This is a genomic window from Streptomyces tibetensis, from assembly GCF_007655005.1.
GTDB lineage: Bacteria > Actinomycetota > Actinomycetes > Streptomycetales > Streptomycetaceae > Streptomyces > Streptomyces tibetensis.
This window is the reverse complement of the sequence record NZ_SZVW01000026.1, coordinates 1-57671: the sequence shown is the minus strand read 5'-3', so window position 1 is coordinate 57671 and position 57671 is coordinate 1. Positions and strand designations below refer to the sequence as shown.

Sequence of the window (57671 nt, the reverse complement as noted above, 5' to 3'; positions counted from 1 at the left end):
TACATGCGGACGAAGAGCGGGTTCTCAAACATCCCGGTCGGCAACCAGGCGCCGGCAGCATTGATCAGATAGTGGTCGAAGTAGGTGCGGACGATCTCGTTGACTTCTGCCTGGTACCACTCAAGCTCCGTGGCCACGGCAATATCCGGGACAGCGTAAGCGGCGAGCGCCTCGCGGAGGGTGACGATCACCAGCACATTCGGGTAGTCACCGAGCGCTGGTGCCAACTCATCGAGCAGGACGCGCCACTCCGAGGGCCTCTCCGCTTCGTTCAGGCCGTCGATCACCAGAGGGATTCGGGCGCCAGCCCGGGCACCGGCTGAGTTGAGAGCCTCAAGCAAGTCCTCGAAACGATCGATCTTCAGCCCGGGGATGCGGCGGGCCAGGTCGTCGAGGCTTCCGCCGGCTCGCAGTCGTCCGCCCTGGATGAATACCCCGGCTGTTGGTCGGTCGGCCAGCGCTGTCAGTTGGGCGGCAAGGTGCGTCTTGCCCTGGCCTGCAGCTGCTACGACCGCGATCAAGGAGGCTTCGGCATCTGCTTGCACATCCTTCAGCCACCGTACGACGTCACGGATTTCCGACCCTAGGCCGGTCGCGGCCAGAGCAACTGGCAGGCGCTGCTTTCTCAGCTTGAGCACAAAGGCGCGGAGCTTGCGCGGGGACGTGGCCGGCGGTTGAAGATCAGCGGTCCGCTCACGAGCCTCGATCGGCCGAAGGCCACGTCCGGCATCGGCGATCGCCCGCAACTCCCCGACAAACCGTTCAAGATCAGCGATGATCTCTTCGGTTGCCGTACGTGTGGCCTCGTCGTCGATGTCCGCAAGGGCGTCCTGGAGCGCACCACTGCGGTCGGCGATGAGGTCTGTGTGCTCAGCGAGCCAGTCGAACGACGCGGAGCGCAGAAGGGCACGGTCGATTCGGCGTTCCACATGGTTCGACGTGTGCAACGGAGGCACCCATCGGGCCTTGACCGGTGCCACAGAGCGCTCATGAGCTCGCGCGAGCGTGTCCGGGGACAGCACCAACTCTCCAAAGAAGGTGGAGCGGAGTTCGTCGTATCCGGAAAGCTCGGCATCGAAGTTTTCGGTGGCCCACAGCTTGGTCGAGATGCCGTTGGCCGGGCCGAGGCCGTGGATCCACTCCTCATCCTTCTTGGCAGGACGTTGCGGCAGGCAGAGTACGAAGTCGGTCAGCCCGGCGACGTACTTGATCGCCTTTGCGACGGAGTCCTCGATCTGGCTGCGCTGTGCGCTGGTGAGCTCGTTGTCCTTGCCCAGGATGAACCATTTGCACGACCATCCCCACACCCGGCCGGGCTCCCCGAGCACACCAGGGTGTTCGACGTGTAGATAGAACTCGACCCCAGGCTGATTCCGCCGCTCACGAAGGGTGCCCAGCCTGCCGTAGCGGCGGGCCACGATCGCTCGCGTGAGCGCCTCGAAGTTCTTGTCGGCGGCGCCAGGCAGGCGTGCCAGATCAGTCAGCTCCACCGCTACCTCAACTGTCCGTGTCCGACCGCGGCGTCCCGTCCTCGTTCCAGTGGTGCCGAGAGAACACCTCGACCCGCGCACCGAGGTTGACGAGCACCTTCACAAACCCCTGAACCTCGGACTCCTCGGTCCAGACCCGTACCGTTGATCCGGTGCGCTGGACCGAATGATCGAGGGCATAGATGTCGACATCGGACCGCCCCATGTCGTAGAGCCTCAACTTACCCAGCTCATCGGCGAGCGCTCGGGGCATGCGCTCATCAGCGCGTAGCCAGTCGTCGTCGGACCACTCCGCCTCGGCCAAGGTCTTGAGAGCCTCCATCCGCTCCATCGCCGCCTCGGCTCCGGAGACTGTCTCGAACGTGCCGATCAGGACCAGATCCATCGAGTGCTCCGAGCCGTAGCTGTGCCAGATCCTCATGCTGCCTCCCGCAGAGCTTGCACCGCATCCAGGATGGAGTCCTCGATCGGCGTTCCTGCCGATGCGTATGCGTGGGGCCGTAGAACACCGGCCGCATCGACGTGCATGTGCGCGTCCAGAGGGTGTTCACCAGGAATGACCTCGACCGCCGGTACCAAGGATTCGAGCCCGGAGCGTGAGATCGCAAGCCGCACCTGAGGCCTTGCGGTTCGCATCCAGTGCACCAGGCGCTCCGCATCGGCGTCAGAGATACCGGGCGTAGCGGCGGTCGGCTGCTCCGGCAGAAGCAGCAGTTCAGACGCTCCGACGTCAGCTGCGAACGCTGAGAGGTCATCGAGCTCGCCGATCGTGTCGGCGTTCACGACCGCGTTGATGCCGATCGGCGCAACTGAACGGAGGAGGCCGGCGGCGGAGATCACTGCCGCAAACGGCCGCCTCCGAAGCCGCTCGTATGTAGGTCCGATCCCGTCGACGGACAGGCGTGCGAAGTGCACGGAGCCTCGCAAGGCGTCGGTAACTGCCGGAGTGAGGCGATGTCCGTGCGTCGTGAATGTCACGGCCATCGAGGTGGACTCCGCGACCCGAGCACAGAGTTCGACGAACTGACGATGCGCGGTCGGCTCTCCGCCTCCAAACCCGACTCCGAGGCATCCAGCGGCGTCGAGTTCGACCGCCCAGGCAACCACACGGTCCACGTCGAGCGAGCTGGCGTGCTTAGGCGCGTAGCAGTAGGCACAACGGAGTTCGCAAGCGTTCGTCAAAGCAACAGACAGGTAGCGGGGAGCACGGGAGATCCGCTCCGCTGGCACCTTCACCTCGTCGAGCAGGACGTTGAGCCCGGAAAGCCGATCGAAGAAGTGCACGCCAGCTTCGGACATACGAACCTTGTACCTCACCAGCAGCATGATGCCAGTACCTCAGCGCGTCCCGCAGGCTCTGTAGGAGCGGACGCTATTTGATCTCGTTGTGGGAGATCTTCCTAACCGCCAGGGCCTTTGGGATGGCAGTCTTTGATCCGGTGACCGCCGAGACGACAGATGCGGCCCGGCTGTGACGGAAGAGGCGCAGTGTACGGTCACCGGTGCGGGGGGTAAATCTAATGGCGGATCCGACGATCATGGGAGAGACGCCAAGCGATCGATACTGCCGTGGAGCTGGAGACCGTGAAGCCTGTCGAGAGTGCTCAGCGTGAGCGGCCTGCGCCCGTGTCCGATGAACAGCTGGTCTGGTGGAGCAGGACCGGTCGGAGCGGCTGCAGCTGATCGGACAGGGTGGGCTGCTGCAGCGGCTGACCAAGCGGGTCCTGAATCTGCTCTGGAAGGTGAGATCACCGATCACCTCGGCTACGAGAAGCATGATGCTGGCGGCCGGGGGCAGTGGCATCTCCCGCAACGGGGGGCCGGGCCAAGACCGTGCTGACCGACGCCGGGCCGGTCGAGGTCAAGGTGCCGCGAGACACCTCGGGCACGTTCGAACCGCAGACCGCAGACCGCAGACCGCAGACCGCAGACCGCAGACCGCAGACCGCAGACCGGGCCGCCCGCGCAGCAGGCCGGGCCGGGTGCGCGGTGACAAGGCCTACTCCGATGGATCCCCGGTAGGGGCTACCGCCTCGCCATGTCTATCCGCGAGGAGGCAAAGCGGGCCCGAGCAGCTACTCGGCGACCGCAGGCGGTTCAGAATCGAAGAGTCCTCCCAGAACCCGGAGCGCTTCCACTCTGGGACCGCCAACTTACGGATCCGCGTTCCAAAGCAGCGACCCAGCGACTCGATATCTTGTCGCTGACGATGGTCAACACCGCGTCCAGGCCCTGCTCCAGCCAAGGCACCGGGGCGGCGTAGACCGTGACCGGTGAGCTCGCGCTTGTCAACTCAAAGGCGCCGTCCGGGCACTTGCTGCCACCCTGGCATCGTCAGGATCACACTCTGGGAGCACCGCGATGACCAGCACGCCTCCGGCCACCTCCGCGCAGCAGCGACGCGTGCAGTGGAAGACCATCGACAAGGCACTTGCCCCCTACTCGACCGAGTCGCTGCTGGTCTTGCTGGAAGCCGCGCTGATGGCACCGACCTGCTCCCGATTCCATGACCATCTCTTGCTGCTGTGGACGCGCGTCATTCGCAGCGGGCGCCGTTCTGGTGCGATGGTCATGGCCGAGGTGCTGCCGGTCCTCGTCGAGGCTGCGGTGCAGGGCGCCCCAGGACGGGGCGTCCTCACTGAGGGGAAGCCGAACGACGTACGAGCTGGTGTGCGCTTCGCTGGAATGCTGCTGCACCCGGGGGACCTGGATCACCCCCTTCTGGTGCTCCGCAGCCTGCGGCTGACGGCATGTGCCGTCGACGAGCACCTGCTCGGCGCGGTCGGGTTCGGCCTCGGCGACGTCATCGAGCTCGCCGTGCGCTACACCGACCGACGGATGAGGGAATGCGTGCATGCCTGGCCGACCTCCGAAGAAGGCCCGGACGGCGAGACGATCTCATGCTGGCTCACCCAGGCCAGCGTGGATGCCGTCGCGGTAGCGGAGCGCGACTGCCTCGACGACATCGTCTCTGCCTGCGACCACCCGAAGCGCGCACACCGGGCGCTGGCGTGGCTGACAGCAGACATCGGGAAGCTGAAGCTGAAGTACGACCCGATGCGACAGCTGCTCGGCCCCGTGCTGGCCGTACGGGCCCACGGCCGGAGGATCCCCGTACCGGCCAGCGAAGCCCTCCAAGCCGTCACGGCTGCCGCCGAACAGCTCCTGCGACAGCTCGGATTCAACCAGGACCTGGCCCAGCGCGTTCAGAACCTAGCCGTGATACGGGTTGCCGACGTACTGCATTTGCACAGCGTTCCCCGCCCTGACGAAGTGGCCCGGATCAGCGCGCCCCAGCTTCGCTTGGAGGTCGCGGTCGTCAGCGCGCTCCTCGACGGTGACCTCGGGCCGCGAGTCGAGGCCGCCCGGCGGGTCCTGCTGGAGGAGACCTCACCGGAGCAGGGACGGCTGGTGGTGTATGCGGGGCCGCGTTTCCTCGTGCGCGAGGTGGTCACCGACACCCTCATGGTGCATGTCGAGGAGCTCGCCGAGATGGCAGCCGATGCCGGCGGGAACCCAGCCACGCTGGCCCTGTTCGTGTGGGAGATGACCCAGCATCCGGGAGTGGATGCGATCGCCTACCTCCACCTGCTTGATGCGTGGGGCAGCTGGCGCCGTAACGGCACACTCCTAGCGCCCGGCGAATCCGCGCCGGAGGTTGCCGTCATCCCGCGGCGAGGCAGAGACCTGTCCTGGGACCGGGCCGCCACCTGGGCACCGATCGACAAGGTCCTCGCGGACGCGGGCCTGCCCGCCTCCGTGGAGTGGACAGCCACGAAGATCGTCGACCTCCCCGATGGAGCGGCGGGGCTGCAGGCGGACCTCCACCACTACGCAACTCCAACCGCGGCTGCAGCCGTGAGTACCCACCCGCCGCTCGCCGTGACTGTCCGCCCCGGCCCGCCCGGCGAGGCACCGCTGGACTTCCCGGGCCTGATCGGCCTGGCCGACGCGATCCGCACCACCATCACCGCCCATCCTGTGATCGCCCAGCACTTCAACCTCCCCGACCAGGTCCCGATCACCGTGGAGCTGACCCAGGCCCTGGCGGACCCGGCGCAGCTGCCCAACGACGGAACAGACACCGAGGCCCCTGCCGACGGCATTCGCCTACTTGTCTCCGCCGATCCGCCCAGTACTACCGTCCGACTCGTCCTGGGGCCCGATTTCCTAGGGGCTTTCGCGGGTGACGGACGCGAAGGACACCGCGCCCTGGGCCAAGCCCTCCACCACTGCGCCAGCCAGGTCCGCGAAGGGCGAGACGCAGGAAACGGCCCCGATGCCGGACCCTTCACCAAGGCGTGGAACCAGGCCGACCCAGTCCTGGCCCTCAACGTCTTCGAGAACCCGTGGCCCGCTCAGACCCCCGAGTACGCCGTGCCGGACGGCGAACACGTTCAGATCCGCGCCCTGCGTTCCGCGGCAGCGGCCGTCCGGGAAGCCGGGGTCCCAGCCGGCCTGTGGCGCGGGCGCGACGCCGTGCGCCCGGCCGAGCAGGTCCTTCACGCGCTGGAGGCGTTGATCGACACGGAGATCCGCTCCTTCGAGCCCGCACTTACCACCGAACTGGCCCGTCACCTCAACGCCGCCTGGTGCGCCCGGACACACCGCCACCACGAGTTGCTGTTCAATCTGGCCGCGCCCTGGGCTGACAACTGGGTAGGGGAGGCTCAGCGGCGTACATCCGACGACTCGGTGGCTACCTCCGCGCTGAACCTGCTCCTGCAGGAGGCACTGGCCACGCCGCCCCAAGGAGATCGCGCCGTCGACCTACTGGCCGTGGCCGACCTGATCGCCCTCGCCGAACTGATTCTGTACAGCGGGATCACAGCCGTCGCAGGAGCCCGCGGACTGCACGGCCTGGAACTCCAGGTACATGCCACCGGCGTCTTTCACATCGACCAGCCAGATGCCGAGGACCCGACCGCCACTACCACCCACCTTGGACTGGACCAGAAAGCGTGGACTCGCGCGCGCCACCACCATTGGTTGGCCCAGAGTCGGCAGAGCACCCTTGCTGATCTGCCGGCCCCGCCTCACGTCGGGCCCCGGACGCACAGGACGCCCGGGGCGTTCACTGCCCTCCGGCCGGCCCCCGGCTCTTCCCTCGCCCGCGCTGACCAGGAACTGTGCCGGGCGTGGGGCTTCGGATTCGACGCCCTCGGCGCAGTGCTCGGCACGGCAGTGGACTGGCCAACTGGTCCCGAGGGATACGGCATCACCACGCCCGATGAGCTGGCCCGCGAGGCGGCCGCCTGGTCAGGCGTGCCCATCTCGGAAACCCGTGCTGCGATCGACCCACTTGTCCTCGACCGCGGCAACGCCGCCGATGACCGCGAGCACCGGTACACGGAGGTCGAGCGGCGCCCACGGCTCACCACCCACCCGCTGATCTCCGCAGATCCCGGGCAACTGCTGCTTCTTCCGTGGGTGATCCACACTGCGCAGGAGGTTTACGCAGCCGCTTTCCAGGATGGACGCCTGCCACATCGAGACCTGCCCGCGCGGGTCCGCGGCGCCCTCGCCAAGCACCGCCAAGCCATAGAACAGCAGTTGGAGAGGGACATCGCCGCCATCGCGAACCGTCTCGGACTGCCCCACGTCGCCAACTTCAGAGAGAAGGACGCCGAGCGTGCCGGCCTGCCCACCACAGGAGGGGAGGTCGATCTGCTCATTGCTGACCCTGCGACCGCCCGCCTCTGGGTTGTAGAGGCCAAGCATCCCCACCCCGGGCACGCGCCGCACGCAGTAATCCAGCACATCAGACGCTTCACCGACCCTAAGGACGGCTACCTGACGAAGGTCCTGCGCAAGGTGGACGCGGTCGCCTCCAACCCTCAGGCCGTGGCGCTCGCCTGCGCTGCTCCCACAGACGGCCCCTGGCGCGTCGTGCCGTTGATCGTCACCCGGGCCATCGACCCCACGGCATTCATCGCCGACCCGAGAGTAGCCTTCACCATCACCGACTACCTCGACCAGGTTCTGACCACTCCAGCAGACCCCGGGCCGGGATGGTGGACGCCACCCGATGAGTACACCGCCAGAAGTTGATCAGGCTGGACCGCTGCCAGACTCGCCGCTCAATGCTCCTCGCCGTGAGGACTGATCAGCGGACCGACGGTTCGGCGGACCGACACGACCTCGGACACAGAGTGCTTGCCTGCAACGTCATCGCCCAACACGGGGTGTCGGCTAGGTTCACAGTGCGCGGAGGCGGCGGCGTGTGCGGGGCGGCTCGGGCAGCAGTCGCATGGCCATGATGGAACCGTCCTCGCGCAGCGAAACAGGTCCGTCCCAGTCGTCCTGGCGGCGGACAGCCCGCCACCTCGAACGCAGAGCGTGTGCGTCGCGCCGGTACTCCTCCACCCGCCCATCGCGCAGGTGATCGAAGAGGCTCGCCTCAAGACCAGAGAACGCCTCCACCCGCGTGCCGTTCAACCGGAAGACGTGATCCGTCCCGACAAAGGACATCCCGCCGATCTCGTGATCGATGTCCTGCACGATTCCCGTACCGGCATGCGTGAAGCCCTTGAAGTGTCGCTTGCCCTGCCGCTCCGTCAGGTACTGCGCCGTTGGCTCACCGCCGCCGGTGAACCCCATCAGTCCAGCTGCCCCTGCCCGCGCGAGGGCCCTGCGGAACCACGGGTACTGGTCCGGCATCATCTGGAAGCCGCTCACGCGTTGCTCGCCCTCGCAGTCAGTGCCCGGGACGCGGACGTCGGGGTAGATGTTCAGGTCCTGCAGTTCGCGATCTGCGTTCAGTGCGTCCGGTGGCATCGGCAGGGAGCCGTCACCGGGGGCATGCAGCACGTGCACGATGATGCCGCCCTGCCCGAGCAGCTCCGTCGACGTCACCAGGGTCGGCGTCTGATCCCAGGGGCCGATGTGTACCGCCTCGACCTGCGCTGAGGCAGCGGCTAGCTGGGTGTTCGCGTAAGAGCCCTTCGCATGGGTCCCCTTGCACGCGAGAGGGACGACCTTCGACGGCTCGCCGGGCTTCCACGCCTCCAGGAGGAAGTCGGGACGCAACTTCACCCAGTCCCGTCGCTTGACGTCCTTGCCCGCCAGCGCCCAGCCCGCCTGCAAGGCGATGTCCGCGTCCACGACCGAGATCAAGTGGTCCGGGTACCGCTTCTTGAGCGCTCGCTCGGCGACGGCGAGCGCGAATCCGATGCCCAACTCGCCAGACTGAACAGTCTTGTAGTGGCGCCTGGGGTTCAACCCTTCTTCCGAAAGCGCCATATACCGACCAGGGCTGCCGTCCAGTGCCTGGCAGTACTTCAGACAACCCCAGTGCTCAGCCAGCCCGCGCCCGGCTCCCTGCCGGGACAGCACAGCGGCACGCCCCAGCGCGTGCAGCACGTCCCACGGAGTGAGCCTGAATGATGGACCGACCTCGGTGGCAGGCAACGCCCTCAACCCCGGCTTCCGCCGAAGCGGTTCGCGCCCGTCCTCCCGCCGTTCCTTGTCGTCCTTCGCAGTGGCATCGGCAACGGCTCCCGCCAACGCGCTGGTCGAGTCGATCTGCACACTCCAGGCCTCCACCAGTTCCTTGAGCACCTGTGCTGCTTCTGCCACGGCTTCTCCCCCTGCGTCGCATCGGTGGCGTAACGACAAGATCGAGACGCTAGGTCGGATACGACGGGCGCACACAAGGGGACATACCCGCGCACAGTCCGAAAACGGACGCCAGAGCATCTGCCGTGCTGCTCGACGCGGCCAGGGCCTTGCCAGGAGCCGAACCCCGGTCGAAGGTTCGAATCGGGGGCAACTGGTACTGCCGCGAATTGGCTGGACCTCTGTGAGGGCTGCAGAGGGAGGGGCGGTCAATCTGCTGAGGCGGTCATCGAAGCAACGAGCGGCTGAGGCCGCCGCCCCTGGACGCGAGTTGGAGGCAGGAGGGCAGGCGCTCAGGGCGCGGACGCCGCGCCGGCCACGAAGGTAGATCCGTTCCGCAACGATGTCGTCGGAGTGTCGATGTGTGAGAACGCGGTTCCGAACACGGTGACCATGACTTCCTCCACGGCGAGGGGTGGGTGGGCGTAGGTGTCCCAGGTTTCGGAGAATTTGGCGTGCCGGGAGAGTGCTTGCACGGTTTTCGGGTCGTGCTTGCCGGACCCGCCGAGCGTGGTGGTGTAGAAGTGCTTGAGGTCGTGGAAACGGGTTCTGTCCGGAAGCCCGGCTTGCTTCACCGTCCTTCGCCATTTCTGATGGAAGTCGCTGATCAGTACGGGTCGGCCATAACGGTTCGTGACGATCAGGTCCTCGTCCGGTGGCTCGACGTAGCCGCGTGCCCGACGGCGGCGCTCGGCGCCTGGTGAGACGGGTTCCGGCTCAGAGAACCGTGACACGTGGTGTAGCAGCCGCTCGATCAAGAAGTGATCCACTGGCAAGGTGGCGTAGCTGGCCTTGGTCTTGAGGCGTACGGCCTTACCGCGCTGCCGTTGTTCTTCGATGTGCAGCAGGTCGTGTTTCCAGGCGACCTGGCTTCGCTTCAGTCCGAAGGCCTCGCCCTGGCGTAGTCCGGCGCAGGCTCCGAGCCAGATCAGGACCTCGTAGCGCGGCGCGACCTTCCGCATTGTCGCCGCTGCCGCGGCGACCTGCCCAGGAGACAGCGCGACCTTGACGCGTGGTGTGACGTCCGGGAGGTCGATCCTCGCCACGATGTTGGCAGGGAGCGAGACGTCCTCGTCCAGCATGTAGTGCACGAGGATGCGCCAGGTCTTGAAGATCTGGACGACGGTGCAGGCAGAGTCGAGGCCTTCCTTGTCGAGGAGGTAGTCGACGAAGGCCATGGAATCGCGGCGGCGCAGGCTGCTTGCGGTTCGGTGGCCGGCGAACGGCAGGATGTGGCTCCGGAGATGGCTTTCGTAGGTGTCGCAGGTATTGATGTTCTTCTTCCGCTTGCGTCTCCTTTCCATCATCTCGGTTGCGAAGTATTCAACCGGAAGGCTGCCCGGATTACTGTCGCGCGCCGTCTGCCTTTCGGTCTCTGTGAGCACGTTGTCTAGGAAGTCGCGGGCTTCCTGCCAGATGGCAAAAGCCGGCCGTTTCTCTTTTCCTGAGCAGTCGGTGTACCGGGCCTGCCAGCGATGGCCTCGGCCGTGGTCCGAAGACGGGTACAGAGGTTGCTGTGGCGTGCCGCACCGGCACGGGGTGTCACCGCGTTCTGGTTTTGGATATCTCTTGTGCCAGCGATCGAACGGCTCGATTGGCTTGCTCATGTGCCTCGCCCACGAAACTGAGCTGCATGCTGGACCTGTCGCCGACCTTTTGCACTGGGTAGGCGGTGGGCGCGACGACGTTGTTGCTGCCCGCCACGGCGATGCTGTCCGTTACGACGAGTAGTTATGCACAGCTGTTCATGGTGCACGCAAAGGTGTGACGGTCGAGTCGCCGTGTGCCAGCACGTGAACCGTCACCGGACCCGCGACTCCTGTCCCTGGGTATGCAAATCCGTCGTCTCAGAGAGGAACGGGGATACAGCCTGGAAGAACTCGCAGAGCTCAGCGGGCTGAGCTTTCGCGGCCTCATCTATATCGAGCACGGGCAGCGCAGCCCCAGCGTGCTGACGCTTCTGGATATCGCAGCAGGACTCGGTGTGGAACCGGGCGAGCTCGTCAACCATGTAGCGCGCGAGGTGCCAGGCAAACGGGACTCACCATAGTTCGCAGGCGGTCAATAGGGGATCGGTGTTTCCTGCCAGCACGCGACGCCCGTTTGGGCTTTGCTGCTCGCGGGCAGGGTTTTCAGGCCGAATGACCGCGGGCGTCAGGGGGGATTAGCCGGCGGGCCTGTGGTCACGAGGGGCCCGCGCGTTCGATGCTCGCGGTTCGCGTACGGGCGGGTTGCCCTCAAGGTCTTGGCGGAGGGGCGGACCGCTGTCCGAACTTCGCTCGCCAGTGCTGGCCGAGGTGGTAACAAGGTGGACTCACCTGCCTTCTGGTGAGTTGCTGCTCACCGAGGGCGGCAGCTGCTCCGTGCCATGGGTTAGCCGCACGTGGCGAGGCTGAAGTGCACCGGAGGACATTCATGTCCGGAAATGATTGTGCATGAGCCCCGTCACATTGCCCAGTGTGCAGCCGCCAGGGATCCTAAAAGGCTTGCCAGAGTGGCAGGCGTTTGGGGGATGTGATGGCCCGCCCGGCAGTACGTGATGGCAGCGATCCCAAAGCCGTCCGTGACACTCGCGTCTTGATCGACTGTCTGCAGGAGCTGGTGCGGGGCGCCGTCTCCAAGACCATCCGTGATTGTGCCAAGTACCCGGAAACGGTGTGGCTCGCGGACGCTCCCGATGGGACCGTGCGCCGTGCTGTGGACGCCGACCCTCGCATCATGGTGGTCAAGCACCGTCCACCCCACGAAGCACCGCGGCTGCCGGCGATCTTGCACGGCAGGGTGTCCGCCGAGGCCGCCGCCACCGCTGGACCGCAACCTCCCGGCCTGATCGACAACACACCGAATGACCGTCAAATAGCCGACGACCAGGCAAGCGTGGAGGAGAACCAACTGGCTCTGGAGAGCGGCAGCTCCGAAGAACGCAAGGCGTACGAGACGTGGGCCGGCAAGTGGATGCGATGGTCACAGGAAGAGCTGGCGGCCGAGCCGCAACGGCGACTGCACCAGCAGCTGTACCGGATGGCCAAGAAGATCGAGCAGGACAGCGACACCTTCGAAGTAGTCCTGGCCGTAGGTCTCTTGCAACTCGGAGCCGCTCGTCCCTCGGCCCGGGTCCGCCGGCACATCGTGACAACACCGGTGACCCTCACCGTTGAACCGGCATCGATCAACGTGACCGTTTCTCTGGTGCAGGAGCACCCCGGACGACTGGAAGACACCGACTTCCTCAGCGAGTCCGACGGCTACACGTCGGAGTTGCTGGGGGTCGTACGCTCCGCTGTCGAGGACGTCCCCTTCCACCCGCTGTCGGACCGGGCGGCACAGGCCGTGCGCTCGTGGGCGCAGCGGGCTTTCGGAGTCGACCGCGTGCTCCCGTTCGACCCCACCGGCCAGCACCCCGACGACCTCACCGCTGAACCCCAGGCGCGGTCACTGCATCTTGCGCCCGCACTCATCCTGCGCGAACACAGCCAGCGCTCCGTCCTTGGCTTCTACGAGAGCATCGCCCGGGCGCTGAAACGTCCCGGAGCACAAGCCCCTCTGGGACTGGCGCAACTGCTGTATGACCTTGAACCGGAGCACCGGACGGCCTGGGGGAGCAGGAATGGCTCCGTGCCGCCGGCACTGGGACCGGATCCGCTGTTCCCGATGGTCACCAACGCTGCCCAGCGCGATGTCCTGGACCGGCTGCAGCGCGACACCAGTGTCGTGGTCCAGGGCCCGCCGGGCACCGGAAAGACACACACCATCAGCAATCTGATCGCCGCACTCCTCGCGGACGGCAAGAGAGTCCTGGTCACCAGCGCGAAGAGCCAGGCTCTGAACGTGCTGCGCGACCAGCTGCCGTCCCAGTTGCGCAGCATGTGCGTGATCCAAGGCGATCAGTGGCAGGGCGGGAACTCCGATCTGAGCCAGTCGCTGGGAGCCCTGGCGCACCTGAACGCGACAACAAACCTCGATCGGCTCCAACAGCGCATAGACGACCAGCAGACGCAGCGGCACCAGCTCATGGCGGAGCAGGCCAAGCTCCAAGACCGCCTGCGTCAGGTCCGTGAAGTCGAGTGGTACGAGCACCCCGAGATCGCGCCGGGCTACCGAGGGCGGCTCGACGACATCGTGCAAGCTGTGGAACACGGCGCATTCGAATATCAGTGGCTGCCGCCCCTTGATGTCCAGGCCCCACAGGTCCCGCCCCTGACCACGGACGAAGCTGAGCGACTGTGGCTGCTCGTCACCCAGCACGGTCCCGGAATCCTCGACGCCCGCATCCAGTACTGCCCGGACCCTGCCACGCTGCCCGACCCGACGGACGTTTCCCGCCGCATCACGGAACTTCAAGGAGCCGAGGAAGCCGTCGGCCGCGAGCCGGTCACACCGCTGGCGCAGGAACTGGCGGACCACGGTGACGCCCGGCTCATTGTGCTGCAAGCGCTCCTCGACCGAGCCCAGCAGGCCCTGCAGAGGGTAGGGCTGTCCGCGGACCCCACCTCCTGGCAGGCGGATACCTGGTCCACGCGCGCGCTGCAGGACGGCATCGCCCAGCGATGGCAGCAACTGTGGGACAGCATCCGAAACGCCTCACAGCGCGCACAGCAGACCCACGACGAGATAGCCGCTGCATCCTTCCCGGAAGTAGAGATCCCCCGCCTCTCCGAAAGCGAGGAGAAGGAGCTCCTGATCGCGGGCCGCAATCTGGAGCAACACGTCCTGCGAACCGGCAGACTGAACACGCGATGGCCCCGGCCGGCCGTCGTCAAGCAAGCCCGATTCCTCCTCGAACAGTGCCGGGTGGAAGGCATGGCGCCAGCCGGCCGAGAGCACATCACCGCGGTCGTACGGCAACTGGAGATGCGCGCCCACGCCCGCACCCTGCGCGGCCGGTGGACCGGCGTCGGATCGGCCGTCGGACAGGACACCACCGAACTGATGACGTCCGAACTCCTGGACAGGGCCGTCACCCTGCAAGCCATCGACACCTGCGTGGAGGTCATCCGCCAGGTCCACGCAACCCTGCTGGCCGACGGAATCCAGACACCGGTCACCACCGCCGAGCAGTGGCGTGACATCCGCCAGGCCACGGCCCAGGCCCGTCAACTCCTGCACATCAGGACCGCAACACAACGCTTCGAAGAGCTCCTCAAGAGCCTTCCGCCGCCCCACCCGCATGGCGTGGAGGAGCTGCAGCGCGCGGCGGATGCCGTAGCGGCCCGTGATGCGCAGGCCTACGCGCAGGCGGTGGACGCACTGACTGCGGCATACCAGCGTGAGGCAGACCGGCGCGAGACCGGGAAACTCTTCGAGTGCCTTGCCGAGGCCCACCCCGAACTCGCCAAGGACCTCGCCGGCGACCCCCTCGCCCCGCACTGGCGCTCCCGGTTCGCCGCGCTGCCCCAGGCCTGGGCATGGCGGCAGGCGCAGGACTTCCTCGACACCCACCTGCTCCCAGGACGCGAAGATCAGCTCGAAGGCGAACTGACCCAGATCCAAACCCGGCTGCACGACCTGGTGGAACAGCTGGTCTGCGACCGCGCAGCACTCCATTGCGTCAGCCGCATGACCACCAAGCACAAACAGGCCCTGGCTGCATACGCCAGCGCCGTGGCCAACGCAGGCCAGGGAACCACCGAGTACGGCAGACGCCACCAGCGTCACGCGCGCTCAGCCATGCAGACAGCGCAAGGAGCGGTACCGGCGTGGATCATGCCGCTGAACCAGGTAGCGGAAACGATCAGCCCAGAGCCGGACTCCTTCGATGTCGTCATCGTCGATGAAGCAAGCCAAGTGGGCCTGGACGGCCTGCTGTTGCTCTGGCTCGCACCCCGCATCATCGTCGTCGGCGACGACCGGCAGTGCGCCCCGTTCTACAGCGGCAGCAAGCATGACCGGATCACCCAGATCTTCGACGAGCGCATGGCCGGCCTCGAACCCTGGCAGCGCGAAGGCTTCGACCCCAAGTCCAACCTGTACGAACTGCTGCAGTCCCGTTTCACCGAAGTGATCCGTCTCACCGAGCACTTCCGGTGCATGCCGGAGATCATCAAATGGTCCTCCATGCAGTTCTATCCCGACAACCAGCTGGTCCTGCTGCGCCAGCACGGCTCCGACCGCCTCCCTCCGCTGAAGGTCGTCCACGTGCCCGAAGGGCACTGCGAAGGACGCCGGGACAAACTCATCAACCGGCCCGAGGCAGAGGCCGTCGTCAACGAACTGCACCGCCTCACCCAGGACCCTGCCTACGCCGACCGCAGCATCGGCGTGATCATCCTGCGCCACGGCGACCAGACCCGCCTGGTCCAGGACCTCGTCGACCAGCGCATCGACGTATCGGCCCGCGAACGCCACAGCATCCAGGTCGGCACACCCGAACAGTTCCAGGGAGACCAGCGCGACGTCATCCTCCTGTCGATGGTCGTCGACGGAGCCAACGTCATCGCCGCGACCGGCCGGAACCACGAACGACGCTTCAACGTGGCCGCCAGCCGGGCCCGCGACCAGATGTGGCTCTTCCATTCCCTGACCATCGACCAGCTCAGCAGCAAAGACCTGCGCCGCTCCCTGCTCACCTACATGGTGAGCCCGCCCCCGCCCTACACACACCCCCACCAGCCCGCCAACGTCAGCGCAGACCGACACTGCGAGCCCTTCGACTCGCTCTTCGAACAGCGCGTCTTCCTGCGCATCAAGGAACGCGGCTACGACGTAGTACCCCAGTGGGAAGTCAACGGAAAACGCATCGACCTCGTCGTCACCGGAGGCCACGGACGCCTCGCAGTCGAGTGCGACGGAAGCCCTCACCACTCCACCCCGAAACAGATCCACGACGACGCCGAGCGCGAGCGGGAGCTTCGCCGCGCCGGCTGGACGTTCTGGCGTATACGCAGCAGCGCCTTCGCCCTCTCACCCGACGAGGCCTTGGAACCTCTGTGGGAACGCCTGACCGAGCTGGGCATCCATCCCCGCACGGTCCGCGAGCCATCCATCGATGACGCGCTGACCGACATGCCCTGGACTCCGGTCGGCCTGGCCGAGGCCGAACCCGACGAAGACGCGGACCCCTACGACGGCGAGCCGGACGAAGACAGCGAGGGACACTGACATGGACAACTACGACGACAGCACCCTCGAAGAACTGGCCGCCATGGTCTGCGGTGACGAGCCGGGCATGAAACGCCGAGCGGGCTGGGAACTCGCTCCCTTCCTCCGCCGGGCCGGCTGGGAAGACGTCCCCGACCACGACGGCAGCCCGCGCCACCGCTGGGTACACACCATCCTGCGCGAACGGCAGGAAGACCAGGCAGGAGACACCGAGCGCGTCATCCTGCGCCTGGCCGACCGACGGGAATACCAACAACAACCCGCCGACTACGACGCCGTCATCCAACGCCTCCAGGAAGTCCTCGCCCTCGAAGGCCGCCGCATCGACTACCACAAAGGGCAGCCGTTCCTCATCGAGTACGACCCCGACGAACCCCCTCGCCCCCAGCGGGTAGAGCTGAAGGTGGCCATCACCGACATCGTCTCCGACCCCGACCTGGCCCGCGCCGTTCAGCTACGCCTCGACGAAGCCCGCATCTGCCAAGAACACGGCGCCTACACCTCCGCCGTCATCATGCTCGGGAGCCTCCTCGAAGGCGTCCTCGTCCACGCCGCCGACGTCAGAAACGCAACCGTGCCGCTGACCCGCCCCGCCCGCGACACCCGACTGCAGGACCTCATTCAGCACGCCCACACCAACCAGTGGATCGACCAAGACGCAAAAATGGCCTCAGACCTGCTACGCACCTACCGCAACCTGGTCCACCCCCTCGCGGAGAAACGAGCCAAACACAGCGCAGACTTCGACACAGCCGACCTCTGCTGGTCCACAGTCAACGCTGTGCTCAACGACCTGGCGGCAAGCAACCCTCAATAGGCGTCGGTAACGACGTTAACGAGTTTGACAGGAATGTGGCAGCCCCTTTCTTACCCGTTAACGTCGCGTTGCTGTAGCTTGCACCATCGACAGCGACCGCAGACTGAACGCAAATCTCTCATGGAAGCCGTCAACAGCCCCGGCGTGGACATAACCAAATTTACTGCCAAAGGCGGAAGGTGGCTTTGCGGCGAGCACCTTCGAACCGGAAAGATCCGGGGCGTACTGAGATTCTCCGGGGCGGGCACACAATGGAGAAGCGTCTGAGTCATTCAACTGTAGATGTTTCCCCGAGCTCAACTGACGGTCCCTCTGTTGCAGCCTGCTCGGGAATCTCAATCGGGGGCGATTCCAGAGAGACCGTTCCGAAGAGTGCCTCGAAGATGAGGTCGAACTCGCAACCAGCGGAGTCTTTAAAGACAGGCAGGCCGCGGATGGCTTCGGCAGTGGTATACCGCTCGCAGAACGTGCGAGCACGGTCGTTCTTGTTGTTCGATTCGTTCGTCTGCAAGTCCGGATAGTAGGCCTCGATGGCCCCGCGCTCCCACACGTAGATGTTCTCTTCGCGGAGCATTCGCAGCAGGTCCAGCTTCATCTTCTCTAGCTCAGGGTCACTGGCTTCCTCCAGGATCCTGCGCGCCGCGCCTGAAGCGGATCGGGCGAAGAAGGCGTCTACAGCGGCGTTCAACTCGTCGAACCCGCACAGTCCCTGGGCGTGCTCCTCCTGCTTGATCTTGGCCTGCCGCCACAGTTCCCGTGCGCTGCCGCTGGTACGGATTCCCTTGAGGGTCCTGCTGGAAACCTCATCCGATTCTTCCTCCTCCACCAACTCCGTGACCCGGCACACGAGCCGATCACGCAGTTCACGGCACTTTTCACTGGCGCCCAGCTTGTCGAAGCCGTCAAGCACGGCATCCAGGTCAGCGATGACTGCGACTCGCATCTCGAAACGCTGGAAGAACTTACGGTACCGCTCGATGCTTCCTTTTCCCTCTACCTTGGCGATCGCGGCTCCGCGCTTTTCGAAATCCCACTGGGGGCTGAGAGTGCGCGCGATATGGGGAATGAGAGTTCGGTCGCTCGGGCCCTCCACGAGCAGAACGGAGTTGGCGAAGAAGGCGGCCTCGTTGTTCTCGTACGTGATGATCTCGAACTGGTCCCGGGCGTTCATGTCGGACAGGTCAATCACACAGGTCCGGCTGGCCGGCGGATCCAGAGTGTGGTCCTTGACGACCTTCACGAAGGTACCGGTTGCCCCGGGGGCACAGAACGCAGACGAGTGAGTACTGACCAGGACGTCGTTGTAGTGAGAGAAGATCGTCAGGGCTTCAAAGAGTTTGCGCTGCGCCTGCGGATGGAGGAAGACCTCCGGCTCTTCGAACAAGAGCAGACAGGGCTGCTGGGCACTGTCGGGCTGCGAAGGCCGTGCAGTCTTGAGGTCCACGTACGTACGCAGGATCGCGAACGCCACCGACCTGCGCAGACCGTCTCCCTTGGTCTTGAAGGGGCCACTGACGCCGTCGTTGATGGCGATCTGGGCCTCCTCCAACAAACTGCGAAGTCGGGGTGGGGGAATCTCCAGACGCACACTCGCACGAGGGAAGGACTCTTGGAGGTTCTGCTGGATCAACGTCTCGATCTGGCGCACCTCCGGCAGCCGCCGGTCCGACTCGCTGCCGTCCTCCTCCTCCACCACATTGAGTTGGTTCCGCAGTTGATCGAAAGAGGCTTCCAGCTCAGGGAGTTGATGCTCGATGTCTTCGAATAGGAGGGACAGGAGCCGACCGAACGTTGCTGATGACGTGGTCTTGAGATCGTCGTTCAGCTCTTTCACGGCCGGGATGTAGATTGGCTCCGGCAGCAACGGAGCCACCGATTTATCCAGGCCGGTCATCAGAGGATCGTCGCCCGTGCTGTAGGCGCCTTCCGGAAGAGCGGCGACGAGTTCAGCCCACTCTCGTCTCACGGCCACACGCGTGATCTTGCCGGACAGCTTGTCGAAGATCTCTGGGTAGACACCTCGAACGTTCGCCTCCAGCTCCTCAGTGGAGATCTTGGGGCGGAGTACCTCCTCAAGAGCTGGTTTCCGCAAGCGAGCATCGCTGGGCACCTTCTTGACCACCCACATGGAGCCCTTGCCCGGACTGGCGTACGTCCGGGCCAAGGTGAGGCGGCCGTCGCTCACCTCTGGCTCAATACGTGAGCGGTGACTGTCTTCCAGGCGCTGAAGGTCAGCCTCGTGGATTTCGGAGAAGCTGAGCTGGATGCGAACGGGGCGGGCGGGATTGAGGAAATCGGCCTCCGTGACGGCGGCTGAGCGCAAGAAGATGTTCAAGGCCTGGAACACAGACGACTTCCCCGCGTTGTTCTCGCCGATCAGACAACCAAAGCGGGAGAGGCGGATGTCAACCTGGCTGAGCCCGCGGAAGTTATCGATCTTGATGTGTGCGAGGCGCATGGTGCTCCAGAAGACTGTCGGGCCGAACCGACATCGTAGAGGCCCGTGTCGCCTCGACGTGGAAGTTCGAACACCACGGAAGCAAGGCCCCTTCCATGAGTTGACGCAGCACAGGGTGCAAGGGTCCTCGAACGGGGGCAGGAAGTGGGAGGCGTTTACGCATCGACTCGATGGGGTGCATCGGACCTGCCTACTGAGTGAGCGTTTTCAGCTCGGCCACCGATCGGGTGACGCCGACAGGGTGCGCAACGCACGAGGCTCCCGTGCCGTTGGGGGAGGTGTTCGAAGTCTCAACCCACAGGCGTAGGAGCCGCGTTGGTTCCGTATTCTGCCGCACTCGACCTACCTCATGCCCTGGTCGAGTGGGCAACCATGCTCATCGTCACCCGCGAGGGTGGCCGACGGTGCAAACTCCCGCCGCACCAGCGTGCGCTGGTCGGCCTGGTGTACCTGCGACGCCACGACACCCTCGCGCAACTCGCGGCAGGCTTCGGCATCTCCGTCGGCACCGCCCATGCCTACACCGCAGCCGTCATCGCCCTGCTCGCCGACCGCGCACCCGGGCTCCTGCGAAACCTGCGCGAAGCCGACCCCGACTACGTCCTGCTGGACGGCACCCTCGCGGAGTGCGACCGGGTCGGCGACAGCCGGGCCGACTTCTCCCAAAAACACCGACGCCACGGCGTGAACGTGCAGGTGGTGACCGATCCAGCAGGACGACTGCTGTGGATCTCACCCGCACTGCCCGGCCGCGCGCACGACCTGACCGCGGCCCGCACCCACCGGATCCTCCGGATCTGTGAACGCCAAGGCATTCCGATCCTCGCCGACCGTGCATACATCGGAGCCGGCCCGTGGGTGACGACACCCCTCAGACGCCTGCCCGGCCGCGACCTCACACCAACCCAGCAAACCGTCAACCGCGCGCTGTCGGCGGCACGCGCGGCGGTCGAGCGCGGCGTCGCACGACTGAAGTCCTGGCGGATCTTGCGCGAAGCCCGCTGCAGTCCCAACCGCATGTCGTCAATCGCAGCCGCCATCCTCACCCTGGAGCGGCACCGCTGAAAAGGCTCAGTGATAGAGATGGTCTGAGGCAATGTCGCGGTCCCGCACCGATCCGGTAATCGGACCAGCGTGATCAGTGCTCGGGATCCCTGTCATCCTGTGGTGAGGCGGGGTCTGGCAGTGATGAAGTGGAACCAGTTCGCCGATACGGACGGACTGCCGCACGCTCAGATGGATCAGCGGTCGGGGTCACGACCTCAGTGTCGATCACGCCCCACGGTCTGACCGTGATCGCTAATCTGCCCATGGTCCGTCTATCGGATCGGCTACCCTACGTGCTGCGAGTGGCTGGGGGAGGTGACGGGATCAACCTGCAGTGCCAACTTCCCCTGTACAAATACTCATCCCTGAAATGCGCAGCGGAGTTCCACCTCGTCTGGGTAACGCCGCAGCTGGAACCCCCACCTAGAGTCAGGGCACAACCAGGACGATTCAATGATTGACGAGCAGCTTGGACTGGATACGGCAGCGGCCGAGCAGACTGTCGTTTCTGTATTCAGGCAGATTGTTGCTGTCCTTGCGAGCCGGTCCAACGCGGCGATCGATGACGTTGCCCTGTTCCACCTGGCGAACACGTTGTTCGCTGCGTTTGCCAGGGCGGGGGAGGACGGCCTCACAACAGAGCAGATCAAGGCGGCCTGCGCCGCCTTCCCGGACGAGCTAGTCAAGGACCGCCTGAGCGTGCTGAAAGGGCTCGGCGCGATCCAGCCTGCCTTTGACAAGCCCTACCAACGTGAGTACCGGGCCTCCTTCACCAGCTACGTCTCCATGCTGTTCGTCCAGCGGATGTTGGCCCGCGGAGGTCAGTCGGAACTGCACCAGCTTCTGACGATGGAGAAGATCAGGCTGGAAGGCGGGGAGAGCACAACCGAGGAAGCACTTGAGGTAGTGGTCGGTATCACCACCGCACTTCGACTGCTCGTCGCCGAACTCGTAGCGCTGACCGTCAGCGGCACGGTGGAAAACCTGCGGGAGCGCGCGCCACTGCTATGGAACGCCAAGTCGCTGATCGACCAGGCGTCCGCAGTGCACGAGATCCTGTTGCAGTTCTGGCCCGCACTCAGCCGTAAATGCGGCGAACTGCGCTCGGCGATCGCCGCCTACGAAGATGCCTCGACGAACGCCTCGGCTCGCCTCATGGCAGCAGCGGGAACTTCCCGGGCCTTGAATCTCCTGCCCCCCGAGATGTGGAAGCGCTTCGCGAACCGCGCATCGGTGGACGAGCTCGCGGCGGTCCTGGCCGATCAGGTATTCGACGCGCCATCCCCATGGCACGACGTCGCTGACCTCGCGGAGGCCGTGGCCCGCACGCCACAGACAACTACCAACCGCCCGACACCACCGCGGTCCCCAGTTCCCGATAACAAAGAACAGCCCTACCAGGAATGGAAGGACGCCGAGGCCGAACGGCTGGCGGCAATCGCCGAGGAAGCGCTCAGCGGCGAGGACTCTGTGGCAGTCGAACACCTTCTGTCGGACATCGGCTGGGTAACAGCACGCCGCCTACTGTCCGACCTGACCGCCGCGAGCAACAACGACCGACTCCCCTACCGACTGACCTGGACCGGCCCGGTCCAGGTACGGGCAGGCAGTGTCCCCTCCTGGCTCACCTGGGGCGTGTTCGAACGAGTACGGAGACCCGCGTGAGTGATCCGGACGAGGCACTGTGGTGGGCGAGGGTGCGGGCCGAAGGCCCGCTGCGCATGCCGGCAGCCACAAGAACACCGGCAGGCATGCTGCGCGTAGTGGAGCAGGATGGTGAGATCTTCTGGCTGGTGCCCCGCCCACCCGACGACGTCACGCCAGCCGTGCTCCGCGAACTGCAGATGCCCTTGCTCTCCGTGAGACACCCCAACGAGACCAACCGGGTCCTTGCCGCAGCGCTGCGTTGCTGCTGGACCGATGTTCAGGCAAGCCCCTGGCCAGGCCAGTCGGCAACGATGCACGAGGTACTGGACGTCGTGGACCAGCTCATCCCCGGACGCGAAAGAGAAATTCTGCACCGCTTCGCAATGGGAGCATTCCGCCGCCTGCACACCAGTCGGTGGTTGTACATCGATGGCCAGGCGCAGACAGTCCGTCTTGGCCCCTGGACAGCCACCTGGCCCGACCAGGACATCTCCCTACTGCGGGACCTATGGCGTGAAATACCGCCCCCTCGACCTCCCGGGCAGGCGCACCGATGAGCGGCCTCTTCGACGACATGCTCCAGCCGCTCGGCGATAAACAGCGCGACGCGCTGGTCTCAGCCTGGGCCGCCCTTGAGTACGGCAGCGAGCCTGCAAGCGAAGCGGCGCTTCCCGCCCTCCGAGACGCGGCACTGCGTCACCAGCTTGACCAGATGCTGCACATGACCGGCCGCACGCTGGTCCCCGCAGGCGCCAACCTCTGGACATCGGGATACCGGGACGATATCGCTGCAGAACTCGTCGCGAATGGCTGGGGGATACTGCCGCCGCTGGAAAGAGCCGCGCTGATCCTGGTACTGATCCACTCAGTTGCGATCCCCCGGGCAGAAGGACGCCTGAGTGGGGACAACTGGCAGTCGAACCACCCCACGACACCGACCCAGCTGCGGAAACTCTCGCAGATCCACGGGCAACTGCGCCTGTCTGAGGCCCTGCAACGACTGCGCACAGCAGGCCTGGTCCGCACGGCGCGCGTACCAGACCACGAGACAGCAGGATCCTCCTACATTCCCGGGCCCGCACTACGCCGACTCACACCAGCCGCGCGCCAACGACTCCAGGAAAACCTGATCCTGGCCGTGGGCCCGGATACTGCTCTCGCTACCGCGATCACGGTCCGCCGGAACCTCGGCAACTCCCAGAAATGACGAATTCTTCAAGGAACGGTGCATGGACAAAAAAGAGCCGCCGAAAGACATTGTCGGCGACCGTGTCCTGGTCGGCCTCCAGAGCGTGCGAATCTCCAGGCTCTCCACCCACCCCATCCCGCTGGCAGCCGGCACCCTCATCGCCGTGGCAGGACAAGGGCCGAAAGACTCCAACGGAGCAGGGAAGTCGTCACTCCTGGCCCAGATCAGCTTGCTGCATGCCGACGAACAGTGGCGATTCAGCTCCGGCGCACCCGCCGCAGTCGACCTGCTGTTCAACTCCGAAGACGCCGGCGGCGAGGAGCACTGGGGCAACGCCGACTACGGATACCTCATCGGCGTGTTTGCACCCCCTATGGGCGCCCTCGCCCAGTTGCAGGCCGGCGCCCTGACCGTGTGGATCCGGATCGACAGAAACAGCCAAAAAGGCAGCCCCCGGCTGAAACTGCGCTGGCAGGAAGGACTGCTTCTACCCGCTGGAGACAGCGAAGCCGAACGGGAACAGTCCGCGGACTCTGTGTGGCACGCCTTGCCTCCACAGGCCGGACGATACGACGTGGCGGCCCGCGACCTTCCGTACACGCTCTACGGGGACCACGTGCGCTGCGTGTCGTTCCTGTCGACATCGGTACGGGCCAGTGCCGCCCCCAACCTCCTCGCCCAGCCACTCAACGAGATCTCCGAGCGGCGGATCTTCGAGGCAATCGCCGTACTCACCGGCATTGAGCACGAACTACAGCAGGAACGCCAGGCACGCCGCAACGAGTACGACCGCCTCCAAAAGGCCAGCAAAGCCGAGTCCGACCTCGCCACATGGGAAGAGCAGACTCAGATCACCGAAGAGGGCATCGAGGCCCGCGACCAGGCGCGCAAGGACGTTATCGACGCCGCTGACCGCTGGCGGTCACATACAGCACAGATGCTGTACAACGCCCTCCAACGCGATGCCGACATCCAATCCGAGATAGCCGGGGCCGACGCCGAGATCGAACAGGACAAGCGCACAGCGCACGAGCTAGCCAGGCGAGCGAAGGAACTGGCCGACGACGAGGCATTCACGAAAAGACAGAAGGCCGCGCAGAGCACATTCACAAAGCTCGACGACGCCGACCGCGACCTGGGCGAGCAGGTGGCAACTCTGCAACAGCAGATCGAAGAAGCCGACGGCTGGTGGCGTGAGGCAAAACTCAATGCCCGTGACGCCGACGGCCGCGACGAACCAACCGCCCAACGAGAGCGTGCCGACGCGGGCGCCGAGTTGGACAAGAGGGTCAAGGCAGTCGGAGTGGCGGAGAAGGCACTATCCGATGCCGAGGAAGGCTTGGAGGACGCGGAAAGCGGCAAAGACCTGGCAAGACAGCAGATCGACCTCCTCGCAACCGAGAGAATCGAGGCCATCTGTCTCCTTGACGCCGTTGCCCTCACTGATCAGCAGAGGCCAAAGTGGGAGCCGGCCCTGTGGCCGTACCGTGCAGCCGCCGTCGTGGACCACCACCACCTCAAGATGGCCAGTGACCTCCTCGCGGACCTGCCCGGCTCGATCTTGATCGCGGCCAATCTGACCGCAGCCGCAAGGAACGCTGACCTCCCGTGCAACACCAACTCGGACTACGACCTGAGCGGTTTCCTCGCGTCGCTGGACTCGCGAGTCACAGCCCACGCCAACCCTGACCGTGTCTACGATGATGCGGGCATCGTTACGATCGGCGGTTTTCCCCGGCCCGTGACCGACCGCGCTGCCCGCATCGCCGCTGCACGAGACCGCGTCCGTCAGGAATTCGACAGTCACCGGGAAGCCGTGCGGATGCAGAAGGCCGCCGAGCAGCAAGTCGCCGGTGCTGAGCGCAGACTGAACGGCGTAAGAGCCGCAGCCGAAGCCGTTGAGTTGCAGAGAAAGATCAGCACTCTGCAGGCGGAAGACCAGGCCGCCCGAGACGAGCGCGCGAAACTGGCCCCTGACCTCACTGCCGCAGCTGCCGAACGGGACGAGGTGCTCCGTCTGGAGGGGCGCCGCGAAAACGAAATCAAGTCTCTGCGCGCACAGAAGGCTGCCCTCGACGAAACCACCAGAGAGAGGCAAGAAAAACGGGGAAGTCTCGAAAAGGAGCAAGTACAGCTGGACCTCGCCGGACTGAGAGCCCGCTGGAACGGTACGGACGAGTCCGCCCGAGACTACCTGCTAGCCCTGCCAGAAACTCAGCAAGCCTGGACGCCTGAAGACTGGTGGGAAGAAGCCAAGACTCTGATCAACACCGCGATATCCAACTGCTTCCCTCCAGCCGCCTCTCACACCAGACCGAAAGAAGTCACCAGCCTGCTGGCCGAGTTCAGCCAGCGCGGCCCAGACAGCAGCACAAAGGCACAAGCGGCCTTCCCCGCGTTGCGCCACGCGCTGCACGTCTACCTGCGCCAGCACGAAGACACCGACCAGTATGAGCGCCAACAGATCGCCCATCAGCGCAAGGAGCGCCACGAGAGCCTGGACGCCGCGCGCATCGGCCACGGGGAAGCCGTCCAGGCCAGCCGAGCTCACCGAGGCGCGCTCACCTCTGCCATCAAGCAGAAGCTGGAAGACGTCAAAGCCGCGTTCGACCGGCTCGATATGGCCCACGGCGGATACGGAGCCTCACTCCAGTACGACGAACCTCTCCCTCCAGCCCACCCCACCGAGAACTGGGAATGGAAAGTCACGCCGACGTGGCGGCGCGCCCGCAGACGCCATCACATCCCCTACAACCGGCGGGCCAACACCGCACAGATCGATGATCGGGCGATCAAACTCGTGTGCGCCGCTGCAGCGGCGAGCGGCACCGGTCGGCCCCTTGTCCTCGTTCTCGACGAACTCGGCCGCAATCTCGGCAAGCAGCACCGCCGCGAGGCGGTCGCCCTGCTCGGCCAGATCGGCAGGGAGAGCGGCATCACCGTCGTCGGGGCACTGCAAGACGACATGGAGTCCTACGCCATCGACGCCTGCGGCGAATACATCAAGCTACGCCGCAGCTCAGACTCCAGCCCGTACAACGAGCAACCCGTCGTCGTCGGCTACGACGAGCACGCCCCACGTGTCGAACTGCTCCGGGCCTGGCTGACCGGCAACGAGTACCGGGATGCGGTATGACCGCCCGCTCCCGCCCGCGTGGCTTCGCGATGCGTCACCTCAGCGTCTATCCCGGCCTCACCACATACGCAGTTCCCCTGCCCGATGGTGACTACAGCACCGACCGCCACGGTAATCCCAAGATCGCGCGTGTCACTCTGGAGCCGGAAGGTTTCCCCGCACCGCACCGCCCGGACGGCCTGACCGACAGCCAGTGGGCCTTTGCCACCAACGGCCCCCGCCGATGGCAGTCCGCCGTGACCACATTCGGTGACCGTGCCGAGGAGATAGCCGCAGAGCTAGCGCGCAACGGATGCATCGTCCTCGAATGCGACTTCCGCGACGCCCGCGTGGTCCTGCCGCCCCGTGGCTGGGCTCCCCATCCTGACCTGCATGCGGCCCAGCAAGAGCGCACCAGCCAGCGCGCTGCCCAAAGGGCCACTCAGGACAACGAAGCACGCCGCCTTTCCGCCGAGCTTGCCCGCTATCCCGCCGCCCGACCATTGCAAGCCATCCTCAGAGCACAACGGCACGGTGCCTACCGTGACCACGTCATCGAGGCCGCCCGCGTCCTTCTCGCCGACGAGACCATGACCGGCATGGGCGAGGTCGAACCCTGGGCTCCTGTGCAGTGGCTCAAGCGTGGAACGAAGTCCGACTACGAGAAGGACCAGGAGCCGCTCGCTGAGGGTGGCCAGGGCGCTGTTTTTGGCGGCGTGCACAAGCACGCCCGCATTCCCGTCGCTCTGAAACAGCTCCGCTACGGTGATGAGGACTCTGTGCACCGCATGGGTCGCGAGATCTCCATCGGTCACCTGTACGGACAGCACCCGAACGTTATGCCGGTGCTTGACTCTGACCCAGATGGTCGATGGTTCGTCATGCCGCTTGCGAACGGCAGCGCAGCCAGCCACGCGGAACGTCTGCGGCGGGAGACCGGAGCTCTGCGGGACCTTGTCACAGCGGTCTGCGAAGGACTGCGCCGTCCGCACGCCGACGATCGGATGCACCGCAACATCAAGCCAGCAAACGTCCTCCTCCTCAACGGCAAGTGGGTCGTGGCGGACTGGGGGTTGGGACGTCAGCCCCGAGGAGAGACCAGCGTTCCCCACCGAACGCGGACCGGCACCGGCTTCGGGTCCGAGGGATTCGCCGCGCCGGAGCTGGCCTCCGGAAACCCCCATCATGTGGCGGCCAGTGCTGACGTCTACAGCATCGGACGACTCATCGCAGCCATCCTGACCGGAGAGCGTCCCGAGCAGAACGTCTCCCTGCTACCCGCGAACGGACCATGGCGAGCCGTAGTAGAGGAGGCAACCCGCCACAAACCGACCGACCGCCCGCAGGACGTGGACGAACTCCTGCGCCTGCTCAAGGACATTTCGTGACCGTTCCCACACTGTCTCAGCGTTGCCAGCCACTGAGCTTGGTCCGCCCCAGCTAAAGGATCACCTTGTCGATGACGCGCATCGCGCTAGAGCCGTACTTCCTCCACCAGGACCAGGTTCAGTCCCTCCTCGGCGAACAGCGGACGGAGTCCGCGCGGGCGAGGGCCGCTCGCAGAAGCGAGCCCGAGGCGGCGCTGCCCTACGTACTCGCAACAGAACTGGCAGAAGTTCTGTCCTCGTTTGGGGTTCGTGAGCTCGCCAGGTGCCTCCTGGAACAGGACCTGCGGGCAGGGCAAATCATCGGCGCTGAGCTAAAATTTACGTTCCAGCGGGACCGAGAACACGATGCCCCGGGCTTCAAGCCGGTCAGCTTCACGGCTGTTGTCGACGCGGGCGAACCGGTGCGCGTCACTGGCACTTTCAACTCGGCAAGAACCGCCAGCTCGTCCGCGGCCGGGAGCCTTGCCGGAAGCAGACGGGCCTACCTGATCGGCACGGTCACCAGTCTCAGCGCGGCGCAAATTGAGCTCAGGCCAGTCTTCATCGGCATTAGGTCGTTCATCGATAACCATGCTGCCGTCGAGCTCCCGGCGCCCGGAGCGCGGGTGTACCCCAGCGATATCGGCCAGTTCAGCGGGATCGACTTCGCGTCACCCCTCACAGAGGCCGAGAGGGAAGCGGTCCTGCGCGTGCCCGAAGAAGTGGTTAAACACGCCTTCGCCGGGCTGATCGGCGAGTCGTACGTTCCGAAGGACTGGGGCGGTGAACGTTCCGATCTCTACACATCGCGGGTGTTCGCCCGTGGCCACCAGGTTTCGGCTGCCTGGCTGTTCAAAGGACCCGGTCACCCCCGCGCAATGGACGTTAAGGCCTTGGGTAAGAACGGCGACCAGATCGACCGTCTGTTCACCGAGCCCGCAGAGCTACTCGTTCTGCAGCACTGCCACCAGATCAAGCCGAGCGTGGTGGGCATGATGGACGCCTACGCCCACGACGCCCGGCGCCCCCGCTCCTACATGATCATCGACGGGGCGGACACCGGACGTATTCTGAGGTCGCTGGGCCTGCTCCCGGCAATCTCAGCAACTCTGCCTCTGCAGAACCAAGGATCGGGAGCCCCAAGGCACTGAGCTCTTTCAAGGATCACGATCGCGCCGTGCGTGATGCTTGCGGCTACTTCAGGTACGGCGTTCGGCTGAGGGCCGGAGGGCTACCGTTTCCGCTTCGGTCTTTTCTGCTTGGACTTGGTTTTGCCCGTGTTGCGCGCCGGGTGCTTGGCGTTGGGATGGAGGGTTCGCTGCAAGTCCGAGGCGGGCCGCAATGTCCTCACTGTCGCGGTGCCGGAAGCGTCGAGCGGTCCGATGTGCCCGTCGTAAAGGATGTCCCGGAGGTCGCCGGTCGGTTCGTCGTACAGGAAGACAACGCCTCGCGGGAGATTGAGCTGGTGCTTCTTCGCACGCACATAGTCCATGACCCGCTGCTGGGCAGCGGCAGGTTCTTCTCCGGCAGGGCGAGTAGCCCAGACGAAGAGCCATCCTTCGGCGGGGTCGGCACTGGCCGTGATGGGGATGGTGATACTGCGGCCTTGACCGTTCGGCGAGGGGTTGTTGAGGAGCTCGGCGCCGTAGCGAGCGAACTTGTGCTGAGTGGTGTGGGCACCGGACAGGAGCGTGGCCCCGATGCTCAGCCAGCCCGTGACGTTGCGCTCTTGTAGTTCATCGACGAGGGACGCGGTTGGGGTCGCGGCCATGTGTGGTTTGAGGGCGGATGCGGCTTCGGGACCCGCCTCATGCTTAGTGTGGAACCACTGGTCGAGAGCGTCGGTGCGGCTCGTCACGATGGCCGGCTTCTGTGAGCGGTAGCGGCGCAACTCGGCTGGCGACGGCTCGGGGATGAACGGGAACGCGGTGCGCACCTGTGCCGGGTCAGGCTCAACCCAAAGGCCCGCCTCGAAGAAGTGCAGAAACAGGTCCAGCTCGTCCGGTGCGCTGAACATGAGCGTGACGTTCGGGTTGCGACGTCGCCGGAGGTAGAGCAGGAACTCAGAGGGTCGGTCGACGAGTTCCGTGATCAGCTCAAGGTCGTGCAGTGACACTGTCCAGGGGATGTTGTCGGCGCTGAGCAGCTCCGCCCGCACCAGCTCCGCGGTGGCAGTGAGCACGGGCGAGATGTCATCGAGGCTGACTGCGATCGTGTGGATCTCGCGGATGTGACTGAGGTCTACCCACCCCTCGTCCTCAATGCGCAGGCCTCCGTCCTGCTCGATTCCGTCCCGGATCCGACCAGCTTGCTCGGCGGCTTTCGTGACGATGCCGGTCAGATCATTGCGGATCCGTGTCTTCTTGCCGCCACGGGACAGTGCACTGAACGCGACGGCTTTGTCTTCGACGACAATGGCGACGTCGTCGATCAGGACGAGATGGTCGCCCTCGACGCGCTTGGTGTACTTCGCCGGGTCAGCGTTTGCCGTCTCCGTGGCATTCGCGGGCACGTAGTACTCGAACCCGTCCCGGTAGCGGGCTCCGGGCAGCACGCGACCCAGGGCGTCTCGGGTGCGGACTTCGAGGAGGTCTCCACGGTGCTTCGCGTACTTGTTCCATGCCGCCGAGGTCTTGAGATGCTCTTCCAGATTCTCGCGGACGGCGAAGACATGGAGCCCTGGGTGGGGCAGCATCAGGCGTTCGTCAGTGGTGACGATGAGCGGTTGGGTCCGCAGCGGATTCTGGCCGGCGGTGAACGCGTCGACGACTTCTGCAGGCGTCGCTCCTGCCAGATCCAGTCGGAACCGCTCGATGACTGCTTTGACCTTGTCCTCAGCGATGCCGGTATGTCTGACGACGTCTTCGATGGCCACCGTGGCCTCGACGGCTTCAGGCTCGAACATCGTCATGAGGCTGGACCGTGCGAGGTCCATGACCCCATCGTCAGCTCGCCCGGTCTCAGTGGACGCCATCGCTTCAGACACGGAGTCACGCATCGCGTCTATGCGATGGTTCATGCTCACCACCTGGAGCTCATGGCACGCGTCGAGAACCGCTAGGGCGTCAGACGCGTCGAAGCCGAGCTCGGCGACAAGAGCCGCCCGCACCTCCGGGTCACCGTCCAAGAGCGCGCGGTTGGTCGTTTCGACCATCTCCGGGTAGGACGAATTTCGCATCCACACCTCGCCCCCTTGGACGAGCAATGACACCAGAGCGAGCTTGTCGGTCGGATCCGCAGCGGCGAAAGAGCGCAGCTGAGCCAAGTGGAGAAGCTTGTCGATCTCCTCCCGCGCCGTCGATACGAAGTGGCTCATCTCCTGCTCTGCCACCGGACCCTGGGGGGAGGCTGTGACATCTGCCGCCTCCTGTGGAGGCACGAGAGCGGTCAACGCGAGTAGTTCGAGTGGCGCGGCACTGGAATCCGCGGTGACCGGAATCATTCCTGCGGGGACCAATGGCAAGAACGCCAGACGAGCCACCTCGATGAGCCGTATCGGGTCGAAGCGTCGTACCTTCGAGGCGAACTCGTCGACTGCTTCACCGACAGCTACGGCAGGATCGTCGCTCGCATGGAACTTCCCCATGAGCACCATCAGGGAGGCCCAGGAGTCAATGATTACCTTCGCGTGCGGGTCGAACACTGGCGACGCCGCACCAGCGTGACGCTTCCGCTTTTTGCGTGCCTCATGACGCTTCGTTCGAGAACCCACGATGCAACCTCACCACACATCGAGGATGGCGGCCCAACTGTTTCTTACGCTGGTGGAAGGGCTCGTAGTCGCGAACGCTCGGCAACGGAGTGCCGAACGATTGAAGATCGTGCTGTCGTCATTGCCGCCACTCTGTGACTCCTGGCGGCTACCGGCGAGACACGGGGGTAGAACCCCAATCGATCTCGCCGGTCCTCGGTGGCCTGCACAGCACAGAGGACTACGGGGCGAGAAATTCCAGGGCAGTTGAGGGGCCGGGCGGCAGACGGTTTATGGAGCCTGTGGTTTGAACGGGGTGAGGTCCGGTGGGTAGCCCTTGGCGCGGAGCCAGATGTCGAGGGCTATGGCGACGGTATCGCCGTGGGGCGTGCCATGGTCGGCGTTGTAGCGGCGGATGCGTCGCTGGAGCTGGAGGATGTCGGGGACGGCGTAGTTGAGCTGTCCGCGTTTGATGTGACGGTCGGCGATGACCGCCGCGGTCTCGGGATGTGGGGTGAGCGGATCGTCGGTGGGTCTGGACTGGGCTCCGAGCGCGTCGGCTATGTCACGGAGGCGACGGGCATGGTGGGAGAGATCGGGCACGGAGGTTCCTCCGGTCGGTCTGACTAGGCGGCTAGTTAGCCGCCTAGTGGCCTATCGGGATAGTCGGCGGAAGGGGCGGCCGCGCACTCAGCGAAGTGGCGGCCACCCCGTGTGCCGTATGGCGTGTCAGAAGCCGCGGGCGGTGAGCCATTCGTCCAGGGCGACCGAGACGATGTCGCCGATGGGCAGGTGGTCGAGTTCGTTGTCCAGCGCGAAGCGCTTGATGCGCTTCTTCAGCTTCAGCGCGGTCGGCACGGAGGAGTTCAGGCTCTCGCGCGTGATGATGCGCTGGTTGAGAACGGCAGCTGTGTTGGGAATGTCCTTGGGGCGGCCGGGTCCCTGAGCCCACGGGGCTCCCTCGCTGGGTGCTGCCTCCGATCGCGCGTTCTGCTCCTGGTGAGATACCGCAACATCGCTCCTCACCGGGAAGGCCGTACCGCCCGGGACCGGAGAAACGGCGTGCCGCACGGCAACCTCGGCGGTCGGTAGCACCCCAGCTGTCGTGGGGATGGCGTGAGACAGACCGGCCTGCGGAACCTGCTCGATCAGCTGTGTGGACTGAGCCGCGGGCGCTGCGGGCACGGCAGAATGAGCCGCGAACTGCCCGTGCCCATGCGTCGAATGCCCAGAGTGAGCAGACTGCATGGCGGGCACTCCTGCGGCCGGGTGATCCCGCTGGGCGGTCGGTGCCTGCACGGGGGCGCTCAGTACGGCGTCGACGGTCGGCTTACCCTGCGCCCCGGTCTCCACGGGGGCCGTGGAAGGCCGCTGGGCCTCGGCCTCATCGACGGCCGGATGCCCTTCGCCCTGGGCGTCGGCCTGTTCGGCGGCGAACTGTTCGGGTGTGAGCTCGGCGGCTGGCGGCGGGGGCGGCGGGGCCGTCTTCTTGGCCCCGCCCAGGGCCCGCCCGCCGGTGCGGCGGGCGGGAGGCTTCGGCCTGTCGTTCTTCTCGCTCATGCGGTCAGCTCCTTCATCAGGTTGGCGTACTCGCTCAGTTCGGTCGGGACCTCGCCGAAGGCCTCCATGTAGTGCACCCAGGAGTGGATAGTGGTCTCGGCGAGCGGGAACGCCTCGTCGCGGTCCGAACCGATGCCCTCGCCCTCGGCAGGCTCCAGCAGCTGCTGCTTCGCCCGGCTGGGCAGGCTGGTGCGGTCGTCGGCCTTGACCATCACCACATGGGCGGTGACGCCGCGCTCATTGCGGGCAGCGGCGCGCTCGGCCTCGTCGAACGTGGCCACCAGCTTGCGGCGCTCGATCTTGGTGGGGGCGACTGGCACGAGCAGCAGGTTCGCCTCGGTAACAGCCTCGTGGAAGATGCGGGTGCTGCCGCCGCCGGCGTCGACCACGATCGCGCCGAACTCGGCGCGCTTGGTGCGGATGTACTCGGCAATGTCATCGAAGGGGTAGCGCTCGATGACCAGGTTGGGGGGATCTCGAAGCCGGCGGCCTGGGCGACCTTGAACCAGTCGTAGGCGGACTGGCTGGTCGCGTCGGCGTCCAGCAGCAGGGTGGGCAGGTCGAGGACGACTGCGTAGTAGAGGGCGATGAACCAGGCGGAGGTGGTCTTGCCGGTGCCGCCCTTGAGCATGCCGACCACGATGACGAAGGCGTCCCAGGCGCTGGCCGCGGCCGCGGCCAGGGTCTTGGTACGGGTGTTCTCACTCACGAGTGCTTGATCTCCTGAATCGGAAAGGTGCGTTGACGTGCGGGCGTCGGCGAGAAGGCCGACGTTCGGCGGCTGCTGAGCGTGGGCGAAGGAGGACCCCGAGCAGCGCTGTATTCGGGATGGCCCGCCGTCGCTCCCGTGACCTGCCGGGCCTGGCCGGGGACCCGTTTGAGGGCGCTCATGACCGTTTCCTCGGGGTGCGGGCCGGGCCGTGGTTGTGCTTGGGGCGCATGTGGGTGCCTGCCTGGTGCAGGAGCCGGTAGACGGTGCCGACGGAGTAGTTGCACTCGCCGGCCAGGTCCGGCACCGTGGCGCCAGCCTCGTACCGCGCCCGCAAAGACTCCGCGAGCTTCGTTCGCCGTGCGGCATCGGCTGCGGAGCGGATGCGCAGTGTCTGCAGGGTGGTGCGGGGCGTGCCACCGGCCTCGATCAGCAGCCGCCGCGCGGCACGTCGCGTCACGGATCCGGCTACGGCCAACTCCGCGAGTGTGGCGCCCTGTTGCTCGTAGAGGCGGCGCAGCCGGGCGGCGAGGTTGCGGCGGGCTTGCCCGTCGCGCAGCCTGCGCGTCTGCCACGAGGTGCGCATCTCGGTCCCGGCCTCGTGCAGCCGGTTGAGGACCGTGCCGTAGGACAGGCCACTGCTCGCCGCGAGTTGGTCCACGGTGGAGCCGGACTCGTACTGCTCCCGCAGTGCTTGCGCGGTGACCTGATCGTCGTGATCGGCCGTGGGTGGAGGGGGTGGGTTCACGCTGCGGACTCCCATTCGCTGCGGGCTTCGGCATGGGCGGCGGCCAGCTCGTCGTAACTGCGCTGGTCGGCGGGGGTGATGAGGATCAGCCGTCCATCGGTGGCGATCCGCCAGTCGGGTACGGCGCGGCCGGTGACCGGATCGAGGACACAGCCGTCCGGGGCGTGCCACGCGGTGGGAACCTCGTCGGGGCGTGGCGCGGGAATCACGATCTGGCGCCCGTCGCGGACGATCACCACGGCCTTGCTGCGGTGCTCCGACAGCCGCTCCAGAGCCCGTTGGTACGCCGTGCGCTCGGCGGCGTGCACCGCCTTGCGCCGGGACGCGACGCCCGCGGTCCCGTGCCGCGCCGCGACTGCGTCCCAGCCGCGGGCCGGCTCGGAGATCTCTTCGGCCGCAGCCTCCAGGGGGCGGTCACCGAAGCCCTCCAAGGCATGAGGTGCCAGGGTCCAGGTCTCACCGCTGTGGTGGACCAGGCCGTGGTCGGCCAGGCGCCGCAAGGCGCGGTAGAGGGTGGCGCGGGAGACGGAGGACGAGCCGACAAGCTCGGCGACCGTCTGCGCTGGCCGGGCGTGCAGTGCACCGATGACCACCAGTGCGGCGCTGCCGAGCCCGCGGTGGGCGAAGGCGTCGTGGCCCATCAGCCGGCCGATGACGGTGGAGTCGAGGTCGGCCGTCGTGCCCGTCTCAGAGGTGGGCCACTCCTCAAGTGCCAGGTCGGGGGGGTACTGAGTGGTTCGGAAACGAGATTGCGCTACGGGGGTGCTGTGGCGGTCGGCGCTGCCCTCGGCGAGATACCAGGTCGAGCCCTCGCGGCCGTGGCCGACGCGCAGACGTCGCAGCCAGCCCCATGGTTTGAGGACGGTCTCGTAGACGACCCGGAGGGTCGTGCGGGATATCCCCGCTTCCTCCGCGGTCTGCCGCTCGCTGGCGTGGTGCAGGGGACCGCCCGCGATCTGGGCGAAGTTCAGATGCGCTCGCAGGACCCGCAGTGCGGTCCGCCCACGTTCCCCACGCCAGGGCGTCGTCTCGATGCGGTCGCGCAGCGCGGCAAGCACCTCGTACGCGTGGTGCCGCGATTCCAGCACCCTCGTGCGGCTAACCGCGGCCGAGGCACTGGCCCACACCCGGCCGATGTACGCCAGGGCACGCGATTGCCCGGAGCGCAGCGCGATGCTTCGGGCGTGCCGCCCGCCTTCGTGATCGGGGTGCAGCAACAGCTGCGTCAGCTGCTCGACGGTGCCGCGAGCGCGAGCGACATGGCAGGCGATGGCCGCCGTGATCCGGTGCCCGTGTTCGGCCGCGCCCTGACGGTTCCCGCGCAGGGACACGCTCTGGCCGTCGGAGGCGAGCCTGCTGTAACTGCCCGCCGCATAGCGACCGGTGAGATCCCCGAGCAGAATGAGATCGGCTGCAGCCGTAGGTAGATAGTGAAGACCCAGTCGCTCGCCTGGGTGAAATGGCCGTCGGAGAGAACCTGTCTGGTGGGTGCTGTGTGGCACTGTGGAGCCGTCCCGCAAGGACAGAGACGCCACCCAGGCCCGCTAAAACCACGGGTGGTGTCCGGTACCGACCTCCAATCGGTGCCAGCGAAGCCTCCAGGATGGCCATCCTGGAGGCATTCGTATGCCTGGCTGCGGTGCTGGAGGCAGGCGTCCCCATCGCGGCTCGACCGAGATCGATTCCGAGTGCCGTCAGCGGGTCCACAGCCTGATCAACGCCGTCTGACCTGGGCCGACTCGGACCAAAACAGAGGGCGATTGCCTCTGATCGGCTCCGAGCAGCTCGGTTCGAATCGGGGTCGAATCAGAGCGGTTTCCTCTGACTGCCTCCGGTCGCCTCTGCAACCCGACCTAGCAGGTCACAGCCGATCCGATCCGCGAAGCCGCAGGTCAGAAGGGTGCGTCAGGAATACCCGGCGTACAGCCCGACTCGTCTGCCGCTGGCATTGCCCGCGCCTGCCACTACCGCCGATGCACCCGCGCTGGCGTCCGTGCGCGTCGGCGGTACCACCCAGCGGCCGCGACTGCCGTTGTGGCCGCCGCGGCGGCCGTGAGGGACAGCCACGGCGGCGACGGCCCGGCGCCGACGACTGTCCGCAGTGCGGTGACGAGCAGCCAGCCGCTGGTCGCACCCAAGGCCAGGCCGACCGCCGCATCGACGTGGGCGAGCGGCCCGGACACCGGTGGGGGCGCGGCGCGGCCCGACGCCACGCGAGACGCGGCCAGCGGCACGGCCAGGGCGAGGACGGAGAGAAAAGCGATGAGAGAGGTCTGCAGGTAGCCGGGCGCGGGAACGCGGTAGCCGAGTGCCTGCACGGCCGCCAGCCCCATCAGCAGCGCCCCGAGGAACGCCGTCTGTAGCAAGGCCAACCACTGCTCGCGCCGGTTGAGCCGGCTGACGATCGTGGTCTCGGCGATCCGGACCATCTCGCTCACCTGCTCCCGGACGTCGCCCAGATAGGCGCAGTCATCCTCCACCATGCGCCGGAAGCGGGTGCCCGCTCGGCGGTCGGCGTCGAACAACGAGTCCGGCCTGACCTCGGCGGGCAGTGGAACAGCCTCCTCCATCGAGTGGAGGGCGATCTCCACGGAGCGCAGCGCAGAGCGGCGAAGGGTCAAGGTGCGGACCAGGCCGGTCTCGCCGACTTGCAGGTTCTTCAGCAGGGCCTGGGAGCGCAGCAGCTCATCGAAGAGCGCTGCGGACTCGTTCTCGATGAACCGCCGGTGCAGTCTGGCGAGTTGGTCGCACCGTTCGGTCAGCAGGCGCCGAAGTTCACCGAAGTCGCGGCCTTGGAGATAGGTGGCCATCTGACGGCGCATCCTCCCCGCATGGACCAGGTACCGCACGAACGGGGCCAGCGTGTGCCGGTCGCGGGGCTGCCAGAGCCACTCATCCAGCGCTCCCTCCGCCTCCGCGTCCGCGAGCGCGACGATGCGGCGGTCCCGCGCCGGGAGTCGGTCCTGCTGGCTCGGCTTGGCATGCCACACGAGCACTCCCTCGGCCGTGCGGTGCCACTGCTGCCGCTGGGTTCCCTCCCGCAGACCGGGGATGTCCCGGGCCAAGAGGACGGCGGCAGCTGTGGCTGAGTCTTCGGACGCCAGGACTCTCTCCCCGTCCGGTGTGTCGCGGGAATCAGCGCCCGGGGCGGCGGCGAGTGCCGAGTGGACGTAATGCAGGCCCAGCAGCGGCTCGGCGGAGAAGGGGCCGAGGCGCTCGGACCACCGTCTGTCCAGGTCCTCCCAACTGCCGACTTCGTCGTCGCCGGGAGCCAGCATTGCCATAACCCCCAGCAGATCTTGCTCGATGAACAGGAACGCCTGGTAGAGGGAAGGTCTGTCGTCGCCCGGTATCCGGGGGCGTTCGCGCGCCCCTATGAGCTCCGTCCCGCCGCCGATGGTGCGGGCGAGTTCCTCGGCGAGCTTCTGCTGCGCCGGGAACGGCGTCTCAAGGCCCCACCGTGCCAACGGGGCGTGCATGGCGAAGCTCTCGCAGTTCTCCCAGAGCCGCCGCACCGCGTCGACTGCCTGCGGTTCATCAGGGTCGGCGACGGCCAGGACGAGGAGCGCGCGGCTGTGCAGCGCGAGGCTGGTCACCGGTCAGTCACCAAGGCGGGGAAGCGGATCCGGGGGACGCTGCACATCGCTGGGTGGGTGGGCGGACACGTCTTTGATGAAGGTGTTGACCAGCGCAAGGACATCTGCGGGGGCCTCGGTGAACTGTTCGGGTTCGGGGTCTTCGGACAGGGCGGGCCGGGCCATGGGCGGGGACGTGAGCGTCAGCAGACGCCCGAAGGCGTCCTGGGCCTCGGCCAGCGCATCCTGCTCGAACGCGGACTTCAGACTGCGGATTTCCTCGTGGACGCGCGACCAGGAGGCGGCGCCCAGAAGGTTCCACTCCTCCGGAGCGCTCAGATGGGAGAGGACCGCGGCATACAGGGCGTCCCAGGCGGCGGACCGGTTGTCATCGGCCATGAGAGGCATCCCCTCGGAAGGTTTCACGGGCGTCAGAGAACCTCGGGACAGCGGGTCGCGTCGGGCCGAAGTGGACGTAAGTAGCCCAGAGCTGGGGCTCGCGCGGCACGAGATTCCGGATGCCGCGCACGGCGTCGTGGAGGGCCAGCGCGGGATCGATCTGTTCCAGGTGCCGGCGGGCACCCGTGGGTGAGGGGGTGAACAGGCGGCGGGCGATGTCCGCCGCAATGTGATCGCGTGCGGGCATGAGCGAGCTCAACACGTGGGGGAAGCCCGCGACCTGGAACGCTGTCCCCAGGTGGGCGACCTCGTTGACGAACCGATGGCCCGCGAAACCGCCGAAGCAGGTGAGCAGCAGGCATCCGGTACGGCCACTGCCGAAGCGGCGTGCCCTGATCTCGGCGACGCTCAGCCGCGCGTCGTGGAGTAGGAGGCCGGAGTCGCTGGGGTTGTCCGCGGCCACGTCGGTGTGAGCGGTGATGACGGCCCAGGCGTTCCGGCCGAGTTCCACCGCCACTCGGTCCGATACGGCCGTCTCGTTGACCAGGGGCTGGACGCCGTACGAAGCGGCGATGCCGACGGCCGCCCGCCCGGTGGCTTTGAGGCGGCGCTGCCCCGCTGTGTTCTCCATCGCAACGACGGTGATCGACTCTCCGCCCGCACGTGCGCTCTCGGCTGCCCGCCGGCGTGCCTGGCGCAGCATGCGAAGGCTAGGAACATACGAGGAGACGACCCGGTCGATCGCGCACGTCTCGGTGACCGGGTCGAGCGCCGCGTGCAGGGGGAGCAGGGTCAGGCGGCCGGTCGGACACCAGTGGAGCCGGGGCCAAGACGCTGCAGGTCGTGTCGGCAAGTCCCCCTGCCCGAGGTGGGAGAGGACGGGCCCGACGACTTGCCGCCACAACCATGTCTGGACTTCCCTGAGGCGGGCCGAGCGATCGGCCTCGTCCGGGTCCCACCACAGGGCCACCTGCTCGTCCACCTCCTCCGGCGTGACCCCGGGCAGCGGGACCACCTCGACACGGTCCCTCCCTCCCCCGGCGCGGATGACAAGGGCGTCGGAGCGGTGCCCGCTGACATTGATCAGCACCGTGGGGTCGGGATCAGAGCCCACCGAGGTGTCAGTCGGCAGGGGTAAGCGGAAGGACTCGAAACCGGGGAGCCGCCGGATACTGGCGAGTACGTCAGAGCACTCCGCGTCTTCCCCGTCACCGGCCGAGTCGCCGGTGCGCTGCCCGGGCAGGCCGGCCTCGTGCCGTCGCCGGTCCTCGGCCCGGAGGTCCGCCGCCAGGCGGGGGTGGGCGCGGTCGAGTGCCTCCAAGTCCCAGTCGTCGGCCATCTGGGCCAGCAGGACACCGCGGCCCTCCTCAAGACGCTCCACCGCCGCGTCCGTCCGTCCGGCTTCCAGCGCCGCGGCGGCAGCATCGGTGACCAGATCCTCGAAGAGGGTCAGCAGGTGCTCGCGGTCGGCGGGTTCCAGGTGGGTCTGGCTCATGGCCCCGCGGATCTGAAGAGCCTTGCGATAGGCGGCCTCGGAGGTCGGCCAGTCCTCTTCCTCGGCGGCGAGCCGACCCCACGCGCGTGCAGCGGTCAGCCGCACCTGAAGACGCCCGGCGGGGGACGAGACCGCCTCTTCCAGGAGCACGGCGGCCTCGAGTCGGAAGGGCCGCGGGTGCTCGGCGATTTCTGCCTTGTACTGGAGCGAGTTCGCCAGGTCGACACGGAAGACGACGCCGTCGGGGGTGTCCGGCCGACTGCCCTCGACGCACTCCCGTCCATGGGCGATCGCATCGTCGAGGTCGTGGAGGCGGCGGGACGCGTCGTAGCGCATCCGCAGGGCGTTGGTGAGCACAGCCAGGCAGCGGCGCCGGGCGGGGCTTTCGGACGGGATGATGCGCACCGCCTCGCGGGCGGCATCGACCGCCTCGGACAGTTCGATGTCCGAGGAGGGGTCCACGAGCCGCTTGGCCTCGGAGTAGTTGGACAGGGCGGTGGCGTGGTACAGAGTGCCCGCGGCGATGTCCACCGCCCGCTTGAAAGCCTCGACCGCGGCGGTGATGTCGGAGTGGGCGTCGAAGCGCTCGTACTTGCGCAGCAGTGCCGCGCCGAGCGTGGTCGCCGCCAGGTAGCGCAGCCACGGATCCCCGGCCGTGCTCAGGAAGGCATCGGCGAGCTCTGCTTCCTCGACTGCCGCGCATGCGAGTGCGGAGTCACCCACGCGTACCGCACGTGCTGGGAGAGCCTGCGCGAGGACGAGGCGGTAGCGGGCGCGCAGCAAGGGGTCACTGTCGGGGCGCAGGAGCACCTCGCGGAAGATCTCCACACCGAGGTCTCGACGACCGTCCAGGTTCAGTTCGGCGGCGAGCAGCACGGCGCTCCCGAGGTCGCGCATGACGTCGTCCTGGTCGGATATCTGTCGCGTGACGGGATGGTCGGCCAGGGTGCACGAGGTGCGCAGGAAGCCCTCCAGAAGCTGCCGGTCGTGGTGGGTGCGGAGTTCTGTGACGAGGACGTACAGGTGAGACCGCAGGGCCGTCACCACGTCGGCTTCCAACGCGGGCGGCGGTTCGCGCGAGGCGCGGACGGAGACGACGTCGGGGAGCGCGGCCGCGGGGATCTCGGACTCAACCCGGTCGCCGAGGGCGGCGAAGCACCAGGACGCGGCCACCCGGTCGAGGCGTTGCTCCTCGTCCTCGGCGCGCCCGAGGTAGCGGAACCAGTGAAAGAGGCCCAGCAGGTGCAGCGCTGCCGCTGACGTCGCTGCCAGTGCATCGCTGTCGGCTGCCCACGGCCGGTGTTCCGCCGGGCCCGTCCGGGCCGACAGGCCGGTCAAGACCGTCCGGGCCGTTTCCGTGGCCGCGGCGAGTGCGTCCGGGGTGGTGAGAGCGGAGGCGTCCTCGGCGGCCAGGGCAGCGTCGAGGCGTTGCCTCAACGCTGCCTCGGGGTCCGGAGCGGTCAACGCGCCCTCCTGTGCCGGGGAACGGGGCGGGGCTGGGGAGAAGCGAACCACCACGGCGGCTCCGCGTACAGGGGCGCACGGTGTCGCACGTCCGGCGCGTGTGGGGGCGTCCAGGGATGGCACCGCATGGCGGCCGCCGCCGCCCGGCGGTCCGGCCGACTCCGGACAGCTTCCCCGCTACGGCGCCGTCGGCGGCCACGGCCTCGGCGGCGTGGACGCCCGCACCGCTGCGGCCGAACGGTGATGAGGTGCTCTGCGTGTTCGAGCCCTGCGCCCGCTACGACCTCGAATGCAGCCTGGTGATCGTAAGGAAGGGGCTGTCCCTCCAGGGCGCCCATTCAGACTGGGTCCATGCTGAGTGGCCGGGCGGGTGTGGGACGCGGCGCTTCCCGCCCCCGCTGCCGACTGAGCGTGTGGCTCAGCCTTACCGGAGGCGCGGCCGCGTGGGGTCCTGACCGGAACGGATCTCGGTCATGTGCCTCAGGGAGCTCCTCATGTTGCGGACGATCTCCACGACCCGGGCTCTGCGGCCGGAGCCGTCCGGGATCAGGAGTGAGTACCCATCTTCCTGGGGGACGGCTTTCACCGCGTCGAAGACCAGCTCCCCGTCCAGCGCCACAGCGAAGTCCAGGTCGTCGACCCTGTCCAGCACGAACCTGGGCGGGTCGAACCGCCTGAGCCCGGGGATGCCTGCACCCCAGCTGACGGCCAGCCGTGCCCGCAGCCGAGCCAGGACCGGTCGCCAGGTCTCCTGGTCGGTGGACTGGAACTCACAGCGGAATTCCAGCCTCCTGTCCTCCTCGATCCACTCCTCCGAGTATCGCGGACGGCTGTAGAACGCGAGTTCGCGGTCCGGCAGTGGCACTTTGATGAGCCGGTCGTCCCTGCCGCTGTACATCTTGCCCGGTGTCAGAAAGGGACCCCGAAGATCCAAAAGACCCCGGCCAGGAGCAACAGGAGTATCAAGGCGGCCAGCGATGTCCGGGCCATCGGTGTCCGCCACCGTACTTTTGGGTGGGCTCCCGAGGAGCCCGGAGGAGCCGGCGGTCCCGATGGCGCCTTCGGCTCCGGGAGCCTTTCAAGGGGCATGGCCGGGTCACCGACCATGCCGCCCTCCACGAGCACCGCCAGCCGTCCCGGGAACAGCTCGGCCACGTCCTCTGCCTCGGAGACCAGGTTGAGCAGGTGTGCCTGCCCGTGTTCCTTCCCGGAGAGCAGCGCCGACAGCCGAGTCAGGAAGGCCGCCGAGGCACCTGGGGCCGACCGTCCGGCGATCCACCGGTCGAAAGTTGCGCGCCCGGCCGCCGGGGCGTCGCGCGGTAACGGTTCCAGGGAGGCCACCGACGCGAGCAGCCGGGTGGTCAGGTCCTTTCGTTCCATGGCGAATTCGGAGGGTGCGGCGAGCAGCCGGTCCACCTCCGGGGCAGGGCAGACGCCGTCGAGGAGGTCGGACAGCACCCCACGGCCCTGCTCGTCCTCGTCGAGATCGGCCAGGAGGCAGGAGGCGAGACTCAGGACGATCGCCGCGTCCTGCTCGGCGGTGTCGTGCGCGCCCTCCAGGACGAGGGTGTAATAGATGAGCCTGCCCCCGGAGTCGGTACGGACCGATGGGATGCCGCTGAGCAGGACCCTCCAGTGCCCCTCGCCGTCCTCGGCGACGGCGTGGAGGCACGGCCGCTCGGTGGCAGTCCAGTCCGCGTAGGTGTCCCACCAGCGGCTGTCAGGGGCCGAGTTGACGAATGCGTAGTCGATTGCGCGTGAGCGCGTACGGAGGTGCACTTGCACGAGGGGTTCCTCTCACCTTCGGCGACCGTGTCAGCTGAGGTGGTGCAGGCGGGGGCTGCTCCGCCGCTCACCCAGGGCCGCCAGGACATCGAAGAGGGACCTGGTGGTCTCATGGGCTTCGAGGTAGTGCTCTTGGTCGGCTTCCGCGATGCGCTCGCGGCGGCCGCGTTCCCCGCTGACCTTGAGCCACAGGTCGCGGAAGAAGCCCTCGCGTAGATCGGCGTACTCCCTGGAGTACCGGGCGGTTGCCTCGCGCTGGGCGGCGGTCTGCTCGCTCTGCATCCGCGCGCTGTCGACCAGCTGGCGGCAGAGCAGGCTGATCAGGTCCTCCAGCCCCTTTCTGGCAATGGTGCCGGGAGGCCGGACCCGGTACTTCGGTTCCAATTTGATGTCGCCGGGAGCGCCCGGACGCTGCACCCAACGGGCCGAGACCAGCTCCACGCACCCGTAGGTGTCGATCGGCAGGTATCGGACCGACGCGTGCGGTGCGGCCTCCCGGAGCGTCTCCAGCACTTCGCTGAACTGATCGACGACCTGGTGCTTCAGGTCCGTGGCCTGGTCCTGGAGGCTTCCGCTGTCCGACAGGTACGTCTCGCACTTGACCGGACAAAAGACCACCATGGCAGGCTCGCCAGCCCGCTCGCGGCGGTTCTTGGCCCAGCGCAGTACGACCTGCTTGATCTGGAACACCGCCAGATGCGCGGTGAGTAGGGCAGCGTTTTCGGCTCTGGCCTCCATCAGGAGTACCGAGTCGATCGGCACGATGAGCACCGAACTGTCGGCCAGGAACGCCTCGCACTCGTTCCACTTCTGCTCGTGCTCCGGACCCTCACCGCCGTTCTCCAGCCAGCCGCCAGGATAGTCGAGGATGTCGAAGCGGATGGGCAGATCATGGCCCCGTGGTTCCAGCAGCAGCCGGAACCACGACGGGTCACTCGTGCCGGGCATCAGCATCGGCCGAAACACCCGGGCCTTGAGCGCCCCGGTAACCGAATTGTCGGCGTTGGCAATCCGGTTGCCGGTGAGCCGGTCGGCAGCGGTCAACTGCACCGTGGTCTCCCGGTTCAGCATCCGCTGCCCCTCCGACAGCAGGCTGGCGATCAAGGTGCTCTTGCCCACCTGGCTCGGGGCCAGCAGGCCGATCTTGTACTCGAATACCAGGCGGTTGGTATCCGTCACAGTTCTTCCTCTCCCTGCTCGGCGAGGGCGGCAATCTCCTTGGACACCCCGACCACCCGCGCAAAGCGGCTGTTGGCCTCGTTGATGCCGTGGAACTCCTCCGGCCACAGGTCGTTGCGGTAGCTGCGGACGAAGCGGCGGAACTCCTGCACCGAGGTGCCGGACCGGATCAACGTGTCCTCGAACTGCTCCACCAACGCGTGCACCACGGCCGCGGGCACCGCCGCCTCCCGCAACAGCGACTTCTGAATCCGGAACGCGGCCTGTTCGGCGAGACCGTTGAAGATGCCGTACAGCTCCTCGGCGCCCCCCTCGGTCAGCGGCACCGCCACTTGCTGCATCTCTTCCCCGGTGTCGGGGTGCGTGACCTGGAGGTTCAGCGGAGCGAGGTCGGGACGTACCCTGGGGTAGAGCAGGGTGCGGTACTCCAGCCGCACGTCCAGCAGGCTGTGCACCGCCGCCGCCAGACCCGGGCAGGGCTGCGAGGATTCCCCGAACAGCTTCGCGAGGCGCTTCAAGACCACCTGGCCGGAAGCCTCCTCACCGTCGGCCGACTCGGCGAACAGCGCACCGCACTCGGCCGCGATGGCCTCCGCCGTACGGTCCCACGCGTCGGTGAGCCGGTCGGTGAAGAAGTCGTCGAGTGCGGCGAAGCGGCGGCTGATCTCCACCCGGATCCGGTTGAACTCGGGTCCGGCGAAGTCCGCCGGATGGCCCTCGGTGATCATGCGGGTGAGTGCCAGCTCCCGCCAGACGTCCGCGCCGCGACCGAAACCATCACCGATCCAGTCCAGTACGCCTTCGTAGGCGTTTTCGACGGCCTGGGCGTATCCCGGGTCGGTGGAGCCGTTCGCCTCCGCCGCGAGGTCGGCGACCAGCACCCGCAGCCGCTTGGCGACCCCGCTGCGCAACTGATCGGCCTTGGCGTCGTTGACCTCCTCCGGCACTCCCGCGCGCCGCGCGACCAGATTCAACGCCCGCTGTAGATCGGCGAGATGCAGTCGGATCCGGTCGCGTACTGCGCCGGCACGGCCGCGTGTGCCGGCGAGCACCTCGGCATCCATGACCGGCAGCCCGTCGGCCAGCCGCTTCAGCAGCGGGGTCAGCACATCACGGCCGACGCGCTCCGAATCGCGTACATCGGTCTCAAAGACGGTGAAGAAGCGGTCGGCCTCCCCGCCATTGAGGCTACGCAGCAGATCTCCCCGGAGGTTCTCAGCCAGATGCGGCTTGTCCGGGTCGATGTTGTGCACCACGTAGGTGAACTCCCCAGTGCTGCGCACGAACCCGCGAACCCTGTCCAGCAGCGCCATGCCGGAGGCGTCGGTCTCGTCGAAGAAGGAGGAGGTTTCGGAGGAGCGCTTGACCACCAGTACAGCGTCGACTTCGTTGCGCAGCCCGTCCACATGGCGCTGCTCTGCGTCCGCCGTGACCTCGCCCAGACCGGGCAGGTCGACGATGCCGATCCGGGCGACGTGCTCGTGCGGGAAGGGGCACTCGATCCTGGCTTCGCGCACCGCGGCGTAGGCACGCCGCACCCCACCGGGACCAGCGGCCCTGATCTCCTCGTCGGTCGGGTAGGCGACGTAGGGGCGGATCTCCTCAAGGGGGACCGACTTCACACCGCCGGTCAGCAGGTGCTTGTAGGAGGGCAGAGCGCTCTGCAGTTCGCGCAGCCTGGTGAGCAGCAGGCGGCTGCGGGTCTGTTCCGACGACTCCGGGTAGCTCCAGTCGGCGAACTGCTCCAGGGAGCGCGGGGGCGCAGGTAACGAGAGGGCCGTGTGCAGCGGGGCGATCACCTCGGCGAGGAAGCTCTCCGGGCTGTGCATCTCCAGTTCGGCCCGGAGCACCGTGGGAGAATGAAAGATCCGGCTCCGGATGGCTGTGACCGGAATGCCGTCACCAGTCGGGATCTGCTGGTCGTCCAGGCCGGAGACCGACTGCAGCAGCGTGCTCTTGCCCATCCGGGCGGCACCGCTCACTCCCAGGTTGACCGTGGCCCGGGTGAACCGGGTGGCGATCATCCGGAAGGAATCGGCGGTCTCGGCCACATCAGCCCTTATCTCAGGCAGCTGAGGGAGCGTAAGGGATCCGGCCAGTTCAGGATCCAGAGTTATGTGCATGCGGAGGTCGGCGAGGATTGCGCTCAGCTCGTCCAGCTGCTCGCCGAGCGCCATCCATCGCGCGCTCTCACGCTCCACTGCGGGCAATTGACGTGACCGTGCTTCGAGCAGGGCATCGATAGCCCTGGATATATCAGACATGTCCCCCCTAGCGTGACACACTGGTTCCGTACCCCTGTGGACCAGTTCGGGAAACCACTCCCGATATGGCAGGCAAGGTAGCGGGCAGAGCCGTGGGGCTGCCGGGCGTTCGCGGAAAACGACGACCACTGCGAGAAACCGTCATTGAGACGCGCCACTCCCATTACTCTCGCCCCGGGGCGGGCACGCGGGGCAACAACTACAGGTTCTGGTACGGCGTCGAGCGACCGCTTCGATCCCTCTGACGACACATGGCTTTCGCGCGTACGGCTGCGGCATCAGACTTTGGGGAAGCAGGCCACGTTGATCGCCTGAGAAGTGGACGGAGGGCGGACCGAGTTCACGGTCACGGTCGAGAACGCCGACAACGCTGCCCCGCAGGTCGCCCTGGGACACGGCCTGCGCACGGCGTCCGGTGCCGGACCGGAGGACAACTCTTAAGCGGACGGAACCCCCGCGGCTGAAGCAGCACGTATGGAAACCGCAGGCTCAGCCCTCAAGGTCAGCTGTCGCCGGAAGGAACCGACTCCTACTGCCTGTGTAGGACACGTACAGTTCCTCGCGGGCACGCGTGCAGGCGACGAAGAGAAGGCAGCGTTCGGCCAGCATGTCGGCTTCATGCTGGAGCCGGTCCACGTTCGGTGCCGTGACGGCCGGCGGGAACGGGAAGGCGCCTGCTGTCACGCCGATCACCGCTACGCACCGGAACTCCAGGCCTTTCATCGCGTGCAGAGTGGCGAGCCGCACTCCCGCATCCTGCTGCGCTGGTCCCTCCCTGACCAGAACCGCGGGCAGCCCGGCGCGTTCCAGTCGCGCCTTGACCTTGTCCAGCGTCTGGTGGAACCGGGCGGCAACCGCGATCTCCGCCGGTGCCGCGCCGCCTGCGACCCACTCACGGATCTTAGCGACGACCGCGCTCAGCTCGGCGTCCTCACTGAGGAAATCCCTCAGCGTGGGCCGACGGCCGTGCAGGAGGGAACGGTAACCGGCCAGTGAGTCCTTGCCGTCGCCCGACAGTGACTCCACTGGCTCGTTCTCCATCAGGGCCGACGCCCACCGGAGGATCTCCTCCGTGCTGCGGTAGTTGATGCGCAGCCGGCTGGAACGGCCCGCGACCGGGATACCGAGAGAACCCAGCGAGACACGCGAGTCGTAGATGCGCTGGTGCGGGTCCCCCGTGATGAACAGGTCGTCGGGTCCTGGCGCGACGGCTCCACGCAGGACCCGCCACTGGACCGGGTGCAGGTCCTGAGCCTCGTCGACCACGACATGGGCGTACGGCGGGTCACCTGCCCCCGGTTCGCCCAAGAGTCTGGCGGCCTCCGCGCACAACTGCAGGTAGGTGCACTTCCCGTCCTTGCGCAGGCCCTGCTCGAACATCCTCATGGCCCGCCACACCCGCGCCCGCTTGACCGGCCCCAGGGCCGACCCCCTGCCGCGCCGCACCGCTCGCAGATACTCGTCCTCGGTGGAAATCGATTGGGCGAGCACCACGTGCCGGTACTCCTGGGAGAGGAACTGCTCGTTCCACTCCAGCCCGAGGGTCTGCTGGATCTTGCGCCAGCGGAAGCGTTCGTCGGCGTCGTCGCACAACCTGGGCACCGAGCCCCGGCGGCGGCGCACGATGTCCCGGGCCAAGGCATCGACCGTGGTGACATCGACCCGCTTCAACAGAGCATCGTCCTCCAGGAGCAGCGCTAGGTTCTCTCTTAGGGACTTCGCCAGCGCGGTCGTGTACGTGGTGAGCAGGATCCTGCCTACGTGCGGCGACCTCTGGAGCAGGTGCTTCACGCGGTGCAGGGCCACCACGGTCTTGCCCGTGCCGGGACCACCGGTGACCTGGGCGGGGCCGGCATAGGTCGCCCGGTAGGCCACACGGCGCTGGGTGGGGTGGAGGAATATGCGCCAGGCGGTGAACGGCTTGGTGAGGATGTCCTCCAGTTCCTCCGCTCCCGTGACCACGGTGATACGGCTGTGAGTGTTGGCGATGGCGGACGACAGGTCGTCGGGGTCGTAGGGCCCTGGGTCCGCAGGACGGCGCACGGCTACGACCTCCCGCCAGACCGTGTCTTCGTCGAACCCCTCGGCGAGGAACTGCAGCACCTCGAACTGGTCCTCGGGGAACAATGAGGCGAACGCCTCCAGCTGGGCCTTGTCGGTGATGGTGCGGGCCGCGCGCAGCGTTCCCTCGTCGATGCCTAGCCGGGTCAGGGACGCGTCCGAGAAGCCGTCGAACAAGCGCTCCTGTGCCTTCGCCGCAGTCTGCTCCAGCACCGGGGTGAGCTGCTCGATGGCGACGACATTGCGGACTTCCAGGCCGCGCGTGGCGGTGTTGACCGTGTAGAGCCGCTTGGCGGCCCACTCGTAGGCCTTGTCGTGCTGTACGACGTTCACAAGGAGGAAGGTGTCACCGCCCTCGTCGGGTGCGAGGACGACGCCCCGCCAGAAGTCGGTGATCCTGATGGTCCGCAGGCGCGAATCGCGGGCGTTCACCACGGACTCCAGGTGCAGACCCTTGTCAGCGTGCAGTTCGGCGACGGTGAGTTGCTGAAACTTCTTCATCGCCTTCCGTACGCCTGCCCGGACCGGCTTCTCCAACTGCTCGTACTTGTCCCAGAAGGTGTTGGCGAAAGCCAGCTGCGGCAACGGACCGTCCTCCCCACGCGGTGCGATGTGCACACCCTACTCAGAGGCCTGTCTGCCGGCAGGCCTCCGACCGGGGCCAGAGAGGGCTTATCGGTACTCCGTCAGGATCGTGCGCAGTCGTGTGGACGCCGCGGAACCGGGGAGTCTGCCGTCCGCGATCGCACGGATGATGTGTGCGCCGTGATGTCCTGCCTGCCGGATGATGGCCGTCCGACCAAGGTGGGACGCCATGCGCCGCGCGGCCAGCTCCACGGCCTGCGGGGAGAACCCGTCGCTCTCGGCGGAGGGCCGGAACCTACGGGGGGCCGGCATCGCGGTGCGTGGACGATGCTTCGGCCGCTGCCTGGAGGCGGAGTGTGAGTGGGCTTGTTCTGCTTCCGCGAGGATCTCCGTCAGTCGGTTCCGGGCCTTGGTCTCGAGCTGGCGGATCCGTTCCCTGGTGACGCCATACAGGGAGCCGATCACGTCCAGGGTCTGAACTTCCTGGTCGATCAGGCCGCTGCGCCGCCGCAGGATGTCCGCCGACTTGGCGTCGAGCTTGCTCAGCAGCCTTTGTTCGATGTCCTCCCGCGACCACTGCGGGTGCAGCAGGTCTTCGGGCCCTAGAGAAGGCAGGTCGTAGGAGAGGGCGTCGCCGAGATTGGCGCCCTCGAACAGTTCACGGTCGAGAGAAGCGGTCACTCTGCTGACACCGCGGATCTCCGCTACACGGGTCACCGTGAGACCCGTGGCAACGGCGACAGCATCCTTGGTGGCCGCACGGCCCAGCGCATGCAGCTTGGCTTCGGCCGCGGCCACCTTGTGCATCTCCTCGTGCAGGTGCACCGGAATGCGGATGGCGCTGCCGAAGTCCGCTATCGCGCGTGTCATCGCCTGACGGATCCAGTGGTAGGCATAGGTCGAGAGCTTGAAGCCCCGGGCCGGGTCGAACTTGCAGATCGCGTGCATCAGGCCGAGCACCCCGTGGTGAAGCAGATCCTCGTCCTCCAGGCCCTGGCCCGTGTACTTCTTGCGCAGCTCGTGGACAAGGCCCACATTGTGTTCGACGAGAGCCTCGTAGGCCTGGCGGCGGACGTCGCTGCGTGGGAGGGCGGCGAGTTCCCCCTCGGTCGGCTCCTGGGAGCTTGAGGTGGTGGGCCACCCGCGCAGCAAAAGAGTCAGCCCGGTTTCCTCCTGTGCCGTCAGGATGCGTTTGGCCGGGCGGCGCAGAAAGCGGCGCTCCGCGAGCAGTGACCTGGCGGCGGAGACCTCGGCCGACCACTTCTCCCTGACGGCTGGAAACGGTTGGGCAGGGATGGCGGGCAAGGGCTCCAGGCCCCGTTTCGCCTTCTGCCTGGCCTGTTGCGGCTGCTCGTCGCGGCTGGGCGCCGGGCGCGGTGGTTCCGTGCGTGTCGCCTTCTGCCTGGCCTGCTGCGGCTGCGCGGTGGGCCGACGGACCGGTACCGGCGACTCCACGCGTGCCGGACCAGCCAGCGCCGCTGCCAGCCGGCCAGTCTCGTCGTTGTCGAGCCCGCACAGTCGCGCCAGTCCCGGTATGACGCGAGAGACAGGGGCGGCAGAGTCGGCGTAGCGCTGGGCCAGCTTCAGCACTGCCGCCATCCTCGGACCGAGATCTTCCCTCCGCCTCGACGGTTCGATCGGGCCGAGCGACCGGTTTTCGGTGGCGCGCCCCGCGTCGGTCGCTCTGGTCGAGCCGGTGTGAGCCGTCCTGCTCCTCGTCGGAGCGTGGACCGCCGTTGCCGCCCTGGTCCCGACCGCAGCCCGCAGCGGCGACGTGCGGCCGCCGACCTCGGCCGCCGCACGGCGAGGAGCCGCGACTCTGATGCCAAGTTTCTTCAACTCGCCTGTCAGGCGTTCCAGTTCGGCGTCGTTGAGACCGAGGCCGGAAGCAGCCGCGAGGAACTCCTCGCGCGTCACCGCCCCGTCCGTGGCCAGCTCGCGCAGCCGTCTCAGCAGCGCCCCCAGCGCCAGCCGCATCCCCTGCTCCCTGTCCCCCCGGAAGCCCGGCGTCATGCCTGCCATGGGACGACTGTGCCACGGGGATACGACAACCGGCCCTGACGTGCCGGAATCGGCGCTAGGATCCCTGGCCCCGGCGTGGGGACGCTGGGTGGGGAACGGCCGCGCTCGTACCGGCCGCTGCAAGGGGGCACGATGGATCCACGGGACGAGTTGACCGCGTACTTGCGCATGCAGCTGATGGGTCCGGCGGACGGTGAACGTGAGGTCCTGCTGTTCCCGCCCGACCGCCAGTACCTCGTCGGCACCCTCTACCCGCGCGATGCGGACCTGCACGGGCAACTGCGCCTGGCGGGCGACATGGACGACGATGACGAGGGGCGGGGAACGGAGGATGTCCGTGAGGACACGAACCCGGCCGTCGACCCGCTGCCCTCCGTCAACTCCTGGCTGCCCTCCTCACTGGGCATCAGTTTCTACACCGACGCCACGGAACTGCAGGTCACCTGCTCCGCTGCCCGTTACCTCACCGAACAGGGGGAACGAGCCCGACAGTGGCGGCGTGAGCCGCTGCCTGAGGAGACCAAGCCCGTCGGGCCCAAGGACGACAACCCTGTCGAGGTCTTCGGCGGGCGGGGTGAACTCACCGTGCGCTGGAGGCCCTTCCGGGAAGGCCACCTGGTCACCGTCGGGCTGGCGAATGCCGCCCGGACCGGTGACGAGGACCGGCGCACACCCGCCTGGGACCGGATGCTGTTCCAGGTGCGCCTGGGTGTCACCATGCCGGGCGGCCGGATCCGTCAGTACCCGAGCACTACGCTGATCAGCCGCGACGAGGAGGAGCAGGAGCTGCGCCTGCAGTACCGCCACGTCCGCACCTACGCCGTCGGCCACGGATGCGCAGTGGGAGAGGTGCTCGCCGACGGGCGAGTGGTGGGTCTGAACACCGAGTTGCTGCCGCACGTCGATGTTCCCGACGTCCGGGCCGCTGGGCCGACCGATCTGCCCGTCCTGCGGCTGGCCCGTCTCGCGGACGACCGGGTGGCCGTCGGCGACCTGCGCGAGGAGCTCCGCGCGTTCGCCGCCGGATACCGGGCCTGGTACGAGGAGGAGCGCACTCTCGACGTCCCGCCCTGGGGACGCCCGGCCGCCGACCGCATCCTGGCCGGAGTCGAGGCCGCCGTCACGCGCATCGAGTCGGGCATCGAGACGCTCTGCGATCCGCGGCGCCCGGAGATCCTCGCGGCCTTCAGGACCGCGAACCGGGCCATGGCGCTGCAGATGCGGCACAGCGCGCGCGATCAGGCCGGTGAGCGCCGGGAACGCCGCACGGCCATGCTCCTCGAGCCCGACCCCGATCCGGAAGCGGCGTGGCGTCCCTTCCAGTTGGCCTTCTTACTACTGGCCTTGGACGGCACGGTGGATCCAGGCCACCCCGACCGCGACACCGTCGACCTGATCTGGTTTCCCACGGGCGGCGGCAAGACCGAGGCCTACCTGCTGCTGGCCGCGTTCGTCATGGTGCTGCGCCGCTTCCAGGAGGACGGCGGCGGCACAGCCGTACTCAGCCGCTACACCCTGAGCCTGCTCACCACTCAGCAGTTCCAGCGTGCCGCCACCCTGGTCTGCGCGCTGGAACGGCTGCGCCGCCCGGACGAGCGGCGGCTCGGCAGCGAGCCGTTCTCCATCGGCCTGTGGGTCGGCGACACCACGGTGCCCAACCGCTACGCGGACGCGGAACAAGCCTTCGGCAACCTGCGGGACGCGGCGCACCCGGGGGAGGCCTTCATCCTCGACCGCTGCCCCTGGTGCGGCACGCGCATCCTGCCGCACGCCAAGTCCGCGGACCGGGGCGACTACGGCATCCGTGCCACGGCCACGTCCTTCGCGTTCTACTGTCCGCGCGACGAGTGCTTCTTCCATAAGGAGCTGCCCGTCGCCGTCGTCGACGACCACCTTTACGACCGGCCGCCGACCTTCGTCCTGGGCACCGTCGACAAGTTCGCGCGTCTGGCCTGGGAGACCAGGGCGGGGCGGCTCTTCGGCACCGGGGGAGCGGAGAACCTCCCGCCGAGCCTGGTGATCCAGGACGAACTCCACCTGCTTACCGGCCCGCTCGGCTCGCTGACCGGGCTGTACGAGTCGGCGGTGTTGTCCTTGTGCGTGCAGGAGGGCAGGGGCCCGAAGGTGGTGGCATCGACGGCGACCATCCGCCGTTCGGGAGAGCAGGTGCGCCGGCTCTACGGCCGGGACGTGCAGTTGTTCCCGTCCGCCGGTCTCAACGCACGCCACTCGTACTTCGCCGAACCCGACACCAGCCCTCGCGGCCGACGGGGCCGCCGCTACCTGGGCGTCATGGCCCAGGGGCACACCGCGGGCAGGGCCTCCGTCGCCACCGCGGCGGCGATGCTGCAGGGCGCGTACGAACTGCCGGAGGAGCACCGGGACGCGTACTGGACCCTCGTCGCCTACCACCACAGCCTGCGCGAGCTCGGTCGTACGATCACCGCGACCGGGGACGACATCCCCGCCCAGCTCGCCGGAATGGGGGGTGCCGCAGGTGCCCGGGAGCTGACGGACCAGCAGGTGCAGGAGCTCACCAGCAACCTGAACCGGGCCGAACAGCCCGTGCTGCTGGACCGGTTGGCCAAGCCCTGGACCGAGCCGGGGGCCATCTCCTTCCTTGCCTGCACCAACATGCTGTCGGTGGGCGTGGACGTGAAGCGGCTCGCGCTGATGCTGATGCTGGGGCAGCCGAAGACGACCGCCGAATACATCCAGGCCACCAGCCGTGTGGGACGTGACAAGGTGCCCGGTCTCGTCGTCACCTTCTTCAACGCCACCCGTCCGCGCGACCGGTCGCACTACGAGACCTTCGGGGTCTACCACCGCTCGCTGTACCGGCACGTCGAACCGACCAGCGTCACGCCCTGGTCGGTGCCGGCACGCCGGCGTGCCCTGCACGCCGCGCTGGTGGTGCTCGTGCGGCACCGTCTCGGACTCTCGGCGGAGGACCAGGCGGGTGAGCTGCTGGACCACCTGCCGGGGGCCGTGGTGCTTGCCGAGGAGCTTGTCGCCTGGGTGCGGGCGAGTGACCCGCGTGCCGCGCAGGCCGTGGGTGACGAACTCGACGGGCTGCTCGCCGCGTGGCAGCACCGCGCCCAGGAGGCCCGGGACGCGAACAAACCCCTGTACTACCGGGGCCAGGGCAAGGGGCACCTGAATCTGCTGAAGAACTTCGAGCAGTACGGCGGCCTGTGGGAGACCCCGCACTCCCTGCGCACGGTCGACCGCGAGTGCCAGGTCACGGTGAAGGGAGCCGACCGGTGAGCCGCAAACTGAGAGTGCGCCAGGCGCAGACCGTACTGCCGTTCGGGGTCGGGGCCGTCCTGGACATCCAGGGCGAATCGTTCGTCGCCACCGGCATCGGGGACTGGCCGCGTAAACGACAGCCGGTGGACTCACCCCGGCTGGCCGCACGGCTGCGAGTGAGCGGTTTCTTCGCCGCCCCACCGACTCTCAACGACCGTTACGACAACCAGGACGCGCCAGGGGCCCCGTACATCCGGTTCCCGAACTGGCTGTTCTGCGGCAGCTGCCGCCGTATGCGGCGCTGGCGCATCGCCGACGAGACCCCGGGCACGCCTCCGCAGTGCCCCCAGTGCTCACCGAGGCGCCCGCTCGTCCCGATGCGGTTCGTGCAGATCTGCAAGGCGGGACACCTCTCCGACGTCGACTGGTGGTTCTGGGCGCACTCCCGGCTGGACCCGGAGGACCGTCAGGCCTGCACGTCCCGGGAGTCCCGGGATTCGCGGGCACAGCTGAGCTTCCGCGTTGAACAGCGCGCCGCGGGCCTGGAGGCTCTGTCAGTCGTCTGTACTGCGCCGAAGTGCCGGGGCGCCCGGGACCTCCTCGACATCCTCGGCACGCACGGCCTGCGCTGCTCCGGACGTAACCCCTGGCAGCGCGCGACAGAACGGGCTGACTGCGGCGAGACCGTTCAGGTCGTGCAGCGCACCGCTGGAAACCTCTACTACCCCGTGGTGCACTCCGCGCTGGACATCCCTGAGGCCGAAGGACCCCCGGTCTGGGAGGGCGAGGCGGCCGGGCGGGTCCGGGCCAGTACTCTGTGGCTCGCCCTGTGCAGCGCGCCGGACGGCCCGAACGCGCCGGCCCTGCGCGGGATGATCAAACAGGAGACCCAGGCCGATGACGCACTGATCGACGCCCTCTTGGCCGAGGAAGCCGGCACGCCCGTCACCATCGCCGCCCCGGACCAGCCGGTCTACCCCGACCTCAGCAGCGAGGAGTGGGCGGCGCTCACCGCGCCCGCGCCCGAGGCCACCCGCGACTTCGTGGTCCGGCACACCGACCTGGGGCTGGCAGGGGAGAACCAGGCGCCGTGGACGACCCTGCGGGAGCGGATCGGCAAGGTGGTGCTCGTCGACCGGCTGCGGGAGGTGCGAGCCCTGCAGGGGTTCACCCGGGTCGCCCCCGACGCCACCTTCGTACCCGCCGACACCTCGCGCCGTCTGCGCTGGCTCCCGGCGGTCGAGGTTTACGGCGAGGGCGTCTTCCTCACCCTTGACGCCGGACGTCTCACCGACTGGGAACGCGTCACCGCCGTACGCAACAGGGTGCTCGGCATCCGCGCCGACCTGGACCGCAGCTTCCAGAAGGACCGGCTGGAGGCACACACCGGCACGGTGCTGGCCCCGCGATTCGTGCTGCTCCACACGCTCGCGCACCTGCTCATCCGGCAGCTGTCGTTCGAGTCCGGCTACACCACGGCGAGTCTGCGGGAGCGTGTCTACGCCCGTGCCGACCGCGACCAGGCCGGGCTGCTCGTGTACACGGCGGCCGGTGATGCGGCCGGCACCCTCGGCGGCCTGGTCCAGCAGGGCGAGCCACCGCATCTCGCCGAGACTCTGCTGCGCATGATCGAGGCCGCGGCCTGGTGCTCCGCCGACCCGCTGTGCGCCGAACACTCCGGACAGGGCTTCGGCAACCTCAACCGGGGCGCCTGCCACGCCTGCGCCCTGCTCCCGGAGACCAGCTGCGAAACGGGCAACACCCTCTTGGACCGGGTCCTCGTGGTCGGCGGTGGCGAGGTCCCCGGCTTCTTCGAGGACGTGATCATCTCGGCCCGCGCGACCGCGGTGGACCAGGAGGAGTAAGGGCCGGTGGTAGTGGACTTCCTCTCGCTGACCCCGGACCAGCAGGACGTGCTGGCCTCCCTCCCCTTCGACGGCCATCACCTGGTCACCGGGCCACCAGGATCGGGCAAGAGCGTCCTCGCGGTACAGCGCGCGGTGATGCTCGCCCTGACCGGAGAGCCTGTGACCCTACTGACCCGCTCGAACCTGCTCCGCCAGTCACTGGAGCCACTGGCAGCAGCCCTCGGTCCGGAGGAGGGCCTTGACGTGTCGACCGTCCACCGCTGGCTGCATGCCTGGCACCGCGCGCTGACGGGCCGCCCCACACCGCAGACGGACGACGGCTGGTTCGACTGGGTGGCCGTCTTCCAGGTGGCCGCCGTCCGGTACCACGGCACCGGACCGCTGCTGGTGATCGACGAGGGTCAGGACCTGCCGTTGGACTTCTACCGGCTGTGCCGTCTGATCGGCGCCCGTACGACCGTCTTCGCCGACGAGTGCCAGCGCATCACGGACACCCAGTCCACACTCGCCGAGATCGGCTCCCTGCTCACCGGCCCTAACCGCCACGACCTGACCGCAACCCACCGAACCACCCGCCCGGTGGCAGCCCTGGCCGACCGCTTCCACGTCGGCGGGGCCCGGCAGGCCCTCCCGGACCGTGCGGGCCCGACGCCCTCTCTGCGCTGCTACGGCAACGCGCAACAGGTGGCGGCACACGTCGCCGAGTACACCGGGCCCCGGCCCGGCGAGCGCGTCGGCGTCATCCTCCGCCACACCCGGCACCAGATGGACCTGACGGAGCGTCTGGAGCGCCTCATTCCGCGCTCACGCCTCCAGACCTACGTCGGTGAGGGAGCCGGCCGCTACCGCACCCTGGACCTGACCCGCCCCGGCGTCACCGTCCTGAACCGGAAGAGCGCCAAGGGCCTGGAGTTCGACACGGTGTTCGTCCCCGACACCCACCTCGACGCGGGAGACGACCCGACCGGCGCCGGTCTGCGGATGCTGTACTACGTCCTGGTCACCCGGGCGCGCACCCGGCTGTTCCTGGGATACGCGGGGGACAAGGAGCCGCCACTGCTGGTGCACCTCCCGGCGACGGAGCTGGTCCGGGACCGGGGCGCGGACACGATGGCCTAGTGACCTGGTTTTGAGATCCTGTCGCAGTAGCGGCAGATACGGTCGAGGATCTG

35 protein-coding genes and 1 pseudogene (1 of these 36 running past the window's edge) are annotated in these 57671 nt (G+C 67.2%); 15 read left to right on the top strand and 21 right to left on the bottom strand.

Annotation, left to right across the window (positions count from 1 at the left end):
- The 3 genes in view from FDO69_RS35225 to FDO69_RS35215 are tightly spaced (at most 7 nt apart) and all read right to left on the bottom strand, a layout consistent with a single transcriptional unit that may run on beyond the window.
- On the bottom strand, positions 1–1490 hold the 5' end (the start) of the coding sequence (locus FDO69_RS35225) for an NACHT domain-containing protein (RefSeq protein WP_104786653.1). It extends 2521 nt beyond the left edge of the window; only the first 1490 of its 4011 coding nucleotides appear in the window; the start codon lies at positions 1488–1490; its stop codon lies off the left edge, out of view.
- A 7-nt stretch (positions 1491–1497) separates the two neighbouring features.
- A complete protein-coding gene (locus tag FDO69_RS35220; RefSeq protein WP_086799517.1) occupies positions 1498–1911 on the bottom strand; it encodes a DUF6375 family protein in 414 nt (137 codons plus the stop codon).
- A complete protein-coding gene (locus FDO69_RS35215) occupies positions 1908–2816 on the bottom strand; it encodes a radical SAM protein (RefSeq protein ID WP_199838351.1) in 909 nt (302 codons plus the stop codon). The genes FDO69_RS35220 and FDO69_RS35215 overlap by 4 nt, the downstream gene beginning before the upstream one ends.
- Positions 2817–3274: 458 nt before the next feature.
- Between FDO69_RS35215 and FDO69_RS42465 the strand changes: the two are divergent.
- Both FDO69_RS42465 and FDO69_RS35205 read left to right on the top strand, forming a co-directional pair.
- Positions 3275–3392: pseudogene (locus tag FDO69_RS42465) on the top strand (transposase); the annotation flags it as partial.
- A 459-nt stretch (positions 3393–3851) separates the two neighbouring features.
- Entirely contained in the window at positions 3852–7541 is a 3690-nt protein-coding gene (locus FDO69_RS35205) for a hypothetical protein (RefSeq protein WP_104786651.1), read from the top strand.
- A gap of 147 nt (positions 7542–7688) precedes the next feature.
- Here the strand turns inward: FDO69_RS35205 and FDO69_RS35200 are convergent, their stop codons facing one another.
- Together FDO69_RS35200 and FDO69_RS35195 are read right to left on the bottom strand one after the other, a co-directional pair.
- Positions 7689–9068 carry a hypothetical protein gene (locus tag FDO69_RS35200; RefSeq protein ID WP_086799513.1) on the bottom strand — a complete coding sequence of 460 codons (1380 nt, stop codon included), beginning with the start codon at positions 9066–9068 and terminating at the stop codon, positions 7689–7691.
- Between the two features lie 332 nt (positions 9069–9400).
- Positions 9401–10714, bottom strand: coding sequence for a tyrosine-type recombinase/integrase (locus tag FDO69_RS35195; protein ID WP_234388234.1), 1314 nt, complete (start codon positions 10712–10714; stop codon positions 9401–9403).
- 224 nt (positions 10715–10938) lie between these two features.
- On the opposite strand from FDO69_RS35195, the gene FDO69_RS35190 reads away from it, so the two are divergent.
- From FDO69_RS35190 to FDO69_RS35180, 3 genes are all read left to right on the top strand, one after another.
- Positions 10939–11157 carry a helix-turn-helix domain-containing protein gene (locus FDO69_RS35190; protein ID WP_234388233.1) on the top strand — a complete coding sequence of 73 codons (219 nt, stop codon included), beginning with the start codon at positions 10939–10941 and terminating at the stop codon, positions 11155–11157.
- A 467-nt stretch (positions 11158–11624) separates the two neighbouring features.
- Positions 11625–16205: an AAA domain-containing protein gene (locus FDO69_RS35185; RefSeq protein ID WP_104786648.1), complete on the top strand. Its 4581-nt coding sequence runs from the start codon at positions 11625–11627 to the stop codon at positions 16203–16205.
- Position 16206: 1 nt separating this feature from the next.
- Entirely contained in the window at positions 16207–17022 is an 816-nt protein-coding gene (locus FDO69_RS35180; protein ID WP_104786645.1) for a hypothetical protein, read from the top strand.
- 268 nt (positions 17023–17290) lie between these two features.
- On the opposite strand, the gene FDO69_RS35175 is transcribed toward FDO69_RS35180, so the two are convergent.
- Positions 17291–19480, bottom strand: a complete 2190-nt coding sequence (locus FDO69_RS35175) for an ATP-dependent nuclease (protein ID WP_104786643.1) — start codon at positions 19478–19480, stop codon at positions 17291–17293.
- 315 nt (positions 19481–19795) lie between these two features.
- Here FDO69_RS35175 and FDO69_RS35170 point away from each other — a divergent pair, with 315 nt between their 5' ends.
- The 6 genes from FDO69_RS35170 to FDO69_RS35145 all read left to right on the top strand — a co-directional run bounded on the left by FDO69_RS35170 (position 19796) and on the right by FDO69_RS35145 (position 28996).
- Positions 19796–20545, top strand: a complete 750-nt coding sequence (locus FDO69_RS35170; RefSeq protein ID WP_104786640.1) for a transposase family protein — start codon at positions 19796–19798, stop codon at positions 20543–20545.
- Between the two features lie 435 nt (positions 20546–20980).
- Complete coding sequence (locus tag FDO69_RS35165; protein ID WP_104786637.1) at positions 20981–22192, top strand: hypothetical protein; 1212 nt, start codon at positions 20981–20983, stop codon at positions 22190–22192.
- A 535-nt stretch (positions 22193–22727) separates the two neighbouring features.
- The gene (locus tag FDO69_RS35160; RefSeq protein WP_104786634.1) at positions 22728–23381 is read left to right on the top strand and encodes a hypothetical protein; all 654 of its coding nucleotides are present in this window, start codon (positions 22728–22730) and stop codon (positions 23379–23381) included.
- 22 nt (positions 23382–23403) lie between these two features.
- Entirely contained in the window at positions 23404–26499 is a 3096-nt protein-coding gene (locus FDO69_RS35155) for a coiled-coil domain-containing protein (RefSeq protein ID WP_104786632.1), read from the top strand.
- Positions 26496–27866 carry a protein kinase domain-containing protein gene (locus tag FDO69_RS35150; RefSeq protein ID WP_104786629.1) on the top strand — a complete coding sequence of 457 codons (1371 nt, stop codon included), beginning with the start codon at positions 26496–26498 and terminating at the stop codon, positions 27864–27866. Before FDO69_RS35155 ends, FDO69_RS35150 begins: the two co-directional genes overlap by 4 nt.
- Before the next feature lie 71 nt (positions 27867–27937).
- Positions 27938–28996: a hypothetical protein gene (locus FDO69_RS35145; protein WP_104786627.1), complete on the top strand. Its 1059-nt coding sequence runs from the start codon at positions 27938–27940 to the stop codon at positions 28994–28996.
- Positions 28997–29076: 80 nt separating this feature from the next.
- Here FDO69_RS35145 and FDO69_RS35140 read toward each other — a convergent pair whose 3' ends face one another.
- The 13 genes from FDO69_RS35140 to FDO69_RS35080 form a co-directional block, all read right to left on the bottom strand.
- Positions 29077–31488 (bottom strand): preprotein translocase subunit SecA, encoded by a 2412-nt coding sequence (locus tag FDO69_RS35140; RefSeq protein WP_234388232.1) that lies wholly within the window; start codon positions 31486–31488, stop codon positions 29077–29079.
- Between the two features lie 339 nt (positions 31489–31827).
- Complete coding sequence (locus tag FDO69_RS35135) at positions 31828–32139, bottom strand: hypothetical protein (protein WP_104786624.1); 312 nt, start codon at positions 32137–32139, stop codon at positions 31828–31830.
- 126 nt (positions 32140–32265) lie between these two features.
- A complete protein-coding gene (locus FDO69_RS35130; protein WP_138430255.1) occupies positions 32266–33096 on the bottom strand; it encodes a hypothetical protein in 831 nt (276 codons plus the stop codon).
- Complete coding sequence (locus FDO69_RS42460; protein WP_234388231.1) at positions 33093–33485, bottom strand: hypothetical protein; 393 nt, start codon at positions 33483–33485, stop codon at positions 33093–33095. The genes FDO69_RS35130 and FDO69_RS42460 overlap by 4 nt, the downstream gene beginning before the upstream one ends.
- Positions 33486–33983: 498 nt before the next feature.
- Entirely contained in the window at positions 33984–34553 is a 570-nt protein-coding gene (locus FDO69_RS35120) for a helix-turn-helix domain-containing protein (RefSeq protein WP_413253742.1), read from the bottom strand.
- The gene (locus tag FDO69_RS35115; RefSeq protein ID WP_104786619.1) at positions 34550–35884 is read right to left on the bottom strand and encodes a transcriptional regulator; all 1335 of its coding nucleotides are present in this window, start codon (positions 35882–35884) and stop codon (positions 34550–34552) included. The genes FDO69_RS35120 and FDO69_RS35115 overlap by 4 nt, the downstream gene beginning before the upstream one ends.
- 633 nt (positions 35885–36517) lie before the next feature.
- Complete coding sequence (locus tag FDO69_RS35110) at positions 36518–38149, bottom strand: CATRA conflict system CASPASE/TPR repeat-associated protein (protein WP_104786617.1); 1632 nt, start codon at positions 38147–38149, stop codon at positions 36518–36520.
- Between the two features lie 3 nt (positions 38150–38152).
- Positions 38153–38527 carry a hypothetical protein gene (locus tag FDO69_RS35105; protein ID WP_104786614.1) on the bottom strand — a complete coding sequence of 125 codons (375 nt, stop codon included), beginning with the start codon at positions 38525–38527 and terminating at the stop codon, positions 38153–38155.
- Positions 38517–41486, bottom strand: coding sequence for a CHAT domain-containing protein (locus tag FDO69_RS35100; protein WP_138430253.1), 2970 nt, complete (start codon positions 41484–41486; stop codon positions 38517–38519). The genes FDO69_RS35105 and FDO69_RS35100 overlap by 11 nt, the downstream gene beginning before the upstream one ends.
- Positions 41487–41910: 424 nt before the next feature.
- Positions 41911–42384 (bottom strand): hypothetical protein, encoded by a 474-nt coding sequence (locus FDO69_RS35095; RefSeq protein ID WP_104786608.1) that lies wholly within the window; start codon positions 42382–42384, stop codon positions 41911–41913.
- An 11-nt stretch (positions 42385–42395) separates the two neighbouring features.
- Positions 42396–43271, bottom strand: a complete 876-nt coding sequence (locus FDO69_RS35090; RefSeq protein WP_104786605.1) for a hypothetical protein — start codon at positions 43269–43271, stop codon at positions 42396–42398.
- A 30-nt stretch (positions 43272–43301) separates the two neighbouring features.
- Complete coding sequence (locus tag FDO69_RS35085; RefSeq protein ID WP_104786603.1) at positions 43302–44450, bottom strand: hypothetical protein; 1149 nt, start codon at positions 44448–44450, stop codon at positions 43302–43304.
- Positions 44447–46714 carry a hypothetical protein gene (locus tag FDO69_RS35080; RefSeq protein ID WP_138430251.1) on the bottom strand — a complete coding sequence of 756 codons (2268 nt, stop codon included), beginning with the start codon at positions 46712–46714 and terminating at the stop codon, positions 44447–44449. Before FDO69_RS35080 ends, FDO69_RS35085 begins: the two co-directional genes overlap by 4 nt.
- Positions 46715–47032: 318 nt before the next feature.
- Between FDO69_RS35080 and FDO69_RS42805 the strand changes: the two genes are divergently transcribed.
- Positions 47033–47155: a hypothetical protein gene (locus FDO69_RS42805; RefSeq protein WP_267896270.1), complete on the top strand. Its 123-nt coding sequence runs from the start codon at positions 47033–47035 to the stop codon at positions 47153–47155.
- A 48-nt stretch (positions 47156–47203) separates the two neighbouring features.
- Here the strand turns inward: FDO69_RS42805 and FDO69_RS35075 are convergent, their stop codons facing one another.
- Positions 47204–49360 (bottom strand): UvrD-helicase domain-containing protein, encoded by a 2157-nt coding sequence (locus FDO69_RS35075; RefSeq protein WP_104786597.1) that lies wholly within the window; start codon positions 49358–49360, stop codon positions 47204–47206.
- Between the two features lie 87 nt (positions 49361–49447).
- Entirely contained in the window at positions 49448–51382 is a 1935-nt protein-coding gene (locus FDO69_RS35070; protein ID WP_104786595.1) for a sigma-70 family RNA polymerase sigma factor, read from the bottom strand.
- A gap of 132 nt (positions 51383–51514) precedes the next feature.
- Here FDO69_RS35070 and FDO69_RS35065 point away from each other — a divergent pair, with 132 nt between their 5' ends.
- From FDO69_RS35065 to FDO69_RS35055, 3 genes are read left to right on the top strand one after another with little or no spacing between them, the layout of a single operon-like run.
- Complete coding sequence (locus tag FDO69_RS35065) at positions 51515–54649, top strand: helicase-related protein (protein ID WP_104786593.1); 3135 nt, start codon at positions 51515–51517, stop codon at positions 54647–54649.
- Entirely contained in the window at positions 54646–56496 is a 1851-nt protein-coding gene (gene drmB, locus FDO69_RS35060) for a DUF1998 domain-containing protein (protein ID WP_104786590.1), read from the top strand. The genes FDO69_RS35065 and drmB overlap by 4 nt, the downstream gene beginning before the upstream one ends.
- 12 nt (positions 56497–56508) lie before the next feature.
- A complete protein-coding gene (locus tag FDO69_RS35055; protein ID WP_240806345.1) occupies positions 56509–57618 on the top strand; it encodes an ATP-binding domain-containing protein in 1110 nt (369 codons plus the stop codon).
- Positions 57619–57671 lie beyond the last annotated feature (53 nt).

Excerpts from the sequence above, each read along its gene's own strand:
- FDO69_RS35215 (WP_199838351.1), bottom strand. The coding sequence starts at position 2,816 with ATGCTGCTGGTGAGGTACAAGGTTCGTATGTCCGAAGCTGGCGTGCAC.
- FDO69_RS35065 (WP_104786593.1), top strand. The coding sequence starts at position 51,515 with ATGGATCCACGGGACGAGTTGACCGCGTACTTGCGCATGCAGCTGATG.
- FDO69_RS35080 (WP_138430251.1), bottom strand. The coding sequence starts at position 46,714 with ATGTCTGATATATCCAGGGCTATCGATGCCCTGCTCGAAGCACGGTCA.
- FDO69_RS35180 (WP_104786645.1), top strand. The coding sequence starts at position 16,207 with ATGGACAACTACGACGACAGCACCCTCGAAGAACTGGCCGCCATGGTC.
- FDO69_RS35150 (WP_104786629.1), top strand. The coding sequence starts at position 26,496 with ATGACCGCCCGCTCCCGCCCGCGTGGCTTCGCGATGCGTCACCTCAGC.
- FDO69_RS35070 (WP_104786595.1), bottom strand. The coding sequence starts at position 51,382 with ATGGCAGGCATGACGCCGGGCTTCCGGGGGGACAGGGAGCAGGGGATG.
- FDO69_RS35095 (WP_104786608.1), bottom strand. The coding sequence starts at position 42,384 with ATGTACAGCGGCAGGGACGACCGGCTCATCAAAGTGCCACTGCCGGAC.
- FDO69_RS35185 (WP_104786648.1), top strand. The coding sequence starts at position 11,625 with ATGGCCCGCCCGGCAGTACGTGATGGCAGCGATCCCAAAGCCGTCCGT.
- FDO69_RS35190 (WP_234388233.1), top strand. The coding sequence starts at position 10,939 with ATGCAAATCCGTCGTCTCAGAGAGGAACGGGGATACAGCCTGGAAGAA.
- FDO69_RS35205 (WP_104786651.1), top strand. The coding sequence starts at position 3,852 with ATGACCAGCACGCCTCCGGCCACCTCCGCGCAGCAGCGACGCGTGCAG.
- FDO69_RS35145 (WP_104786627.1), top strand. The coding sequence starts at position 27,938 with ATGACGCGCATCGCGCTAGAGCCGTACTTCCTCCACCAGGACCAGGTT.
- FDO69_RS35155 (WP_104786632.1), top strand. The coding sequence starts at position 23,404 with ATGGACAAAAAAGAGCCGCCGAAAGACATTGTCGGCGACCGTGTCCTG.
- FDO69_RS35195 (WP_234388234.1), bottom strand. The coding sequence starts at position 10,714 with ATGAGCAAGCCAATCGAGCCGTTCGATCGCTGGCACAAGAGATATCCA.
- FDO69_RS35105 (WP_104786614.1), bottom strand. The coding sequence starts at position 38,527 with ATGGCCGATGACAACCGGTCCGCCGCCTGGGACGCCCTGTATGCCGCG.
- FDO69_RS35220 (WP_086799517.1), bottom strand. The coding sequence starts at position 1,911 with ATGAGGATCTGGCACAGCTACGGCTCGGAGCACTCGATGGATCTGGTC.
- FDO69_RS35160 (WP_104786634.1), top strand. The coding sequence starts at position 22,728 with ATGAGCGGCCTCTTCGACGACATGCTCCAGCCGCTCGGCGATAAACAG.
- FDO69_RS35130 (WP_138430255.1), bottom strand. The coding sequence starts at position 33,096 with ATGAGCGAGAAGAACGACAGGCCGAAGCCTCCCGCCCGCCGCACCGGC.
- FDO69_RS35175 (WP_104786643.1), bottom strand. The coding sequence starts at position 19,480 with ATGCGCCTCGCACACATCAAGATCGATAACTTCCGCGGGCTCAGCCAG.
- FDO69_RS35165 (WP_104786637.1), top strand. The coding sequence starts at position 20,981 with ATGATTGACGAGCAGCTTGGACTGGATACGGCAGCGGCCGAGCAGACT.